The organism is Candidatus Brachybacter algidus, assembly GCF_016707225.1.
GTDB classification, from domain to species: Bacteria; Bacteroidota; Bacteroidia; order Chitinophagales; family Saprospiraceae; genus Parvibacillus; species Parvibacillus algidus.
In genome coordinates this window covers 461,373-519,043 of the sequence record NZ_JADJID010000003.1, presented here as the reverse complement: position 1 = coordinate 519,043, position 57,671 = coordinate 461,373, and the positions used below count along the sequence as shown (strand labels likewise).

Below are 57,671 nucleotides of genomic sequence, written 5' to 3'. Positions count from 1 at the left end.
AAGAAAACGCGAAGGCTTGGTCATTCCATGGAATTTGAACAAATTAAAGAGTATGTACAGGGTGATGATTGGCGCTCTGTCAACTGGCTTGCCACTTCCAAGTCAAATAAACTTATGGTCAATCAATATATGGAAGAAAAGGCACAATCAGTTTATTGTATCATAGATACCGGTAGAGTGATGAAGATGCCTTTTAATGGTTTGAATCTTCTGGATCATTCTATCAATTGTGCACTAATAATTAGTCATGTTGTCATAAGTAATCAGGACAAAGCGGGGCTTGCCACTTTTAGTAGGAAGTTGGAAAATAGGGTAGTTGCTGATAGAAGGTTTGGGCAAATGCATAATATACTTGAAAAACTTTACCGTGTGCAAACAGATTTTTCTGAATCAGATTATGGCCGCTTGTTTGTTGATCTCAAAAAATTTGTATCCCAGCAAAGCCTTCTTATTCTTTTCAGTAATTTTGAAACAATAGATGGGCTGAAGCGACAATTAAAATATTTGAGAGCCATTGCAAAAAATCACTTGTTGCTTATTGTCTTCTTTAAAAATTCTGAGATAGAAGCGATAATGGCCAATAAATCTGAAGATATTCATGGTATTTATGATAAGGCAATAGCTGAAAAATTCTCCTATGAAAAAAAGCTCATCGTAAATGAACTCAGAAAATATGGCATTATGTCAGTGCTCACCGAACCTCAGAATCTGACGATAGATGTCATTAATAAGTACTTGGAGGTAAAGGCTAGGGGGATGATATAGGTAATGAAGAATTAATAATGAAATAATGAATAATAAACGAGTGAGCGGTTTTGCTTGAACTAAATATGGGGCTATTTCTTCAGATACTTTACATATTGAATCATTTCTTATGAATCGTACCTCATCCATCAAATTACCCCCATTACCCATTACCCATTACCCATTACCGATTTTTATATCACAGAGGGCCATTACTTCAAAATTATTAGTGTTTAAATGTAGTTCAGTACCTCAAAGATTTAAAAATGGATTGAGATATTGGATTTCCCTTTTGACTTATTAAGAGGATTTCTTTATTTTTAGAAAGATCACGGAGAGATCCGACAACCACTACTACTACATTGCATTCCCAAACTTTACCCGACAAAGTCAAGGGCCTGTTTTAATAATCAAAGAAGAGTAGTGGAATTCTAAGGTTACCGATTACCGCCCACACCATTTCTCACCACACCTTATCACACCCCCCTCACTTACCCTTACCCATTACCATTTTTCACAGAGGCCATTACTTCAAAATTTTAGTGTTTAAATTTATTTCAGTACTTCAAAGATTTAAAACTGGATTGAGATATTGGATTTCCCTTTTTGTACTTAATGGAATAAAGAAGTAGAACGATATTTTACTTTATTTTTTAAGAAAGATCACGGAGAGATTTTGTCTTCGACAAAATTTTCAAATAGATGGAATTCTTCCTATAATTTTGAAACTACTGACTACTGATTACTGACCACTGACCACTGACTACTGACTACTGATTAAGCATTACCCATCAACTATCACCACCTTTTACCCATGACTAAAGTCAAGGGCTATTGAACTCGAAGATTTAATTGTATTTATAATAATCAAAGAAGAAGTTAGATGGAATTTCTAAGGTTACCGATTACCTGATCACTTATCACACATCACTTATCACACATCACTTATCACACATCACTTATCATCTATTACCCATTACCAATTACCGATTTTTATATCACAGAGGGCCATTACTTCAAAATTATTAGTGTTTAAATTTATTTCAGTGCTTCAAAGATTTAAAAATGGATTGAGGTATTGGATTTCCCTTTTTGTACTTAATGGAATAAAGAAGTAGAACGATATTTTACTTTATTTTTTAAGAAAGATCACGGAGAGATTTTGTCTTCGACAAAATTTTCAAATAGATGGAATTCTTCCTATAATTTTGAAACTACTGACTACTGACTACTGACTACTGATTACTGCCCACTGACTACTGACCACTGACGACCGACCACCGAAATAACCAATAAAGAGATAACATTGTCATCCCCTTATTAGTCATATTATTTAATAAATATCCTAGAAATTAAACTGCGGATTTGCCGGATCTTCCGGTCTGCCGATCTCATCCAAATCGCCAAATTCTGCATCTCCATAATAAGCTCTCCTTACTTCTTCATAGAACTTAGCATTAGTGATCAGAATGTAAGGGAAAAGCCATAAAAATCCAATACCAAGAGTGAATAAACAAAGTATCGCCCAACCAATAAAGCTTAAATTGAGTAGAAAGAAGTCCATTTTATACCCATCCATCATTTCTTTACTTTTTTTCAAAGTCTCACTAGGTGTTAGTTCCGGTTCGTCAGCTAAAATGTAAAAAATCATTGAATATGAATAGGTAGCTATAATTCCTGGGATAATAAATAACAATGTCCACAGCAATATGTACAATAAACTCAAAAGATAAGTTACCATTGAATTGACAAAATTTTTAAATCCATCAAATATTTGGGTTAAGCGAAATTCATTGCCACGAGAGACAGACAAGTTAAATATTGCCATTCCAAGAGTCAAAGCACCTCCTGCAATAAAAGCACCAATAAAAGTGTATTGCAAAGTAACTATCACTAAGAAATAAACCAGATATGTTCCTATCACAGGTCCCCAATTTCCGGATAATGAATTCAGTGCACGCACTTTTAGTTCAGAAAATGAAATGTTCATAATAGTATTATTTAAGTTTTAAAAATTTTGATCAGACGAATATACTCTTTTTTGAAGTATTTTGTATTATAAATACAGCCACATGTAATTAACTAATTGCACAACAACTTATATATTCAAATAAATAATTTATAAAGAGATGGAATAAAGTAGTTGATTATTATTTGGCAGATTCCTCCCTTTAGTCGGAATGACAGCATTTTTTTTCTGAGGGGTTATAGAATGGGGTGTGCAGCCTCCACATTTTATAACCCTATCCCATCGACTAAAGTCTTGCCTATTGAAGCGAGGAATCTTTATTCGTTTAGTCTTTTCTTTTTTGGCATTGTGCAATTTGGTTTACACCCTACAATCATTTGAATTTTGACCTTATAGGAAACGGAAAAATAAAATTGACCTAAAATATGCCGTATAATACCGAGCTTTACAATGCCGAGCTGGGTTTCGTTTTGATCTGCCAAAGCAGAGCAATTTAGGAAACACTATTCGGTATGAAAGTCGTTTGACCAAATTTATTTGGACTATTACAAATTTTCATTCGGTATTTGTTTTGTGGGTTCACTGGGATTGAAATTTTTCCAGTTATTTGAAACAAAAAAGGCCGTCTTTTCAGACAGCCTTTAATTTTCATTTTAATAAGAATTACTTCTTATCTACTTCTTCAAATTCTACATCGGTTACATCCTCAGTTTCATTTGTATTGTTGTCAGCATGGTTGCCATCTTGTGTTCCATCAGCTGTTGGTTCACCTTGACCTCCACTTTGAGCATACATTTCCTGACTTGCAGCCTGCCATGCATTATTCAACGCAGTAGTAGCGGCATCAATCTTAGCAAGATCTTCAGTTTTGTGTGCATCTCTCAATTCAGCAAGTGCTGCTTCGATTGGAGCTTTATTACCTTCAGAGATCTTCTCACCGTACTCCTTCAATTGTTTTTCAGATTGGAAGATCATAGAATCAGCTCCGTTCAGTTTCTCTATTCTTTCTTTTGTAGCTTTATCCACATCAGCATTTGCAGCAGCTTCAGCTCTCATTCTTTCTACTTCTTCCTTTGAAAGACCTGTGGAAGCTTCGATTCTGATACTTTGCTCTTTGCCTGTGCCTTTATCCTTTGAAGTTACTTTCAAGATACCGTTGGCATCTATGTCGAAGGTTACTTCGATCTGAGGAACACCCCTAGGAGCTGGTGGTATATCATTCAAGATAAATCTTCCAACACTTCTGTTATCCTTAGCCATAGGACGCTCACCTTGAAGGATATGTATCTCTACGGAAGGTTGATTTTCAGCAGCAGTTGAGTAAATCTTAGATTTTTTTGTAGGGATCGTCGCATTTGCTTCAATGACCACATCATATACACCACCCATCGTTTCGATACCCATTGATAATGGAGTTACATCAAGCAACAAGACATCTTTCACATCCCCGCTCAATACACCACCTTGTATGGCAGCGCCGATAGCGACTACTTCATCCGGGTTAACACCCTTACTTGGTTTTTTACCAAAGAATTCTTCTACAGCTTCTTGTATTTTAGGTATTCTTGTCGAACCTCCTACTAATATAACTTCATCAATATCACTTGTAGTGAGACCTGCATCTTTCAATGCCTGTCTGCAAGGCTCGATACTTCTGCTAACTAAGCTATCAGTAAGTTGCTCGAATTTTGCTCTGGTTAATTTTGTAACCAAGTGTTTAGGAACTCCATCTACAGCAGTAACATACGGAAGGTTGATCTCCGTTTCATTACCTGCAGAAAGTTCGATTTTAGCTTTTTCAGCAGCCTCTTTCAAACGTTGAAGCGCCATAGGGTCTTTTCTGATATCTATTTGCTCTTGTTGTTTGAAGGTATCAGCCAACCAATTGATAATCTCTTTGTCAAAATCATCTCCACCTAAATGTGTATCACCATTTGTTGATTTAACTTCAAATACACCATCACCCAATTCAAGGATAGAAATATCGAAAGTTCCTCCACCTAAGTCATAAACAGCAATGGTCGAATCTTTGTGTTTTTTGTCTAGTCCATAAGCCAAAGCAGCAGCAGTAGGCTCATTGATAATTCTTTTGATATTAAGACCAGCGATCTCACCTGCTTCTTTCGTAGCTTGTCTCTGAGAGTCATTAAAGTAAGCCGGCACGGTAACCACCGCTTCTGTTACTTCCTGACCTAAGAATTCTTCAGCAGTTTTCTTCATTTTTTGAAGAACCATCGCAGATATTTCTTGGGGAGTATAGAATCTTCCATCGATTTCTACTCTTACTGTATCATTGTCGCCTTTGACTACTTTGTAAGCAGAATGTTCTGTTTCATTAGAACTTTCAGAGAATCTGTTACCCATGAAACGCTTGATAGATGCGATCGTTCTTGTTGGGTTAGTGATGGCCTGCCTTTTAGCAGGTGCACCTATCTTTCTTTCACCATTGTCTAGAAATGCCACTATTGATGGCGTAGTTCTTGCACCTTCGTCATTAGGAATAACCACTGGCTCATTACCTTCCATTACTGCAACGCAAGAGTTTGTCGTACCTAAATCAATGCCTATTATTTTTCCCATGTTTAGAGTTTTTGTATTATTTATTTAGTACAAAACAATATTTATGCCAAAATGAAATGGTTGACATTTTGTCATATATCCACAGGGATTTTCATTAATGATTGCCATTAATGCAGGATATTAAAAAAGTAGTGGAAAAATTGTCAGAGATTTATTTTCTGAAATTAAGCTCTTTTGTATACCGACCTACAGCAAGTGAATCTAAAGATAATTCACTCAAATAGTATCCAGGAAAATTCTGAGTATTTTTTGAAGAGAAAATACCGAATCCTCCAATAATATTAGTGAATATTGGAAAGTCCTGTGTACCTGTGATACCTGAATTGGCAGCTAATGCTTCATTGTAATCAAGAAACTCTTTGCCTCCGGTTACTACCACAAAGTCTACTGAAGTGGAGTACCGGTCTATCGTTGCAGATTTTGCAAGGCTTTCTCCTATTTTTGCATATATTTTATTTATAGAATATCTAAATCTGTTACCGTCAGGTATGACAGATTCGGCTACAGAAATTAACAGGCTTTTAGGGATATATTCTTGAGATACTGCTTGGTCACGTTCGTTATAATTGAAACGCACGAATAAACTAACTATAGCAGGGCTTGCTTCTTCCTGGCTTCCTTCTTTATTTTGAAACCAAAATAAAGGTGATTGAGTGATTACTTCATCTACCTTAGGATTCCATAGAAGTGGTTGTGAAATTTTGGGTTGCACGATCTCAATTAAATTGATAAGTAGGGTAGAAGAGGTATATTCCTTTCCTTTCACCTTGATGGATAAATTGTATTTTCCTCCAGGTTCAAAAATAAATTGATCTTTATCTACTTTATAAATATAATTGGGTGTATTGGCAAAAACACCTGTATCTCTTGGAAATCCCAATGTGGTAGCATCCACTCTTTCCAATTCTACCGAAAAATTCTTGCTTGGTAATGAAATAGTTACAACCGCATCATTATAATAAAGGCTATCAGGATTTTTTGACAGCTCCAATGGAGAAATATTGTTGTCTCCAAAAGCCCTCTCAAGGCGAATAAATACAAATGGGTCTGATATGGATATTGCTCCATAGATAATTGGCACTTCTACCTTTGGTCCGATCAATTCAAGATCGTTATCACAAGAAGAGAAAAAAGCTGATACTCCAATCAGACAAAATATTATTAAGAAAGACTTCAAATGAATCATATTAAAATATAGGTTATTTAAGGAGGGCAAATATAAAGTAAAAATTAAATGTGCGCGAAATTAGTCATTTTTCTAACTTGCAGCTCAATTTTAACATAATGTTATATGTCAGTAAATAAGGAAGTAAAAAGAATCACTACCCACACCATGCAAGAAATGAAGCAAAAAGGTGTGAAAATCAGCATGTTGACCGCTTATGATTACAGCATGGCTAAGATTATTGATGATGCCGGGATAGATATCATTCTTGTTGGAGACTCAGCTTCCAATGTCATGGCAGGACATGAAACGACGCTACCTATTACGCTCGATCAGATGATTTATCATGCCTCTTCAGTAATTCGTGCTGTGAATAGGAGTTTTGTGGTAGTTGATCTTCCTTTTGGTTCATACCAGGGTGATAGCAAGCAGGCTTTAAGTTCATCCATCAGAATCATGAAAGAATCAGGTGCGCATGGCGTAAAATTGGAAGGCGGGCAAGAAGTTGGAGAATCTGTTAAAAGAATACTCACTGCGGGTGTCCCGGTGATGGGTCATTTGGGTTTGACTCCTCAAAGTATTTACAAATTTGGCACTTATACAGTCAGGGCGAAAGAAGAGGAGGAAGCTAATCGACTTATAGAAGATGCAAAATACCTTGAATCGTTGGGTTGCTTTGCTTTGGTTCTTGAAAAGATACCTGCTGATCTTGCCAAAAAAGTTGCAGATGAACTCACCATTCCTGTCATTGGTATTGGCGCGGGGAATGGGGTAGATGGCCAGGTGCTTGTCACTCACGATTTATTAGGTATTACAAAAGAGTTCAAGCCAAGATTTTTAAGAAGATATGAAGATCTTTATGGAAAAATGAAAGATGCGTTTGAATCATATATTCGTGATGTAAAGTCCGGAGATTTTCCAAATGAAGAAGAACAATACTAGGAAATCATTGTTTGTGTGCAAGCCTCTTAAATAAAAACAAATCAATTTTTTATTCTATGCGAAAAGTTTTGATCAGGATCGGAATAGCTATTGCTATCCTAGGCATGGTTGGCGTATTTTTCTTTAAGGGTAGCATCTTGCCAAGTGTGACAACGGTTGCAGATGATGAATATTTTCATATCTATAAGGCCGGCAATCTTGACAATGTTGCTGATTCTTTAATTAAATATGGATTTATTAAGAGTAAGAAGGATCTTATCTCCACTGCCGGTCTTATGAGGTTTAAAGATAGCGATCTAGTGCCGGGCAGATTCAAATTGAAAAAAGGTTGGAATAATATACAACTTCTGGATTTTTTAGCAAGGGGAAAACAAAGTCCAGTCAAATTGGTGATTAATCCGATGCGCAAAACTGAAAATGTTGCCACCTTTCTTGGCAAAAATTTAGAGAGCGACTCGTTGGATTTCATAACCTTAATGCAGGACACTACTTTTCTGGACTCTTTGGGAGTAGATGTTCAAAATGCCATGACCCTCTTCATACCTAATACTTATGAAGTTTATTGGACCTCAACTCCAAAATCATTCCTAAAGAAGATGAAGAAGGAAAGTGATAAGTTTTGGGAAAAAGATAACCGAGAAGAGAAGTTGAAATCATTGGGGATGACGCGTCAGCAGGTGTATACACTTGCTTCCATAGTAGACAAGGAGACTCAACAGAACATTGAAAAAGCTACTATAGCAGGATTATATTTGAATAGAATAGCACAGGATATGCCACTTCAAGCTGACCCTACTGTGGTATTTGCGGTAAATGACTTTACAATCAAAAGAGTAACGAATAGGCACATCGCTACAGTCTCACCTTACAATACTTATATCAATAAGGGTCTTCCTCCCGGACCAATAGGTATGGCTTCAGCCTCTGGTATCGATGCAGTATTAAATCATGAAAAACACAATTACCTTTATATGTGCGCCCGACCGGATACGTCAGGCAGACACAATTTTGCAGAAACATTTGCTGCACATGTAGCTTTCGCTAATATTTACAGGGATTGGCTTACAAAGCAAGGCCTTGGACTTTAATTTCAGAATAATTAAACAAATTTTGAAGAGCAACTTCTATGCTGAAACTTAAATTATTTGATGTAAATTATTCGAAAAATTTATTGACCATGCTTCAATAATAAAGTCGACACAACAGATTGTAATAGTTAAATTAGTAACTTTGCCTTGAGAAGGATTGTCATCGTAGAATAAATTTTGTTCAGATTACTAACGGCCACCTAAAATCTAACATCTAACATCTTCCTTCTCTTTGATTATCAAAACAAGAAGATATTAATTAACCAAGATATAATTTCACATATGGAATACAGAATAGAAAAAGATACAATGGGTCAGGTCAATGTACCTGCGGATAAATATTGGGGAGCACAGACTCAACGGTCTATTGAAAATTTTAACATAGCCAGAGATATAGATAAAATGCCAATGGAGATCATTCGAGCATTTGCCTATCTGAAGAAAGCTGCAGCAATGACAAATTTCGAGGCTGGGGTGCTTCCTGAAGATAAAAAGGACTTAATTTCGCAAGTATGTGATGAGATTTTAGAGGGAAAATTGGATGATCAATTTCCACTTGTAGTTTGGCAAACCGGCTCGGGCACTCAATCCAACATGAATACAAATGAAGTAATTGCATATCGTGGCCATGTTCTGAATGGTGGTAAGCTTTCGGATGAAAAAAAATTCATCAATCCGAATGATGATGTCAATAAGTCTCAATCTTCCAACGATACTTTTCCTACTGCGATGAGCATATCGGCAGTGAAGATGCTGTTGGACAAAACAATTCCGGGCATTGAGCAATTGAGAGATACACTCACTGCAAAGGCTATTGAATTTATGCACATAGTGAAAATAGGTCGCACGCACCTTATGGATGCAACACCTTTGACACTTGGCCAGGAATTGTCAGGATATGCAGCCCAATTAAATTACGGATTAAAAGATATTAAACATTCTTTGTCTCATTTGTCTGAACTGGCTTTAGGTGGAACTGCTGTCGGTACTGGTATTAACACACCTCCCGGCTATTCCGAAAATGTTGCAAGACACATTGCCAATCTGACAGGAATGCCTTTCGTTACTGCGCCCAATAAATTTGAATCACTTGCTGCGCATGATGCGGTAGTTGCTGCACATGGTGCTTTGAAAACGGTGGCTGTTTCTTTAATGAAAATAGCCAATGATATCCGATTACTTGCGTCCGGGCCTCGTTGTGGCATCGGTGAGATCTCCATTCCTGACAATGAACCAGGTTCATCTATCATGCCAGGCAAGGTCAACCCTACACAGTGCGAGGCGATGACAATGGTGGCAGCACAAGTCATGGGCAATGATGTGGCGATTGGAATTGGTGGTTCTAATGGACATTTCGAATTAAACGTCTTTAAGCCAGTCATGATCAAAAACTTCCTCCACAGTGCAAAATTGATAGGAGAAGTCTGTGTTTCATTCGATGAAAGATGTGCACAAGGTATCAAGCCAATATTGCCAAATATCAAACGCAACCTCGACGAGTCCTTAATGCTCGTCACCTCACTTAACACTAAAATCGGTTATTACAAAGCTGCGGAGATCGCTCAAACAGCTCACAAAGAAAACAAAACACTTAGACAGACTGCCATTGATCTTGGCTATGTGACAGGTGAGGAGTTTGATGCTTGGGTAAAGCCGGAGGAAATGGTGGGGAGTATTTAATGAAGAATGAATAGTGGATAATGAATAATAAACGAGCTGGCATCGTCATTGAGTCTATATACAGGCTATTTCTGAACATTCTATAGCAATCCATCAGAGGAAAGAATATACTGATGAGCAGCTGTCCCTCTTTGGAGAGGGCCGAGGGAGTGGACCTTTTTAGTGAAGAATGAAAAATGAAGAATGAAGAATAAACGATCAGGCAGCTTGCACAGATCTTGATTACAGGCTATTTTTGAGTATTCCACAGCTAACTATCAAAAACCAAAAGTATGATGAGAAGCAAAGAATAATGTTAGAACTTCCCCTCTCGAGGGGTGGCCAAAGGCCGGGGTGGCTTATTAATGAAAAACGAAAAATGAAAAGTGAAAAATCAGAGCCGGCATTGTTCCTTGATTTGGAAAGCAGCCTATCTATGAGCATTCCACAACAAACCATCAAGGAACAAAAGTACGATGATGAGCAGCTGTCCCTCTTTGGAGAGGGTGAACGACGCAGAAAAGGTCTTAAAGTGACCTTTTCAAGGAAGTGAAACGAAACGAAGTGCAAGCCCCAACTTGCACAAAGTGAAGTCAGAAAACAATTGAGCTTGCCTGCCGTGAGAATATAGGAAGGGTACGAGATTGTGCTTCTGCGGAATAGGGAGTGGCCCTTATTAATGAAGAATGAAGAATGAAAAATGAAAAATGAGAGTAAGCGTTGTTCCTTGATATGTTATACAGGCTATTTTTGAACATTCCAGAACAATAAATCAGAAGAAAGAATATGATGATGAGCAGCTGTCCCTCTTTGGAGAGGGCCGAGGGAGTGGACTACATGAATGAAAAGTGAATAATGAAGCTTGAAAAATGGACGATCATTCAACTTCCCACGATCTTAATTATAAGCTGTCTCTGAACATTCCACAGATATTGATTCAAAGTCAAAAAAATGTCGCAACTTCCCCTCTCGAGGCTTGCACGACAAATAGGCGGGGGTGGCCAAAGGCAGGGGAGGCTTTTTAGAGAATATTGAATAATGAGAGCCTTCATTACTACCTCGTATTTAAAAAAAACGATTTTCGAACTTTTCGTTTGAAATTTAATCTTTATAGAATAAGATATAGCCTTAGCTTACTTCATATCCAGAATAATAGCAATATTCTCCTTAACAGCTTGTCTTAATTCCAATGGCAATTCACCTACTTTTTTAACTAAACGCTTGTTGTTAATTGCTCTGATCTGATCAATCATGACATCACAGTTTTCAAGTAAATTACCCATGCCCTTTTTTAAATGGACTCTTAAAATTTCTGAATTATTTTGGACCATTGTTGACAATGGGCAAACAATCGTGGAAGGGTGAGAAACCTTATTTAATAAATCTGTTTGGACAATTAAAACTGGTCTGGTTTTGCCTGGCTCTGTCCCGATTTGAAGACTTAAATCTGCTATCCAAATTTCAAATTGATTTATCTGCATCGGTTATATTTTCAAAATCTTTCAAAATTTCCATAGAGTCATTTCGCACTAAAAGAGATTCAGACTTGAGTTTTTTCTCCAAAATCATTCTTTTTTGAATCGTGTTGTATGATTCAATTGCTTCGTTGATATATCGATTTCTAGGAATGCTTATTCTGGATAAAATTTTTTCAGTTTCTCCGAAAATTGAATCGTCTATTTTTAAAGATATTGTCTTCATTGATATAAATTGTATACCATAAAGGTATATACTTTTAGTATATCAAAAGTTAATTTTTTTACCCAACCGAAGTATTGTTCTTCAAAGCAGCTACTAACAACAGCACCAAAGCCACAATCGACGACAGCGTCCTCACCAAATTCAAATTATTCCAACTACTTTCAAAAGCAGTTCTTGTCAATTTTAAATCCTCCACTGATATTTCATTTAACTTGATCGCATCCAGCGCATTATTCAATGGCACATTCCCGAAAAAAGTAACTACAATCGTTCCAATCAGTTTAAGAAAGGTCACCAAGGGATTTTAATCTGCGATTAAAATTTCAGCTGCTATTGAACGATGACTTTCACATGAATTTTAAAATGTGCACTGTAGGGACAGGTCGCGACCTGTCCCTACAGTGCACATTTTAAAATTTACTCATCAATTGTACATTTTTTCTATTCTAAATTACACCCATGACTAAAGTCAAGGGCTATTGAACGCGAAGATTTATTAGTGATTATAATTTTGATCCATCAATTACCAATTACCGATTACTAATTACCCATTACCCATTTCACTTCTCACTATTAAAACAAGACGCCGGCAAACCCGCTCCATTAAACATCGTCGCCAACTGAGTATTGCTCCACTCAAATCTTACGTTCACAGGTTCGCCAACATCTTTCGATGAGAGAACTACTTCATTGTTTTTAATTACAGCTTTTGCCTTATGATAAATACCGTCCTTACCTGCAACTTCGAATGTGCCCGGGTCCTGATCTTTGAAATGCAATCCAACAGCATTTTCGAATTGGACCGTCAATGTATTTTTGTTGGCCTCGAAGCTTTTATATAATGGTCCGTTTACTCCTACATTTTTTGTGTTATAATGATTCACAAGTGCCAGGTCTGCCAGGCGGATACCAACTTGCTTTTTTTCTTTTGGATGGATATCGTCCGAAGTGCATATATCGCTCGTGACGATCATTCCTGTATTGGAAACTATATTAGGTACCTTGCTTTGATCATATCTGAGAAGTGCTCCATAGGCATCATTTGCTCCGTAAGTCCAGGGAGCGATCTGTGCAAAATAAAACGGAAAGTCATATCCACGTTTGGCTCTCCATGATTCGATCAAGACCTTCATCGTCTCGGCATAAACTTCCGAACCGACATTAGATTCACCTTGGTACCAAATAGCGCCGGCAATTTTGTAATTCTGAGATGGGTAGATCATTGCATTATAAGCCAGACCCGGTTTTGTTGCAGTATATGTTTTCGGTTCCAATTTGGAAGCAGCATCATTTACCTTTTGATTATTATCTACAGCTTCTTTCGGTATCCAAACCTCAGCAGGGGAACCGCCCCACGCAGAAACAACCAATCCTATTGGAATGTCCCCAAGATCTTCCTGAAGCCTCCTTGCAAAGAAATAAGCTGTTGCGCTATACATCCTCATTGTTGCAGGGCTGCATTTATACCAGTTGGCAGGTACATTATTTTGAGGAGTTTCCGCAGTCATCTTATAATATTTTATATACCTGATATTTGGATGATCAGCTAAAGCAGCTTCTTCTTCTCCATTATTTATGCCCCAATCCACGGACATTTCCATGTTTGATTGTCCGGAACAAAGCCACACTTCGCCGATTAAAATGTCTCTAACCTCCAGTTCATTGTAGCCTTTGAAATTCAAGTTATATGGGCCACCTGCCTCCGGAGTTGGAATATTTACTGACCAATAACCTTCTGCGCTTGTCTTCGTTTCAAATATATTGCCGGACCATCCTGCTGTGATTTTTATTGGCTCTTCAGGATCGGCCCAGCCCCATATTGTGACTTCTGAATTGCGCTGGAGCACCATTCCTTCGGAGATGATGGAAGGGAGTTTGATGGTTGCTCCACAATGGAAACTGATAATTGTAATCATTATACAGCTTTGGAGAATTTTTAATAGAAATTTATTTTTCATCGTTTGTTTTATAATTTGTCATTCACTATTTATCATATTACCCATTACTGATCTCCGACCAACGATTACCGATTTTTTATATCACAGAGGTAATTTGGCTCAAAATAATCAGAATCTATATTTTAATCAATGCGGCACAGATTAAAGTCTGATTTGAGGGTTAGGATTAAGTAATACGTATTGAATTAAACGATCACAAAAAGTTAATTTATACACTATTATTTAAAGGAGATCACGGAGGGATTTTAATCTTCAATTAAATTTTTTGCACCGCTTGAACTCTTCCTATAATATTGGACTTTAAATTACCAATGTCCCATTACTATTACCCATTACCCATTACCCATTACCCAATCACTCATCACCCATCAGTGATAATTAACAATTAATAAATAACAATTAAATAAAAAAACTTCTTCCCGAATAACTATCTCTAAATTTAATAGGAGAACAACTTTTCCTTTTTTTAAATATCCGATTAAAGTTCGAAATATTATTGTATCCGCAATGGTAAGCTATCTCTGCAACTGATAAAGTCGTATCGATCAACATGCGTGATGCATTGCCCAACCTGATTTCTGTCAATGCATCGATGAATGTAGTTCCTGTCTTCTGTTTAAAAAATCTGCTAAAACTGGCAGATGACATATTCGCAATTTTTGCAACTTCACTCAATTCTATTTCTTTGTCAAAATTCTGGTTCATGTGCTCATAGACCTTTTCTATCCTTCGGCTTTTGTAGGCTATTGGATTGGCATCATTGAAACTACCATCTGACAATACCCTGATATTTCTTGAAATAGAAAGATCATGAAGGATCGACATTAATTCAAGGATAGAGTCAAAGCCTTGTTTTTTTGGCAATGCTATTATGCGTTCAGATAGTTGCATGGCTGTTTCCTTTGAAAAAAGAATTCCCCGGCTGGACTTATCAAACATTGTGCGCATATTGCTTAGTTGATTCCTTTTAAGAAATCTTTCACTAAAAAGATCTTTGTGAAATTGTATCGTTACTTCCTTAATTTCCTTAGATGTGCATTTATGTGTCTGCCATGCATGTTGGAGATTGCTCCCCACCATGACGAGTTCATATTCAGCGATTTCTTCTATATGATCTCCAATAACTCTATTTGCTCCGCTTGCATTTTCTATAAAATTGATCTCTATTTCTTCATGATAGTGGATAGGGAAGTCAAAATAAGATTTTACCCTGGAGAAAATAGTAAAACAATCATTCTGAGTTAATGGAGTTATCTCCCTTAATATTTTGCTATTCATTATGTAAATTTAGTATAAATTGAGCAATAATGACAAAATTACAAGAATAGTACCACAATTGGTTAAAAAAAGTATCAAGCACTATTTTTATATTAAATTTTATAAAATATTGATTATTAATACAATATAAACTTAGTGTAAATTATACACTAATATTTAAGGTAAAATATGTCAAATAATTGTCAAAATAGTATTATTAATAATTGGTAATTAGCACAAAATTTGACGAAAATTGTATAACATGAAAAGCATTTTACATTCAAAGGCAATTGCACTTCTTATTCTGCTTTGCTGCTTTTATTCGGCCCATTCGCAGAGCCGGCCCCTTAATGGAAACCTTAAAGACGTCAAAGGCGATGCGCTGACTGGTGCAACTGTTCTTATTAAAGGAACTGCAGATGGCACCACCTCTGATGCCAATGGAAATTTCCAATTGAATATTCCGAAAGATGGAACTTCACTCCTTATCTCTTATCTTGGATACAAAACAAAAGAAGTTGCAGTAGGAGCTGTTGAAAACCAAATTTCTATCATTTTGGAAGATGATGCTGCTTTGCTTGATGAAGTAGTGGTGATTGGTTTCGGAAGCATTCGTAAAGCGAATGTTACATCTGCAATCAGTTCGGTAAGTGAAAAAGATCTGGAAGATTTAGTGGTCGCTGGAGCAGATCAGGCCTTGCAAGGTAAAGTAGCAGGTGTCACAGTCAATAATAACTCCGGCCAACCGGGTGCAGGTATTTCTGTGCGCGTCAGAGGTATCACAAGCACCAATGGCAATGAACCTCTTTATGTAATAGATGGTGTACCCATTCTTTCTGAGAGAAGGAGTATTGAACACAACCAATTAGGTGGTCAGGCAGGTCAAAGTGTACAAAGTCCGCTTGCTTCCCTTAATCCAAATGACATTGAGTCCATTGATATCCTAAAGGATGCCTCGGCACAGGCGATTTATGGAGCACTCGCTGCCAATGGTGTTGTCATTATTAATACGAAAAAGGGCAAAGCCGGTAAAGGTAAGATTGGTTATGATACTTATGTCGGTTACCAAACTATTCAAAAGAAACTTGATCTGCTTGACCTTAGACAATATGCAGGTTATTATAATTCTTTAATTCCTGAGATCAATAATTCAGGATCAGGTCATTTAGATTCTATAGATGAATTTAAAAATCCTTCCGTTCTGGGAGGTGGCACTGATTGGCAGGATGCTATATTCCAGACAGGAAAGATACAAAGTCATCAGTTATCCTTCTCAGGTGGTTCAGGAAAAACAACCTATTATACTTCACTTAATTATTTTGATCAAACTGGTATAGTAATTGGTTCAGCCTTTAAAAGATATTCAGGAAGAATAAGCTTAGATCATGAAGTAAGAAGTTGGTTGAATGTTGGGATGAATACCAACTTATCTCAAAGTAACCAAAGAATCACTTTGACTGATGGATCAGATGCTGTCATCGGAATTGGATTATACAACAGTCCTGCCGCACCAGTCAGATCCTTTGACGGTGAATATGCTACTACCGCAAGCATTCAGGGCAATTCATTCGGAAACCCTAAAAATCCGGTAGCATTAGCAGAATTGAGAGATGTTAGAAACGTGCAGTCGAAAGTATTAGGTAATGTCTACGGTGACATTAAGTTTTTGAAACATTTCACACTAAGAAATGAATTCAATTACGATTTCAACGTCACTCAAAATAAGGCATTCCAGCCTTTAGTAAGAAATGAACAAACGGGTATCGTAGTACTCAGTCCTAGTAGATTAATTGAAGAACGTGGCCTTGGCCTTTATTGGGCTTTCAAAACCTATTTGACCTTCGAAAAATCAATGGGTAAGCACTGGGTCAATGCCCTAATAGGACATGAAGCACAAGAATCTAATTACGATCAATTGATTGCTTCCCGTCAAAATCTTGTTTTAAACCTGGAATCATTAAATGCAGGTGAAGGTGGAACTACACAGTCTATAACAGCCGGCAAATACCCTTGGGCGATGGAATCATATTTCGGTCGTGTGAATTATGCATACAATGATAAATATTCCTTAAGTGCCTCTATCAGACGCGATGGATCATCAAGCTTTGGAAAAAATAATAAATATGGTTACTTCCCGGCAGCATCTGTAGGGTGGACGATCAGTAATGAGCCTTTCTTTAACGAATCCAAAATGATCTCGTACGCTAAATTACGTCTAGGTGTAGGTTCAGTAGGTAATTCTTCTACGAGCGGTAATAATTTGTACAACACCAATATTCGATTATTCAGCACAGCACCTTTTGGCGCAGGAGGTATTCCTAGCAACGTAGGTAACCCTGACCTAAGTTGGGAAAGTGTCGTTACTCAAAATGCAGGTCTTGATGTCACACTATTCAATAAGATCGCTGAAGTTTCTGTGGATGTCTATAAGAAAGTTTCTACGAATATGATCCTTCAGACTCAGCTTCCTGTATATAGCGGCTTGGGTACTGACTGGAATGACATTAATTCTCCTACCACCAATGCAGGTGAGATGAGAAATACAGGGATTGACATCGCACTGAGAACTTATAACATTTCCAGAAAAGATTTTAGTTGGAGATCAAGTGTCGTATTCAGCCATTATAAAAATGAATTAGTCGCATTAAATGATCCAACAGCTTCCTTAAGAGGTTATAAAGAATATGGTAATGCTATTTTAGTTACCAATACATACGCAGGTGGTCCTGTTGGTACTTTCTTTGGCTTCGTAGATGATGGACTTTTCCGTACACAGGCAGAACTGGATGCGGCTACGTATACAGTGGACCAAAATGGAGTAGCGGTTAAGTATATTCAAGGTCTTGAAGTAGGAGAAAATCCTGTGACAGGTACTTATCTGGGAGACGTAAGGTACAAAGATGTCAATGGTGACGGAAGAATAGATGACAAAGATCTTACAGTAATCGGTGATCCTAATCCTGATTTCACTTATGGTATCTCAAATACATTTACTTACAAAGACTTTGACCTTTCATTGTTTTTCCAGGGTAGTCAGGGAGCTGACATTTTGAACTATACCTTAAGAAGTACTGAGTCTTCGTTTAATCCTTATTTAAACCAACAGGCGACAGTTCTTGACAGATATACTGCTGATAATATAGATGGCTCATTGCCGAGATATAATCAATGGCACAACAATAACAGAAGAGTTTCTTCTAGAATGGTGGAAGACGGTTCTTATTTCAGGATACAAAATATCAGCCTTGGATACAACCTTCCACGCACTTTGTTAAACAGAGTCAACATTAGCAATCTTAAGATTTATGCTACTGTTCAAAACCTCTACACGTTTACTAAATACTCGGGCTACGATCCTGAACTTGGGTCGTTTAATAACAATATCAGATACATGAATGTGGACGACGGACATTATCCTAATCCTCGTACCTGGACCATTGGCGCCAACGTAGCATTTTAATTATTAAACGATAAAATCATAAATCAAATGAAATATAATTCTAAATATAACTTTCTATTTCTGATACTTTTGCTGGCATCTTGCAGCAAGGACTTCATAGACCGTCCATCAGAAAACGGCCCGACACTTGATGTTTATTACAACAATGCAGCAGAGGTCAATGCGGCAACCGGATTATTGTACAACACAATTTGGTTTGACTGGCAGGATAAAGCTTTCCATGCCATAGGTGAAGCACAAGGAGGTAATATGCTTACACCAAATGGAGATGCTAACTACGGAAGCGGTGTTTACAACAATTTTAAAGTTCAATCATCTGACGTATTGGTAGCAGCCAGTTGGAAATCACTTTACAAAGTGGCAGGAAATGCAACAGTTTTAGTCAAAACTTTTGAAGAAAAAGCGTCGATCATTGGCGAGCAGCCTTATTTAACTCAGGGTATTGCTGAAGCAAGATTTTTGCGAGCAATAGCATATTTCTATATTACACGCACTTTCGGAGATGTTCCGATAGTAGAAGATCCTGTAGCTTTAGCAAAATCAGGCGACTATAGAGTTCCTCGTTACATTCAGTCTGATGTCATTCAGTTCATCATTAATGACTTGAAATTCGCAGAGGAGCATTTGTCTGAAGTGTCATATCAACCGGGTAGGGTCAATAAATATTCTGCGAGTGGTTTGATGGCAAAGGCTTATTTATATGTGCAGGATTATGCAAATGCAAGGCTGAAAGCTCAGGAAGTAATCAATTCAGGTAAATTTGCCTTGTACGCTGATTATGGCAAAATGTTTACCTCATCTGCGGCTAATAACAATTCTGAATCATTATTTGCTTTACAATGGTCCGCAGCAGGAGGATATGCTATTGGCAATCCTATTCAAATATATGCAGGACCAAGTACTTTGTTGAAACCAGATTTCGATAGAGGTTATTCTTCCGTATTGCCTACATTAGACATTGTCAGAGCTTATGAAGATGGTGACAAAAGACGAGGCTGGTCTATAATGGAGCACGGTTATTCAAATCCGGATTGGAAAAACGTCAACTTTCCTGATGGCTTTTTGTATGATACTACTTATATGGATAGTAATGATGATGCCAAAAAAATTAAAAATGGATCTCGTTGTAATTCATTGAAATACATTGTAGGTACAGGTTCTAATGGCGAATTGGTCAATGATGGATTTTCTGACATTTGCACATATATTCTGCGATATTCAGATATATTGCTGATCTATGCCGAATCCATTCTTGGATCAGGTAATTCAACGACCGATGCACAGGCACTGGATGCTATGAATCAGGTCAGAGCAAGAGCAGGATTGGCCGGTGTCGCTGAAATAACTAAGGACAATATACTGCATGAAAGAAGAGTAGAATTTGCCTTCGAAGGCGATTATTGGTATGATGTTCAGCGACAAGGTTTTGATAGAGCTAAAGTAATTATTGCCGCTCAGGAAAGAGGCAACTATAATTATGATGGAACAGTAAATTCTATTCATGCATCTATTGTGTCACCTAGTCAATTATTTCTTCCTATTCCGTTGACTGAAGTTCAGGCCAATCCGAAACTTAACGAAGCTGCGGTTAAATATTATTAATTATTTATTAAATAAATATAGAAATGAAACATAAATTAAATTATATACTTTTCCTCTTAATAGTTGGAATTGTAACTGTTTTACCGTCGTGCAACAAGGATGATTTAGGAACTCCTACGTTGTCCAGTATTAGTCCGGGCACTGGCCCGGGTGGTATGCTTGTGACGCTTCAGGGGTCAAATCTTTCTTCAATAAGGACTATTGTATTTGATGGAAATAATGCACCTGCCGGTTTTAATCCTAATTTTAATACCGATGATGCCATACTTTTCAGAGTGCCTGATACCGCTAGTGGAGGAGCTCAGAATATTATTTTGACGAATATTGATGGCAGTATTTTGACAGTGCCTTTCAATGTGGTTGCATTTCCAAATGTGAAAACAAGTTCAAACTACGATTTTCAAGCAGGTGACCAAATTTCCTTTACAGGTATTAACCTTGAAGGTGTTGATGCCGTTAAATTTGAAGCTACAAATGAACCGATTGAAATCGTATCTAAAACTAGTAAATCCCTAATTGTTAAAATGCCGGCGACTGCCTTAACGAGATCAAAACTTGTGATATCAAATTCTTCCGGAACCACGACGACAGCTGATGAATACATCAACATAGATCAGGCATTTCAGATTTTTACAGATGATTATCAGAATGGTTTCGCAGATGGTTCATGGGGTGATGCCGGCATGAGGACTGAATCTGAGCATAAGACAGGTATTGCTTCTGCGAGTAAGAAATACGCACAAGGCAACTGGCATTTGATCAATTTTGTAAGGTGGGGCAATCCTGTTGAGAAAAATACCGAGTGGAAATTCCTTGTAGCGTGGGTTAAGGGTGGTTCCCTTGATTATGATCTTTATTTCGGCAGTGATAAGTCTGAAGGAGGTTTTGGTAGCTTTAATGAAGGGAATAAAATCACAGTAAAAGCGAATGTCTGGAATTACTACAAAATACCAATGGATAAACTTGACTTCTGGAAAGGAGGTGGTGGATTCGAACAATTTGGGATAAGGATCCAAGGTCCTGACGCTCAGGATGAAACATTTTATTTTGACGATGTGATGTTTGTAAAATAATATGTTTCATTTTAATTAACTATTTGCTTTTAGGGGTTGCAAAAGTGTACGTTTTAATTATTCTTTTGCAATAAATTTTATAATTGCAACCCCTTTTTTATCTAATTATTTCTATTAATTATGACTTATTTAATTAATGGAAATAATTTTTTTTGATGTTTAATTAATTTATAAATAGTAATTGTTAATCCCGAAAACCCAGCAAAGATGTACTTAAGGCATAATATAATTCTTAGTTTATTTATTTCGATTGTTGTAATTAGTTGTAGCAAAGATCAGGATGATTTTGTGAAAATAAATAAAACCAATTTTGAGATAAATGGAAAGGACTATACTTATATAGGGACTAATTATTGGTATGGGCCATCCTTGTATTTTCAAAAAGATGAACAACGAGGAATAAAGCGTCTAAGCTCTGAACTGGATTTTTTGGTTTCAAAAGGAATAAAAAATCTGCGAATAGTTGCTGCAGTCGAAGGTGAAGGTTTGTTGCAAGGTGTCCCCAGGGTCGGCCCTGTATATCAATCAGCTCCTGGTGTTTTCCAGGCGGACAATTTAAAAGGTCTTGACCTTTTATTGTCTGAAATGTCAAAACGTAAAATGAAAGCAGTTCTCTTTTTCAGTAATAACTGGGATTGGAGTGGTGGGTTTTTACAATACTTGCGTTGGAATAATCAAGTTACGGAGGAAGATTTTCAAGCAAAATTGAGCTGGGATAGCCTTCGGGATGTTGTTAGTAAATTTTATTCTTGCGCTCCCTGCAAGGAACAATATCTTGATCAAGTCCTCAGCATTATCAATCGAAAGAATACTGTCACTGGTCAAATTTATAAAGACGACGGCACGATTATGGCGTGGCAACTGGCCAATGAACCACGTCCAATGCGGCCAGCAGCACTGGCGGATTATATTAAATGGATAAGTGATGTGGCAGCTGAAATTAAGAAGATTGATTCGAAACATTTAGTAACTATTGGCGTAGAAGGTGAAATAGGGACTGAAAACATCGAAACTTTCAAGAAAATTCATAGTGATAAAAATATCGATTATGCGACCATCCATATCTGGCCTCGCAACTGGTCATGGTATAAAGAACTGCATGATGAGGGACAATTCGCACAAGTACTTGAACTCACCAAATCTTATATTGACAGTCATTCTGATGTAATGAAAGAATTAGGTAAGCCCTTAGTCCTTGAAGAGTTTGGGTATCCAAGAGATAATAATTCTTTTTCACCTGATGAAAAGACTTCAATTAGAGACAAATTCTACGATGAGATTCTGAATAAATGGAAGAATGGAATAAAAGATAAAAGTCCATTAAGAGGCATCAATTTCTGGGCATTTGGCGGTCAGGCCAGACCAATTAAAAATCAAAATTTTTGGAAAGAAGGTGATGACTACATGGGAGATCCTCCTATGGAAGAGCAAGGCCTATATTCAGTTTTCGACTCCGATACTTCCACTTGGAATGTCATCACAAAATATCAAAATAAATAGGAATGATATTCCGCAGCATCATTTTACTGACATATTTATTGAATTGTGGAATTTGTTTTTCACAAAGCAAGACATTTGAATTAATTGACAAAAACCCTACAAAAGAAACAAAAGCATTATACAATAATCTACAAAATATTTCAAAAAAAGGATACATCATCGGCCATCAGGACGACCTGGCATATGGTGTCAACTGGCGCTATGAAGAGGGTAGGAGTGATATAAAAGATGCAGTGGGTGACTATCCGGGACTCTATGGATGGGATCTTGCCGGCCTAGAACTAGATAGCAAAAAAGACATCAATGGCATTCCTTTCGAAAAGATCCAAGCTTACGTCAGGCAAGGATATGATCGAGGCGGAGTGATCACTTTTTCATGGCATATGGTCAATCCTGTGACTGATCTTCATTCATGGGATACTGCAACTTTGAGTTTAAAGAAAATGCTACCTGGTGGCCCTTTCCATGAAAAATATAAGACATATCTCGATAAAGCAGCTACTTTTTTGTCCACATTAAAAGGTCCAAAAGGTGAAATGATCCCAGTAATATTTCGACCATTTCACGAACTCACAGGCAATTGGTTTTGGTGGTGCAAGCATGCCAATACTAAAGAAGATTTTATTCAGTTATGGAGATTTACAGTGGATTATCTGAAGAATGAAAAGGGTTTGCACAATCTGATATACTGTTACAATGTTGCAGATTATGACGATCAAAATGGCCTGATGGAATACTATCCTGGTGATGCGTATGCTGATATTATCAGTTTCGATCTTTACCAGAAAGATGGGATTACAAGTGATGATTTTGTCCAAATATGCAGGAAACGATTTGCCATTATGAACAAAGTTGCTGCTATCCATCATAAATTGACAGCAATGGCGGAAGCGGGTTATGAAGCAATTCCACAAGCTGACTGGTGGACTAAAGTACTGGATAATATCATGTCCGGTAGTAATGTGTCCTACGTCCTCTTGTGGAGAAATCATGGCTTAGTGAAAGAAACAGGCCACATGCATTATTATGCACCATATCGTGAACAGGTTTCAGCAGCAGATTTTAAGAAATTATATGACAAAAAAGAATCCTTTTTTGAATCTGAATTGAAACACTTTCAACTTTACAATTCAAACGAAGAAGAGATGAAATTAAGTTGGATCGATATTTCAATGGTTTTAATCTATCTGGTCGGTATGGTCTGCCTCGGTTGGTACTATCGTCTGAAGGCGAGAGAGAGCAAAGATTCCTACCTCATGGGCAAAAAGAAACTGCCCTGGTACATGCTGGGACTTAGTGATGCCAGTGATATGTTTGACATAAGTGGCACGATGTGGATGGTTTCTCTTTGTTTCGTTTATGGATTAAAAAGTGTTTGGATCCCTTGGTTATGGCCTGTTTTTAATCAGATATTTTTGATGATGTTTCTAAGTAAATGGCTCAGAAGATCGAATGCTAATACCGGAGCAGAATGGCTTGTGACCAGATTTGGACGCATAGGTAAGGGGATAGTCGGCTCACATGCGGTGGTCGTAGCCTTTGCATTAATAAGTTGTCTGGGGTTCCTCGCTTATGGTTTTATCGGATTGGGCAAATTTATCGAGATTTTCATTCCATGGGATATCGTTAGCCCCTACATTCCTTTTAATATTCCGGCTCCATATGTCGCCCATTTCTATGGAATAATTTTCACCTTATTTGCCACTTTTTATTCAGTGATTGGTGGGTTGCATAGCATCGTCATGGGTGATGTGATCAAATATATCATCATGACTGCGGCTTGCTTGTCTATCGGATACATCGCTATGACTCATTTGCATGATGGAGTAAACGCGCTCAATGTGCCTTTAGACTGGGCAAATCCTTTCTTTGGAAAAGACCTGAACCTGGATTGGTCTAATATTATTCCACAGGTGAATCAAAAAATAAAGGATGACAATTTCGGTCTTTTTAGCATCTTTTTTATGATGATGTTATTCAAAGGCGTCTTTGCAAGTTTGGCAGGTCCTGCACCCAATTATGATATGCAAAAAATACTATCTACCAGATCTCCAAAAGAAGCCAGTAAGATGACAGGTTTTGTATCGATCGTATTGCTACCGGTGCGATATACGATGGTCACCGGGCTAACTGTTCTGGGGCTCTTGTATTTTGATAAAATCAACGTCGCTGACGCAGCCGGCAAAATGGACTTCGAAAAAGTACTTCCAGCTGTGGTGAATCAATTTCTTCCTGTCGGAATTCTTGGTTTGGTTTTTACAGGATTACTCGGTGCTTTTATGGGTACTTTCTCAGGAACCCTCAATGCTGCTCAGGCATACATCGTCAACGATATTTATCTGAAATATTTCAAAAAAGATGCTTCTACCAATCAGATAATGAGGATGAATTATTTGTCCGGAGTCGTGGTCGTATTATTGGGTATAATACTTGGTTTTTTTGCCAAAGATGTCAACAGCATTCTTCAATGGATCGTAGGAGCCTTATACGGCGGCTATATCGCCTCGAATATGTTTAAATGGTATTGGTGGAGATTTAATGCAAACGGTTTTTTCTGGGGTATGGCAAGTGGTATCGCTGCAGCATTGTGCTTCCCTCTTATTTTCCCTGATACTTTGCCTTTATACGTTTGGCCTTTATTGTTTCTAATATCTGTGATTGGAGCAGTTGTGGGCACTTATACAGCTCCGCCGGTCGAAAAGGAAACACTTATAAGTTTTTATAAAACAGTCAAACCTTGGGGTTTTTGGCGACCTGTGCACTCCATGGTCATGGAGGAAGATCCTGAATTTGTACCCAATAAAAGATTCAAACTGGATATGTTCAATGTCGTTTTGGGCATAATTGTCCAATGCTGTTTAACATTACTGCCTATGTACATCATATTATGGATGAAGTTACCTCTACTTATAGTTATCATTTTGATTGCAATTATTGCCGTTATTTTGAAACGCACATGGTGGAATAAATTAGAAGATTAATAATTTAAATATTATGAAAAATAAAGAATTTCAGGATAGATTGGTTGCTCTTCAGGAACGTTATGAAAAGTTGATTAATAGAAATAATGAAAGAGCTGAGATTGGAAATGGCATTTTCAACAGATTTAAATACCCGGTATTAACTTCGGAACATACACCTCTTCATTGGAAGTATGATCTGAATCCGGTGACCAACCCATTTCTTATGGAAAGAATTGGAGTTAATGCTGTATTTAATGCAGGCGCCATTAAATTTAATGGAAAATATTTGATGGTGGCGAGAGTAGAAGGAAATGACAGAAAATCTTTTTTTGCAATTGCCGAAAGCCCTAATGGCATTGATAAATTTGAGTTTTGGAATCGACCGATTTCAATCCCGGAATCAGATGTTACTGATGCCAATATTTATGACATGCGACTCATCGAGCATGAAGATGGATGGATATATGGTGTTTTTTGCACGGAAAGAAAGAAAACTGATGTTCCACCATCTGATACTTCATCTGCTGTGGCTCAATGTGGCATCGTGCGCACTAAAGACCTTGTAGAGTGGGAGAGATTAGAAGACTTGACTACTTCTTCTTCCCAACAGCGAAATGTTGTTTTGCATCCGGAATTTGTAAATGGTAAATACGCCTTTTATACCCGCCCGCAGGATGGTTTTATAGATCCTGGCTCCGGTGGTGGTATAGCCTTTGGATTATCTGAAAAAATAAATCCTGCTATTGTTGTGGACCAAAAAGTCGTTGATAGTAGAATTTATCATACAATCAATGAGGCAAAAAATGGACTGGGTCCGGCACCAATTAAGACAGAAAAAGGTTGGTTGCATCTGGCGCATGGCGTTCGAAATACAGCAGCCGGACTTAGATACGTGTTATATCTCTTTATGACAGATCTACAAGACCTTTCTAAAATAATTCATAAACCAGGTGGATATTTCATGGCACCTGAGGGGGATGAAAGGGTAGGAGATGTGAGTAACGTATTATTTAGCAGTGGTTGGATATCCGATGATGATGGAAGTGTTTACATTTATTACGCTTCTTCTGATTCGAGAATGCATGTGGCGACTTCAACTATAGAGAGATTGTGTGATTATGTAATAAATACACCTGAAGATAAATTCTCTTCCAAGGAATCTGTTTTATCAATTAACGCACTTATCGATGCCAATGAACTCTATTTGGATGAGAAAAACGAAGCAGTAAATGATTCAATTAAAGTTCCGGCCGGCGAATTTGTTTCTTCTAAAGAATAATTAGAATTAAATATGTTAGATTTTAGAAGCTTGTCCGACAAAGGTATAGCGAAGGCGGGGTAGATGTTAGATGGTGTTCCTTCAAAAAATTGAACCTTTTGACTTCTAAATCAATAAAAAGTTTTTATGAATCAGTTTACAAACGACCATCTACCTTCTAAAATCAGCCATCTACCTTTGTTTATTAACTGGCAAAACTTAAATAATTCAACTTTTGTTACAAATTAATTTAATTCTATTGAATATTTTATCAGAAGAATTTGAGGCGGAATTAGATAATATTTTGAGTTTCTGGGAACAAAACTCAGTTGACGAAATAAATGGGGGATTTATTGGGCAAATCGATGAGAATAATGTCAGGAATTATGAGGCCAGTAAAGGGCTTATCTTGAATGCACGGATTTTATGGACTTTTTCTGCGGCATACAAGCAAACCAAAAATCAAACCCATTTTGAACTGGCACAAAGAGCTTACCAATATTTAATTACCTATTTTTATGACAAATTAAATAAAGGTTTCTATTGGTTATTAAGTCCTGATGGGAAAGTAATTGACGGTAAAAAACACATTTATTCTCAAACATTTGTGATCTATGGATTGAGCGAATATTATACCATTTCGCATGATCAAAATGCATTAGATTTAGCGATAGAAATATATCATCTGATCGTAGAAAAGAGCAAAGATCTTGTCAATGGTGGTTATACAGAGGCTTTTTCTGCCGATTGGAAAGAACTATCAGACTTGCGGTTGAGCGATAAAGATGTCAACGTTCAGAAAACTATGAATACCCATTTGCACATCGTTGAGGCTTTCGCCAATTTATATGAATCCTGGGCTGATGAAGAGTTGAAAAGCGAAATTATATCAATTCTATATTTAATTAATGAAAAATTTATAGACCATAAATCCGGACATTTAAAGTTATTTTTTGATAATAAATGGCAGGATCATACGGATGTAATTTCCTATGGTCATGATGTGGAAGCCTCATGGTTGTTGCTTAGGTGCGCCGAAATAGTTGAGGATGATAAATTGATTGAAGTATACAAGGAGGTTGCAATTAAATTAATGGACTCCTCCATTTCTGCCATTGATGCGGATGGTGGACTCTGGTATGAAAAAGAAATTAATTCAGGAGCATTCGTCAAGGAAAAACATTGGTGGCCACAGTCAGAGTTTGTTATTGGTGCCATGAATGCGTATCAATTAACTTCAGATAATAAATATTTAAATTATTGTAAAAATAATTGGACATTTATCAAAGAAAAAATGATCAACCCAACAGGGGAATGGTTTTGGGGAATAGGCGAAGACTATCTTCCGATGGCGAATCAGGATAAAGCAGGCTTTTGGAAATGCCCTTACCATAATGCCAGAATGTGCCTGGAATTAATTAATAGATTAAAAAGCAAAGAAATAACTATATGAAACATTTAATAACATTTTTATTAATGGCAGGATTAGCTTCCACAGGGACCTCTCAAAATCATGCAGCTGAAGTAGAATCGCTTTTGAAAAAAATGACGATTGAAGAAAAAATAGGGCAGATGACCCAAGTCACCATAGGTGCGGTAGGCAACGGAAAAGAAGGGGAAACTGACGCAGTTAAATTAAAGGAAGCAATTCAGAAATACCACATTGGCTCAATTTTAAATGTTGACCAACATGCCATGTCGGTAGCTGAATGGCACAGAATGCTTACTGCGATTCAAGACGAGGCCATGAAATCGAGGTTAGAGATTCCGATTATTTATGGTTTGGATGCCATTCATGGACAAACATATACTTTGGAATCAACCTTATTTCCACAAAATATTGCAATAGCAGCAAGTCGAAATATTGGCATTGCTAAAAAGGCTGCGAAGATAACAGCAGCAGAGTTGAGGGCCAGTGGTGTAAGATGGAATTTCGGGCCTATGCTGGATTGCGGAAGACAGGTTTATTGGTCCAGATTTCCTGAATCTTATGGGGAAGATACCTACATTGGCAAGGTCATGGGATCGGCAGCTGTAAAAGGTTATGAAGAGGATGGACTTGGCAAAACAACTTCGGTAGCCAGTTGTATGAAACATTACATGGGCTATTCTAACCCACGAAATGGTAAAGATCGAACTCCGGCTTACATTCCCGAAATAGAATTACGAGAACATTATTTGCCACAATTCAGAGACGCGGTTGCAAGTGGTGCATCATCAGTCATGATTAATTCATCTTTGATCAATGGTGTTCCGACACATGGTGATAAATATTTATTAACAGATGTGCTGCGAAAGGAGCTTGGATTCAAGGGTGTTGCCGTTTCTGATTGGGAAGACATCAAAAGATTGTATACATGGCACAAAGTGGCATCATCGCCCTTGGATGCGGTAGTTATTGGCGTCAACGCAGGTGTGGATATGAGCATGGTGCCTTATGACTTTTCCTTTGCAACTTTACTTTTGGAAGCAGTCAATAAGAAATTGGTTTCTATGGAAAGAATTGACGAGGCTGTCCGCAGAATCCTCACAATGAAATATAATGTTGGACTATTTGCCAATCCCTATCCTGAAAAGGAGGCAATAGGGCAGTTTGGCAAACCTGAATATAAGGATTTTGCTTTCGAGGCAGCAGCTGAAGCTACGACTTTATTAAAAAATACGAACAATATTTTGCCCTTAAAACCTGGCATAAAAATCCTAGTTGCAGGACCATCAGCTCAGAGCAAGGCTGCATTAAACGGCGCCTGGAGTTATACCTGGCAGGGAAAGGATGAAAAGTGGTATCCTGAGTCAGAATTAACTATTCTGGAGGCATTTCAACAAAAAATTGGAAGGGAGAATGTAATTACAACTTCCGGAATAGGCTATGATGATCCAGCAAATTTTGAAGTCAAAGCTTTAAGAGATGCAGCGCAGAATGTGGATGCTGTCGTGTTGTGTCTTGGGGAGAATGCTTATGCTGAAAGCCCGGGGAATATTTTTACGTTAGATATGCCGACAGAACAGAAAGAACTAATTAGAGCAGCAAAATCGAGTGGGAAGCCTGTAATTGTAGTATTGAACCAAGGTCGACCTTTATTTATCACAGATATGGTCAATGAAATGGACGCGATTTTATTGGCTTACTGGTCGGGAAGTGGGGGAGCGAAGGCAATCGTTTCGACTATCATGGGTGATAATAATCCCAGCGGAATTTTGCCCTTTTCCTATCCAAAATACCCAGGAGATATTGTGTTATACGACCATATTTTCACAGAAACAATCAGAGAGGTCTTTAATAATAATGTAGGAACAGGTTATGATCCGCTATTTGCATTTGGGTTCGGGTTGAGTTATACTACCTTTGAATACAGCGATCTGAAGCTATCTGATAATAAGATGTCCGCAAATACAACCATCAAAGTCAGTGTCACTGTTCAAAACACTGGCACAAAGCAAGGAAAACATTCAGTTGAGTTATACACACATGATCAATACGCTTCCATCGCGCCGAGTGTCAGACGACTTCGTGCCTTCCAAAAGATCGAACTGAAGGCCGGTGAAAAAAAGACTGTTACTTTCGATTTGAATGCTGAAGATCTTGAATTCGTGAATGCTCAGTTAAAAAGAGTTACAGAACCGGGGGAATTTGATGTGATGATTGGAGAGTTGAAGGGGACATTTGATTATAGATAGGTTAATTATCTTCTTAAAAACTATTAATACTCAACTTATATTCTCTACGCCATAATCTATAAGTAAAATAAAAGAGCGATAATATCATCAGTCCATAAATAACAAAACGTGGTCTTTGCACTATTTCTCTATATGAATTGTAAATAGCAACATTATAGAATTGGCAAAGATTATGAATGGTAGCTAAAAAACTTGCGAAAATTACGAATCGTATTAACACATATCCGGCATGTGCCAAAAGCATATTTTTGTTTTTTGGGGTTGTATAAAAAATTTCAAGAAAGCGCCCTTTTTCATTAAAATACATTTCTGAAACAAAGTCAGTCAGTTTCTCTGGTTTCGATACCTTCATTAAATGTGAATACTTAAATGAATAATAGTAAAATGCATAAATAATTAGCCCAACAATTATTACATTAGTAAAAATCAAACCTGACCAACCTACACCAAAATATCGGTACAATGGATTTGTTTCACCTGTAGGATTGTCAAAAAACCAAAGACTGGTAGAGTAGAAGTCGCATCCTCTTGAGAAAAGAACTAAGAAGGTCAGTAGAAAGAATTTTATTTTCATAAAACTATAGTTTCAACTAAGTACCATGCACCTAAATATATCTAGAATTTGTTTTGGATCCTTTCCACATGCAGCGCACCTAAATATATAAAAATAATTTTCCTTTAAGGTTACTTCTTTTGATTCTTTTAGAATGAATTGTATTAATTTAATCCAATCCAATCCAATAGTCTTAACTAAAAGGCACAAGGTTTAAATTGCTTTTCAAGCCAAACAAAGATCATTCTTAGGGTTTTATTGTTATTCACCTTTTATTTCTAATGTCTTCATCAAAGCAAAACAAAGTTTATCAATTTTTTCAAATTGGCTGTGATAAGATGAGACATTTGCCAAAATTATTACTCCATTTTTGTGTTCAACATCAATCGCCATAGAAGTTGAATATCCGCCTGTTCCGCCATTGTGCCAATACCATTTGGCGCCACTTTTTTTATTAATTATAAACCAACCCAATCCTACATCTCTCGTATCTGTTTCCTTGTATGTTTTAATTCGTGTAAGGGCTAGTTCCTTATTAGTGCTGTCAAACTGAGCTAATGCAAATTTTGATAAATCTTCAACTGTAGAATAAATTCCACCAGCGCCTATGAGAGCGCCGGGAGTCCAATTTGCTGTCGGCTTACCACGGTCATTTAGTCCTTCAACCAAAATATCAGCAACTTTAGTTTTATCTGAACTAGAATGTGTCATTTTATATTTATCGAAAATCATTTCTTTGGCTAGTTCTTCAAAACTACGCCCTGAAGCCTTTCTCATGGTGTAAGCTACAAGACCCATTCCTAAATTTGAATACTCGCTTTTACTCCCTTTGGGGTAGTCTAAAGAAACATCGTTTTTTAAGTAATCATCAAGTTTTTTATCATCATAATTCTTGTAAGGGTCTGATGGATTGAAGATGGCTGCAAAACGCATGTTGGAAGGAAGCCTCGGCAAACCTGAAGTATGATTCGCTAATTCCTTATAAGTAAATTCAATGTTTTTATTGAAAGGATAATCAAATTTTGCATTAATCCTATCGTCCAATTTCAATCTTCCATCCATAACCAAGTTTGCTAGAATGGTAGCAGTAAAGACTTTGGTTATAGAACCAATTTCAAATGCTTTATCACTATTATGAATTGTAGTTAAATTGTCATTTTTGCGCATTATTCCATAATAGGTTGTTTGTCCATCTTTAATTAAGGCAAAAGCTATTTGAGCATTATTAGGAAATCTATCTGTAAAATTGAAAATTGTATCCTGCTGTCCAACTTGTAGACTTTCTGATTTTAAATTATTTATTGCCGGTTTGTCTAAAGGTGGTCTGCCACACCCTAATAAGGTGAATGCTATAACTAATGCAAATACTATCTTTTTCATATTGATTGTTTCATTGAATGTTTTAAAAACCTTCCCTATGTGCAATGAGCGAATAGAAGTGATGCAAATCAATTTCACACTTGGCATCAATTTAAATTCGAATTTTCTCAAGTTTGAAATTGCCGTCACTGAGCTTAATACTGCACAGAAATTATAATATAAGTCAGAAACCCTATTTTACAAGTAAAATCTGTCAGCTGTTCGCTTTTCCTTTCTTTAAATTAGACTCATAAATATTTATCCATTCTTCTACACTCATCTTTTTCATCAATTCACCGATAAGATCATATGGAATTTCATCAATTTTCTTAAACCTAACACAACTTTTGCCCATGTCAAGTTTTAGTTTACTATGTTTTTGATATTCATTTACAAACCATTCATATAAATTTGGGTTGGAATAAATCCCCATATGGTAAAAATTAATAGAATTTTTTTGAGAAGAAATTCCTGCAAAAGGTAAAGGCTCACTTGGTTTACAATGATACCCTGAGGGATAAAGAGCATGAGGAACAACATATCCAAGTCCACCATAGCTAATGGACGGTTCAAACCCTATCGGAAGGTTCTCAACAATTACGCGGTGCAACTTATTGAATTGTTCTGCTCTTTCCGCCGGAAGGTTGGCCAAAATTTCCTGTACTGTTTTGCCGTCTGCTTTCATATGCTTTTTATATTAACGATGCTGGTCTAATAAAATCACATTGCCATCAGGGTCTGTTAGCATAAGACTTGCAGGGCCTTTTGTTTTTTCGTCAGCTTCGCTGGTTAAAGTTAGCCCATTATTTTTTAGTTGGCTTTGAATTTTACGAATGTCGTCAAAGTTTTCTAAGTTGCTTGCATTCTCGTCCCATCCCGGATTGAAAGTCAATATATTGCCTTGAAACATACCCTGAAAAAGTCCAATTAGTGCATTCTCGTTTTTCATTATGAGATAGTTCTGCTCCATACTTCCTGCAAATGTATTGAAACCTAATTTTTCGTAAAACTTTTTTGATGACATTAGATCCTTTACACTAAGACTGATTGAAAATGCTCCTAATTTCAAGTTACTTTGCTTTTTTGTGTTAATTAATGCTGTGTTTCCTTTTACTGATATGTTTGCACTAACAGTATTGGAGTAAAATCCTATTCCAAATGTAGCAACAAATCCAATAATGATTAAAATTGTTCTTTTCATTTTTTGTATTTTTAAGTGAATTTCCAGGTATTGCTCTATTTCTAATGCTAATTCTTACAAAATCTTCATTAGACTGAATAATTCTTAAATATCTCTGTAAGATAAATAAATTAAGCGTTTCAAGAAAAGAAACGTGCAGGAAAATAACAAGAAGGCTGTTTGTAAAATAACAAGATAATAAAAGATGAAGTCCAACGACAATGTTTGATGTTATTATCGCTAAGTTGTCAATTTATTTTTTGTTCCAATGATCACAAGCCACAAACAAGTTCCTATTTCACCGAGGCTTGCAGGGAGTCTGACCAATGTCGCTATACCTAGCTCAAGATAGTTTTTTATCAATAAATTGCCTGTAAAATTGATTAAATAACCGAAACAACCAAGCATTAATAAGATGCCTAGAATTTTTGGAATAAATCCTGATTTATAAACTAAGTATCCAAAAGGAAGCAACCAAAGCCCCCAAAAAACTGATACTAAAGATATACCATGTTCATATTCATTAAGGTGCAACATCACCTGACTCTGTAATTGCTCCAAAGAGTAAATTTTTAAAAAGTCGCTTTTACTTATTAAAGTAAGAATTGCAAATTTATGCTGCAAATTTAAGAATGATATAGGAACACTGATCAGGGCTAAAATGGCCATCATTTTAGCATAGAATTCATTTACTTGTTTTAACAACTGATGTAATACTATTGGTAAAAAAACGAATGCTGTATAGCAAATTATACTGCTGTAAATTCCGAGTTTAAACAAAAATTCTGAGGCTACAATTTTATTAAATGTGAAGGCCGGATCTTCCCAATTGATAAGTGTTTTAGGAACATATGCTAAGCTAAACATTCCGGTAAGTACTACTATTAAATACAATATTCCCGCGATCCTGGCAGTTTTTTTGTTCGAATAATCCATGCTGCTTTTAATTAAAATTTTTATCTAATAATAGAGGTTTGAAGTTTGATGTTTATGGTTATATACTTATTTTTGGCCATTTCCATGCGTAAAATACTATTAGAGAAGTAATAACACTTTCTACTATGGCCAGAAACACATAAAAAGTTCTCCACGGTGTAATAGAAGTTATGGCGATTAAAATCATAATTGCTGTATAAAATATTCCAAACACGATATTAAGTTGCCTGTTTATTTTAGGTTTTAAAATGATGGAAAGAAAAACCATAAGTGCCGGAATAGCTAGCAGTAAAGATGCTGAAAATAGCTTCATTGGGCTATCAAGCAGATTTGTCCCATCTACAAGACCCTTCGTTTTATTGGGAACATATAGCTCAAAGTAATCTCCATATAAATAACAAAGTGTAACAGATGTCCATAGCGCTGAGAGTTTGATTTTAATATTTATCTGTACATTTTCATAATCAAATAATAACTTCTTATTAATATTCATTATTGTGTTTTTTTGTATCAATTAATTGCGCACTCAACCTTTACTTTCCGGTTGAATCATTTATAAAATTCGATATTGTGTCAACAAATTCTTCACCTTTATCCCACCAAATGATGTGCCCTGCATTTTCTACGAATACATATTTGCCTCTCAATAGATCGGCATATTCATATACGGATGCATATTCACCCTGGTCATATTGCCCTTGAAGCACAAGTGTAGGAATATTTAATTGTTTTAAATTTGATCTCACATCAGGAAGATTACCATAAAAATTGCTAAATCCATGTGAATAACCACCTGCACCACCTTCTTCCGGTTTAACGTTTTTAGGATCAGCAACCATACCTTTTGTAAATTTTGATGCCATGGTATTAGTATAATCATCAAATTCTTTATCACTTGCCCATTTAAAATTAAACGTCAATGCGCAAAACATTGACATAATAATTCTGGGTTGTAAGAAATCCCTTTCCGTTTGTTCAAATACTTCTAATGGTGCTTTAAATTTATATTGAGATGGGATAGGATAAAGTTTATTCATGTCTGCCATAGTGCCATCAGGTTTGGTTCTGTATGGTTGCAAGTCTCCTGGTGAAGATAGGATTAATTTACTTATTTTGTCAGGATGATTAGCTGCAAAATGTGTTGCTAATATTCCACCATAAGAGTGCCCAATTAAGATTATCTTTTTCTCTTTGATTTGATTTTCTATAATTTCATTAAGGTCATGCAGGTGCCGTTCAAAAGAATAGTCTCGTGGCTTTGGCAGTCGGTCAGACAGGCCAGAACCGATCTGGTCGTACAAATAAATATCATAACCGTTCTTTGAAACTTCCTTCATCAGCTCTATTATTGCTGAATGAATGTAGCCCCCAGGTCCGCCATGAAGGAATACAATAGCTGGTTTTGATCCTGAGGAATCTCCAGAAATCTTTGTATAAGCAATCTTGTAACCCTCTTTCATCATCCAATACTCAGTATCTTGCCTTGGTTTTATTGGGTTGACGGTTTGTTTTAAGGGAATTAAACTCCAGATTATAAATATTAATAAAACGATTCCGATGGCAACTATTAAGTTCTTTATAATACTTTTGAAAAGTGATTTTTTCTTTTTATTTGTTTCCATTGTGTTCTACTTTACAATTTAATTTTTGTCTGAATCGTCTTGCCGGTAATTTATTTTAATTTTTTAGAGATGGCTTCAAAAGTCCCATTTGGCTGCACTGATGTAAATCCTATTGGTTTGTTATCCTCCATTTTAAAAGTAATGGTATATCCATGTTGTCCTTTGACTGTGAATATATTTTCAGAAATTGGTAGAAATTCACTATCCTCAATTCCTGGAACAATAGCCCATAATCTGTCGTTTCGCATCTCTAATTTCATATCAAGGTTAAAGTCAATTAAAGTATAAACTCCAGCATATCGCTGTAAGTATTCAATTGTGAATCCATTTTTGTCTGATTTGGAAATCTTATTTAATTTTCCAAGAGTTGATTCACTATTATTTATCTGCAATGCTTTTTTGTAATTTGTGATGGCATTAGTGGTGTCTTTAATTACTAAATAATAGTCTGCATACGAATCGTATACATTATTGCTTTCTGGATACCATTCTGCATTTAAATTAAATAGTGCACTTGCTTTTTCGAAATGATTTTTGCCCAATGCATCATATGCCAGGTAATTAATGAAGGTTTCCGGTGCGGCGTTCTTATAACCCATTTTTTTTGTGACTTCTGCATAATGTGTTTTTAATGTTGAAGCAATTAATGCAGTGGAATCTATAAAATCTTTTTCGGTTAAATTCACTTGATAGAAGTCAAAAATGAACTTTAATCCATCGTACTCACTTAAAAGTGGCACCGAGTTGTGATTTTCTTTTTCATAATATTTATTCGAATATGCTAACCCATTTGTATTTGTTTTCAAAAAATCAATTAAACCAAAGATAGACCGGATATGCAGAGTTTCTATTGAAGTATCAGTTTTGAGTTGTGATAAAGTCATATTTTGAGGCATTGTATTAGCCGTTCCAACAAATAGCCTATTTCCATTCATATTTTGATTTGGGAATTGGGCTATAGTGTTTTTTAAATGCACCTCATTATTGTACCACATACTTGGGTCAATAGCGATGTAAGCATTAAATAATTTAGGAAATTTAGTTAGCACATCTATTGAGGTTAGCCCGCCTAAAGAGTGACCAACTAACAATTTGTACGGAGCGGTATTGTAATTCTTGTCTATGTACGGTAATAATTCGGTGGATAAGAAATCAATAAATGGATTAGTATTATTGAGATCGGGAAGAGGTGATAAATCCTTAACTCTATTGGTGTTTTCAATAGCAACCACAATCATTTCGGGCAACACGCCATTTCCATTTGCCTGGCTAAGTTGTTGGATTATACCAATCGTTGAAAAGAAATGAGCTTCGCCATCTAACAAATACAACACCGGATATCGCTTATCAGGAGATGAAAGCTGAGAAGTAATGTCTGGGGTATAAATCCAAATCTTTCTATTTTCTTTCAGTACCTGTGAATAATAATTTTCTTTTTTCCCTATCGAAATACTTTCACTTTTTTGAGCCTGAGCAAAATAATTGCACCAAAAAAATAGGGCACATATATATAGTACTTTCATTAAATTAATTTTTAGTATCTTCTACATATTCAAGTATATCTGCCGGCTGGCAATTGAGCGCTTTGCATATAGCATCTAAAGTGCTAAAACGTATCGCCTTTGCTTTGCCGGTTTTTAAGATTGAGAGATTAGAAAGTGTTAATTCCACTTTTTCCGAAAGTTCATTGAGGGACATCTTTCTTCTTGCCATCATTACATCCAGGTTTACAATTATTGCCATAGCTTAGACGGTTAATTCGTTTTCGGTTTGAATATCTACTCCTTTATTGAAAATAATTGCGATAATATAGATCACTGCTGCCATTAGTATGAAAGCTTCGCTATCTGACCAAAATTGGTTTAAGTTGTCGGGAACAAATCCGTGATGCATTAAGCTGTTAACTAACTGTCTGCCAATGTAACTTAATAAGCCTATGGAAAGAGTAAAATAACTAATTTGTGAAATTTGCCTGGCAACAAAAGCGCTGAATGGTTTTGATAAATCCATTTTGTGCATTAGTTTAACAACTGCATAAAATAGGCAAGCTTTTAAGACTGAAATGGTTAGTATAAAGCTATAAATTCCGAAAAAGGCTAACTTACTGTTTTGATACATTTCAGTTAAGTCCAACTTCTGATATAGATTTTGGATAAATTCAGGTCTGAATAGACTGATAATAAAATTGACAAACAGGCCTCCAGCTTCAATGGATAAACCGACAAAAATTAACCAAGCCACAATATATAAGCCCCAAAATACGAAGTTGTTTGTTTTTGACATTATTATTAAGTTTAGAATTATGATGCAAACATAACAAATATTTATTGATAAACAATAAAAAAATATTGAGTAATATTAAAATATTGCCTAAGCTCCATAATCCATACTACAGTAATTGTAAATTGCTTGACAGCTAGTGAGTATATCCCCATGCATGAATACTATCATCATATTCGTTCAAGCTAATGAAGTTCAAGTATGTCCCCGTGACCAAATTGATTTAGTAAATCTATTTTTCGAATAGGAGGAGCACAGCGCTCGTATGCAGAGTGGCAAGGTTGGCGCAGATATCTGAGCAGCTGGAGAGGCTGCCTACTCGATTGTCTGTTGGTTTTTTATGTATTAATTTCGCTTTTCTTAGTTTTTGTCATGATTGCTACACCTAACCAGTACAATAATAAAAATGGCATTCCTGGAATAAAGAATAGAAATAAAACTTCAAATCCTTTTGGAATATTCATTTGAGTGATGAAGACTACTATTGCGGAAACGATACCCAATAAGGCAAATATAAAAGATATAATTGGACTCCAGATTTTGATTTGTCTCAACTTATATAGATACAATGAAAGCCAAATTACCAATGAGAACTGAATAATTCTCCCCAATACTCCAATATTAATAAAATTTACAGTGTCATAATTTTTACCAAATTCTTCTGCATTCTTACCTTGGGTTACCCATTCCTTCAATGCTTCCGGATAAAAGTAGTGATGAGTGAACTCCCAAATAAATTCGGAAAAGGCAAGGGCAAATAACACGATCATTAAAACCTTAGTTGATTTTCCAATTTTAAGGGTATTACTCCTAAATAGAAGTAGACCAAATACGCCAAAAAGTATTGCTGCTATGAAGAGAAAAATATACCTTAAATGCTCTAGCTCGGGATGTTCAAGCATTTTAAGGCTTAGGTCAGGTGGTGCTGCAAAACCAATTATTCCTACTATTGGACAAACTAGTAAAAAAAGAGTTAAACTCAATGGCTTAGAGTTAGACTTCAACAACAGTGCGGCACCCGAAGCAAGAACCACTGAAATAACAGTCCAAATAATTAGATAAGTGCTAAAACTGTTTGTCTCTAAATAAGGGGAATGTTTTCCTAAGAGTATTCCTAATAAAAATGGTAGAATAATTAAAATTAATGCTGTCAGGTTTCCTAGTACTTTACTTTTCATCTTTATACTGTTTAAAAGTTTTACTTAATTGGTTATTGCGGTGTCTTGTTAAAATCAAAGTCAATACCTTATGTGTGCCACGAATGGCAAACTCTTTTATAAAAGTAGGTAAAAGCAGAGACAGTAATGATGTATTATAAAACATTTATTAATTAGGGAGTGAAAGTGTCCTGTATGCGGGTTAATGAATTGAAGCACTATTAGGCCTGCACCAAGAGCACAGCAGTAAGGTAAATTATTTGAATTCTCTTGGTTAGCTCTCCCGGGTGGGGGGGGGGGGGGGGGGGGGGGGGGGGGGGGGGGGGGGGGGGGGGGGGGGGGGGGGGGGGGGGGGGGGGGGGGGGGGGGGGGGGGGGGGGGGGGGGGGGGGGGGGGGGGGGGGGGGGGGGGGGGGGGGGGGGGGGGGGGGGGGGGGGTTGTTTGAATAGATTTTGAATAAATTCATCGTTTTTTACCAAGATTACCATGATAGTTTTGAAAAACAATGCAATAATTATTCCACTTCAATTCTGCTCCAGGAACTGCTCTAGAAATGTTTAATTATGTAGCTTGAGGATTAATTAATGGCTTTAGATAAAGCAGAAAAGTTTAATTAATCCAAGTCTATTTGCCTTTAAAATTTTTCTTTTTTTAATTTGCTAATCTTGTCCAAGTATTTAAGGAGTTAGAGGGGCATTGCAAAACTTAAAAAATTAATATTGTACGTAGATCACTTATGTCTAAACCAACAATTAAAATTCTCATTTTCATATTTTTTAAACATAGTATTTACAGGTGCACTGTGAATTAAATTTAAATTAAATTTCGTTCTACAAATAAAATTGAATCCTCCCATATCGCCCGTATATTGTGTCCTATTATTGTTATTGTAAACATGATGAAACTCACATAAAGCTTCTAAAAAATTAATCATTATATCAGTTTTGCCGCCAATGATTCCACAATTCAGCAAAATAGAATCTTTAAAGTTAGTTTCAAAATTTTCAAAACCGGGTACAGAATCTCTAAAATGAGTATTGTGGTCATGCATCCATTCATCATCTAAATTTTTATCTTCATCACCACAAAAAATTGCTTTAGGGTTTTCAGCAAAAAGAGTTGTAATAAAAGGATTGTTTATCACCTCGACATCTGAAACATCGGTAACAAAAAAAGAGTCAATTGACTCTTGGTTTTTTTTTACATATTCCAAATAAGCAAAGTATCTAAATACGTTTGGAGTGAATTGTTCATTGTAAATAATTGATACAAATTCTAAATTTGTTGATGTATGTTGTTTTATACTGGCTTCAGAAAAATTATTGTGAAATAGAATACCTTTTAAATTATTTTTTTTAATTGAAGTAGCCCATTTTTCTATTAAGGGGTATTCATCAGGAGGCAAAGTTTCTCTCCGATTAACATCAAAAACACCTGTGATATGGCAGCCTAAAATAAGTTGATTCTTAATACTTGGTTGATTTGAAATTTTAGCCATTCTGACTTTTTAGAATTTTGGTTTTTAAAGTTGCACTGATACTTGTTGGAATATTTCGATAATAAATATAGGTACGCAAATCAACTTTATTTACTTTGTATGCTGCAGAAACCCGCTCAAAAAACTCGGCATCAGCTGCATACATACTTTTAAATTGATACTTTTTAAAGATTTCTTTTTTACCAAATAACGTAGCAAACAATATGCAATCATCCACATGAATTAATTCATTATAACTATTTTTATCCGGTACAAAAAAATCTTTTACGCTATCTGCAACAGTCTCAGCTGTTGATGCTATTAAATCGTAAAAAGGCATTTCTTGCAAGCAGCTGCTCAAATGATTTGTTTTAAACTCATCATCTGAGTCAATAATAGTGATATAACTTCCATTACTGTGTTGCACTCCTCTATTTATTGAAGCGGATTGCCCCAGATTTTTATGATATAAGTAGGTGATTTTATTTAAGTGCAGTGAAACATATTCAAGAATTTGAATTCTATGTTCTTCATCACTTCCATCATCAATAACAATCAACTCAAAGTCTTTAAAATCTTGATTTAAGACAGATTCAATAGCCCTCTTTACATACCAAATGGGCGTGTTATAAACAGCCAAAAGTACCGATATGGTTGCATTCATTTAAAGTATATTTTTATAAAACTGTGCTAACGTTGTCTGTTGCTAAGACATAATAATCTATCAATCATTGGATAATTATTGTCCTCTTTTCTGTGCATTAACTTCATTTAGTGATTTTTGTTTAAACAATGCATTTGTTAGCTAAAAAAAGGTAGTGATTTGGGTGCGCTGTTTGTGCATTCCTACTATCCCGTCACTAAAGATGCGTAGAACATCAATACATTTTCTTTAACACTTTCATCAAAAAGTAAATAAAGGAAAATGTAACAATAAAAATCACCATACTTAATAGCTCTTGTCCTGATAAATTGGCAAGTAGCCATACAATAACAGACATTGCAAGTAAGGGTATTGTAAAGCCTCCTGGAACCTTAAAAGTTTTTTCGGATGGCGGTGAACCAGCTTTCCTAAGTTTTAAAGTGGCTAATACAGCTCCCAAATAAATGATGAGTGCTGAAGCACTTGCTATGATAGCAAGTTGCTTGAACCCACCGAAAATTGCAAACAAAAGTCCTAATGATGCATAAAATAAAATAGCAATATAAGGGGTATTAAATCGGGGATGTATATTGGATAGTGCTTTTGGCATCAAGCCATCTCTTGCGCCAGCAAAGAGGATACGAGGCACTGATAATATTTCACCGCCTAATGCGCCAAGCATGGATATGACTGTGGCAATAGTTATCAATATTATTCCACCTTTACCGAAAACAATGCCTGCTACTGCGGCTAATGGAGCATCTTGATGTGCAGCAATTGTTCCTCCAAGTACTCCTTGTGTAACCATCTGAATAGCCAAATAAATGATCAAAACACAGGCGATTCCTAAAAATATTCCGAGCGGTACCGTCCTCTTTGGATTCTTTATCTCGCCACCGTTGCTAAGGGGTGTTTCAAATCCCATAAAGGCGAAAAACAAAAGAAGAGATGCTGACCCTATATTGTCGACAGTAGGAGTAATGGTCCAGTTTAAGTTTTCTCTTGAAATAAAACTTGCTCCAACAATTACTAAGATCAGTAACGGAATAAGTTTTCCAAATGCTGTAAACTCAATGAAACGAATTCCGTTTTTTACACTTCTAATATTGAGTAGTGCAATCCCACCAAAGATTAAAATAAAGAAGGCTATTCTAAAGATCTCATTGTTAAGTGAAGGAAAAAAATATTTCAACGTGTCAGCTAACGCATTAGCAATTGCTGCATCTGAAATTACACATGCCCCAAACCAATAGATATTATTGGCTAAGAAACCTGCATATGGACCAAATGCAGTTTCGATGTATTCATAAACTCCTCCGCTTGCAGTCGTTTTGCTACCTAATTCAGCAAAACACAAAGCAATTAAAAAAATAAGTATACCGCAAACGATATAAGTGACCACTGCAGCTGCTCCTAGTGTTACTGCTATAAGCGCCGGAATTACAAAAATGCCTGTACCAATGGTTTGGTTGATAATCGCCAAAGTGAGAGAACGTACTCCGATTTCTCGTTCAAGGTTTTCTTTTACTGAATCTGGATTCATCATATTTTCTATATTTTGTTAATTCATTTATCAAATCGCTTTATGTTAATAAAGGGACTTATCAACGAATACCAAAAACTCTGTTTATTAGTACCTTCAAATTCTATTAATCCATATTTAATATTGTCTACCGGTAATTCTTTAAAAGTTCCAAAAAGTTTGTCCCAAAAAATGAATACATTTCCATAGTTTGAATCTGTATATATCTGGTCTTGATGATGATGAACTTTATGAAAATTTGGGGTAACAAAGACCTTTCCGAAAAATGAGTCAATCCATAAAGGAAATCTAAAACTACTATGATGGGCAATAAATAAAGGCATATATATAATCCATCGTAGCACAATGATGTTTATATCCAAACCAAATGCAATTCCGGCTATTATAACTGAACCATTATCTAGAAAGACATCAAAGGGATGAGCTCTAAATGCAGTGGAGCTATCCATTTTAGTATCGCTATGATGAACTCTGTGCAAACGCCATAACAAATGCCATTTATGATAAAGCCGATGTGTCCAATAACTAATGAAATCTATTACAATAATTCCAACGAGAATTTTTAAAATGTAAGGTAATTCAAGATGGTTGAGTAACCCTATTTTATTCTTTGCCACCCCATCAAAAATAATGACAAAAATAGAGCCAATTAAAATATTCAGAATTATGTAACCTGCCTGAAGAATAAAATTATTGAATAGGTGAATACTGTTTTTCTTCATTGCAGCACCATTTTCCAATAATTGCTCGATTGTAAAGAAAATTGCAAGTAAAAACACAAACATTTTGTCAGTATCTATACTTGTTAGGCTTTCAATAATATTGTTCATTTATGTTTCTGTCTGGTTTTGGTTGTGCGGCACAACGTAGTTTTCTTATTTTCAATAATCATGTGATTCAAGCTTGCATTATTTTTCAAAAAAGTTTCGTGCGTCTAAATAAACATTAATCAAAAGAAATAAAGAGCAAGTCAGGACGAAAATAGGTAAAAACTGTCCGAAAGTTGCGTTTTACTTATTGAAGTGTGTATAACAAATTGCACAAAACTGAAAAAGAAAAGCTTACCGAATAAAGATTCCTCGCTTCGCTCGGAAAGACACTAAGCCGATGGTATAGGGGTATAAAATGGGTCGGCGCAGCCACCCCATTTTATACCCCCTCCAAACAAAGGTTATGTCATTCCGACAGAAGGGAGGAATCTTCCAAATTGTTATACATACCTTATTGAAGTGAAAAATTGCACATTGAGTCCAAATTTATTTTTCAGTCTTGTGATTTATTTACTCAGGTTGCGGTAGCTAATAAGCCATAGCAGTTGCTGCAGCTGAGTGGAAGTCCCGGACTAGATTATCGCAACTGAATGGAGTGGATAATCATATGGGAGCTATCCAATTAAATAGTATATCTAAATGCTGAATACTATCAACAAATTCGGTCAAGTTAGTGAGGATGCTGTAGATTCTTGTGATATAAAATATTTGAGAAATCTCTTAATTAAAGGGGAGGAGCGTAGCATGCGGATGCAGGTTGTTGTGAGAGGCGCAGACATCGGAGTGATTTGGTGAGGGCGTCTACAGGATTATGCGCTGCCCTTTTCTCAATCGTGTTTTGGTTCCGCCAAATCAAAAAACTCATTTTTTGTTTTGTCCAAAGTTTGTGAAATCAGATTGAAGTTTTCTTTTGTGGGTTTTAAGTCAACGAATTTATCAATTATTGCTCTATTTCTATAAATTACAAACGTATTCTCCACTTCTGGATTTATTTTATTAAGGACTGCATCACTTTCCTTGTCGGAAAATGATGGAATGAAGGTTAAAGCGGTGTTCTTAATATTAAGTTCATTCCCCAAACTTTCTAATTCCTTTAGTCTTTTTTCTTTGTTGTAATTTTTCTCATTGCCATAGACAAAATAGACTTTCAAATATTTACTGCGACTTACGCTTTCAAGTTCTAAAAAAGTAAGCCACTTTTTAATGTTGACCCAATTTGAAGTATTGCCAACGAAATAAACTATTCCGTGAAATCTTCCATATTTACAAACTGGACAAGTTCTAGTTCCTTTATCTGGTCCGAATGCGTGGAATGGTGTAAATGAAGGATTGTCTTCGCCAATTTCAAGTCCGGAATTCAGTTTCGATTGATTTATTTGGGGATAGTTTGGAATATTGAGCCCTAAAATGATATTGTGTTCTGCTACTTGCATATCTTTATCAATCAGCACTCTTAAAACTCCACTTCCACCTCGATTTTCGAGTGCTTTTCTTTTATTACCTGATAACAAGATGTCGTCATCAAAAACAAATTCGTCAATGTAGTATTCGTCCTTGATGTTTGGTTCTTTTATAGAAGTATGAATGTGTGCAGGTATATCATCATTTGGATAAGGTGCCGGACGAATTGTATAAATTGAATATTTTCCGTTTTCATCCGATTTTACCCAACCCCTAATATGTCCATGTCTTTTTGCATGTTCATCCATTCCTTCTTTTGGGGAATAATATCCATTGTTGTCCGTTTGCCAATAATAAATTACAACGTTCGGTGCTGGAATTTTGCCGCCAATTTTAAAGACTGTTCCTGTTATCAAAATTTTTTGACCTTTTTCTTTCCAGCCTGCGCTTGTGTCAATTGAATTAATATTTTTTGGCATTCCAACGTACATCAATTCGCAACCATCACAGCCACCACCAACTATTTTATTCTTTTGAGTTGTGTTTTGTTCTGTCTGCGATTTCTCTTTTGTCTGTCCGTTACAGCTTGATAAAAAGCTAAACATAATTACAAATAGTCCAAATTTAAATAGTCGTTTCATTTTTGCAATGTCGGTTTTAGGATTACGAAGCACTAAACTTTCAGTTAAGTACAAAATTTGAAACGAGCCACAAGCCCAGAATTCAATACTGTTTCGTCTATTCTTTATATACATTTTTATGCAATCACCTTATTATCATCTACATTAATGTATTCGCCTTTCTTTTCAATAATAACATTGCTCAATAAATATTATAACTTTTCTAATTGTCTGCGCAACTTGTCCTCTACATCGGTCAAAAGTGCGTGGAAATTATCGCCATATTCTGAGGCGAATGGGTCATTGCCAGGAACACCTAAACGTATACTTACTTGTTTTTGTTGAGTTTTCTTTTCAGCTTTATCCTCAAGGTATATATCTGCCCATTCTATTTTGTCATAAAATCGACTAAGACGTGTGATAGTTTTACGTATCGTGTCCTTAATATCGTCTCCAATAGAAATATCTACTGCTTGAACATTTATCTTAATTCCTGTAATATTTTCTGTGTATTTCATATTTTTAAATTTTAATTTCTTTTGTATGTTGGATAAGGAATATATTCAGTTTCATCGCCTTCAATTTTAGGAAATTCTTGTGCTTCCCATTTTTGTTTGGCATCTTTGATTAGTTCTTTGCTCGATGAAACAAAGTTCCAGTCGATAAAGCGTTCCTCAGGAAATGGTACGCCACCAAAAATGTAAATGGTGGTGTTTTCTTTAATGGTAAATTCACAAAGTGTACTATCTTTTGCCACTAATAATTGGTTAGGTTCATAAATATTACCTTCATTTTCAATTGTTCCTTCCAGAATATATAAACCCGATTCGCCATAAAGCTGATCTCCAATATTTACAGTACGTTTTGTTTTGCTTTTTATTTCAAGCATATACAGTTTGCTAAAAACTGGGACTGGTGACTTTCGTCCAAATGCTTCTCCAGCAACCAATTTAAATTGTAGATCTCCATCTGTCCATGTTGGGATTTGCTCATGACCGATATGAAAAAACGCTGGTTCCATTTGCTCCAAATGTTTTGGTAAGGCCACCCATATTTGAAAACCGTGCATATTTAAAGGGGAATTCCTTAAATACTCAGGCGTTCGTTCTGAATGTACTATGCCTTTTCCTGCAGTCATCCAGTTTACTGCATCGGGCTTAATTTCTACTTCATTACCTAGCGTATCACGGTGCATTATACTACCTTCTAAAAGAAAAGTTAGCGTTGAAAGTCCAATATGTGGATGCGGTTGAACATCAAAGTTTTCCCGCTCATTCATTTTAACAGGTCCCATATGGTCAATATAAATGAAGGGCCCCACCATTCTTTTTTGACGGAAAGGCAGTAAGCGCCCCACCATAAAATTACCTATGTTAACTGCTCTTTCTTCTATTATTAGTTTTATGTTAGACATATTAAAATTTTCGTTCTGGCATGTTCAGTTTTTGAATCAACTTAAAAGATGCATAGTCTGCATAAACACCATAAGCGTTTACTAAAAGACCTTTTATTTTACCATCTGTAGAGGAAATGGCATATAAAACACTTTCATTATCAACGTCTGACATTTCTTGAAAACGGTGTTTTTCCTCTATCTCAAAATCTTCGGGTTGCAATTGACATTGGTTTTCTTGACACTCTATACATTCTTCCTTCATGTTGAAATTATAGGTATAACCTTTTTTTGTAAGGTCGTTGACGGCAACGGATAAGCTTGCGTATTTTCCCATGTTATTATAGTATTTTATGTGATAGTTAGTTCTAGTTTAATTCTTAAAGACAACATCTCCATCTTTTGACAAAGTATACGAATTGCCTTTACCTCTGAGTTCGTAGCGGTCATTTTTATACCAAATTCCGGAAGCTGCCTTTTCTTCAACCAATTCTATCTGCTCGCCACCATTTAAATAAGCTTTCACAGTTCCTTCCGTGTTGTTGAAAGTCAGATTCAAAACGTCTTTCTGACTCTTTGCTTCTATATTCACAATATCATCTTGATGCTCAAAAATTACGATTCCATCTTTTTTTAGGGTTATATCGTTACCTTTTCCCCGTAATTCATATTGCTCATTTTTGTACCAAATACCAGACGCTGGTTTTTGTGAAATCAATTCGATAGTTTCATTATTAAAATTTAGCGTTGCAGTTCCTGCCATATTATTAAATAGAAATTCTAATTTTTTACCATCTTGGTTGATTGAGGTGGCTTTAGTAATCCCATCTGAAACATTCTCAATTGTTTCTATGTTTTTCTTTTCTGCACCCTCTTTTCTTGTGGATTCTTTACAAGAACCTATAATCATTGCAATTAGTAATGCAATAGTTAACGTTTTTTTCATCATTTTATCTTTTTAATACTTTAAATCAATAATCGAAAATTATTATTTGTTTTCCGTGATAAATCCATACAGTATCGTATGAAACTGTTGACACAAATTTATCTGCGTCGCCACTACTAAATGCGGCAAACATATTTTCTACTACTTTTTTTGCTGAATTTTTCATTTTTATAATTTGATTTTTGATACTAAAACAAATATAGGATTAATTAAGTGTATATTTGTCATACATTGCCTTTTGGGAAGTGGTTTCCTCTTTGGAACTACCCACTAAGTTAGTTAAGATATCGTTCAATACTTTTGTAAAATCAATGAGAAAAAAATCAATAATTAACGAAACCCTATTTGTCAAGTTAGAATGCAGGAAATAAGTGATGCAATGAGTATTTTGTCAGGTAAATGGAAATTTCATATTTTCGGAACTTTAATTGAGGGAAATAAATTAGGTTTTGTGCATTTGTTAAGTGAAGTTGACGGTATTGGCACAAAAATCCTAACCAAAGAGCTGCAAGAGTTAGAGATAAATCGTCTATTGACACGAAAAGTAATGTATACAAAGCCGATAACTGTTGAATATTTTATTACGGAATGCGGAAAAACATTATCTCCAATAATTAAAGAATTGGCAAATTGGCGGATAGAATATAGGCAATCAGTTTATCGCTCACAGCCTGCATGTGCTCTTTTTGCATCAGTCTAGCTTACTTCTTTCCAAGGACATCAGTAACTTGCAATAACCCATATTTAAAGTCATAACTCATTTTTTTGAATACTGTTTCACTTTTTGTCTCCGAGAAATTTAAGTTACTGCAACAGTACTTAAAAAGCACGAGCTTTTCTAAAGCTGCTTTAATTGGCATTGCTATTACTGTGCCTATTATCGTGGGCATTGTAATGGATAAATTAGACATTGGTCTTGCTATTTGTTTTGGAGCCTTCTGGTGTTCGCCAAGTGATGTGAGTGGGAATTTAAAGCACAAACAAATTGGTATTGCTTTTTCAACCCTTTTAATAGTTTTTGTTAGTTTTATTGGTGGTCATCTTCAAGTCTCAAATTATATTCTTTTCCCTTTTTTAGGTGTGCTTACATTCTGCATAGCGTTTATTTCCATTTACGGTTTCAGAGCTTCGATGATTAGTTTTTCCGGTTTATTGGCTTTGGTATTAAGTTTTTCTTACAACCCGGAAACGCTGGATGCATATCAATCTGCCTTATGGATTGGTACAGGTGGTTTGTGGTATTTAATATTATCTACTAGTTGGTTTTACCTAAACCCAAAAGCATTTACTGAAGAAACACTTCACAATATCTTTCTACTTACCGCTGATTTTTTAGACACTCGAAAACAACTTATCGGTGAACAACCAAATAGAGAAGTGTTACAAACAAAACTCATCAACTTAAAGATTGAGCTAACCGAACTGCACGACAACTTTCGTAAAATTTTAGTTTCTAACCTTAAAAACTCTGGTAAATCCAATTATCACCGTAAACTATTATTAGTATTTGTCGAGTTGGTCGAGCTTTTAGAAACTGCTATAGCAAACCCTGTAAACTATAATAAAATGGATGTACTTTTTGAAACACATCCTGAGTTTAAAGCTGATTTTCAGAAGCTGATTTCTGAATTTTCATTCCAATTACGAGCTATTGCAAACCAAATAAACAATTCAAAAAAAATCTCTTCAAACAAAGTGCTTTTCAATGAATTTAAAAATCTTGAACTTGATATTCTAAATGTAAAAGATGAAACTAAATCTGAAGATTACGAGCGTTATTTAATGCTTCAAAACTTTTTGGATTATCAAAAAAAGCAATTCGAGAAGCTTAAAAAAATCAAATGGTTGTTGGGTAATCCTGAGTTAACTTCGGCAGAATTAGTACCTACAGATGAACTTAAACGTTTTATAAATACCCAGGATTACAATCCTAAACTTATCCTTAGAAACTTCAGCTTTAGGTCTACTATTTTTAAGCACTCACTTCGTTTAGCCATTACAGTTATGTTGGGCTATGGTATTGGTCTATATTTTGATTTGCAAAATCCATATTGGATAATATTGACCATAATTATTATAATGCGGCCGAGTTATGGACTTACAAAAAACCGTTCAAAAGACCGTGTTATTGGTACATTAATTGGGGCAGTTATAGCGAGTGGTTTAGTCATTTATATAAGTAACATTTATGTATATGGTGCTTTAGGCGTGCTATGTTTAGTTCTTGCCTTTTCCATTCAAGAAAAAAACTATAAAGCCGCTGCAGCGTTCGTCACCTTGAATGTAATTTTTATATATGCCATTTTAGAGCCAAACATTTCAAAGGTCATTCAATTTAGAGTTATAGACACTATTATTGGCGCAGCATTATCTTATATAGCCATGAGATTGCTTTTTCCGGCTTGGTCATTTATGGAAATTGGTGATGCTATGAAAGATGGGTTGAAGGCCAATAACGCTTTTTTTACATCCATCAGCAAATATTATCAAGATAAAGGCAAGGTGCCTACTAGTTTAAAAGTGAACCGAAAAGAAGCGTTTTTACAAATGTCTAACTTAAGTGCGGCATTTCAACGTATGGCTCAAGAACCAAAATCGAAGCAAAACCATTTTGATGACATCTATGAACTTGTTGAAATTAATCATAGTTTTTTAGCTTCGCTGGCATCGTTGAGTTCTTATATTCAAAATCATAAAACAACAGCAGCCTCGGAGGAATTTATAATGATTTCAGAAAAAATTCAAGCAAACTTGGACAGGATTTGTTCTCAATTAAAAGCTATAGATTTTGAATCTAAAATAATAAATTCTAATCCATTAAATGTAATAAACGAATCAGAACGCCTTAAATTTTCAATAGAACACCTTACTAATAAAACCATAATAAATACAGAAAATGTACGCAATCATCAAGAAGCACATTTAATTTGGGAACAGATGTATTGGTTGTTTTTATTGAGTGAAAAAATGTTGAAATTGACACTTAAATTTGAGGTGAATTAAATTTTAAAATTCCGAAGTATATTGTTCTAAATGATATCATTTACCATTTTAAAAACAACCTACCTATAACGCATATTGCAATGGATAGTCCTGAAATTGGTGTAATGTTTTTTTTTAAATCGGCCATCATTGATGTTAGTGCGGCTTAAGGCATTAACTCGGCTAGTATTCCCACAAACATTATTGATGCCATTAAAATCATAACTAAAGTTTCGGAGTTGGTTATTGAATTGATAATCAATAATATATATCAATTTGTAAATGCAGGAAATAAACAGCTGTATACCAAATCGTTAGTTTTATTCTTAAAATTCTTATTGTTTTTTAAATGGTTTCATTTGCAGGACTCATTCATCGAAGTTTCATTCTGACTTCTGACTTCTAACTTCTAACTTTGATTGAGCAATAGCAATACTTTAAGAGTTTATTTATAACGCCGAAACTTTAGATCATAATAAGCTACGGAAAAGATTTACTAGCTTTTTCTGAAATATGTTGTGTGTTCATAGCTTCGTTTTTATAACTAATGGAGATATTGTAATTACTTCAATCAGTTATATTAAATTTTTTTTATAAAATAATCCATTCAAGTACTGAAAGATTACTTGAATTTAAAATTAAAGACTTAGAGGAATATCATATGGTATTTCTTTTTTACGGAATAAGAAATTACCATTACGTACAGATGCAAGCACATCTACTCGTCTGCGAATAGCCTCATAAACCGAACTTTCATTTAAAACAATGAAGTTTGCTGCTTTACCCACTTCTAAACCATAGCTATTTTGAATGTTTAAACAACGTGCTCCATTATAAGTTATTAGATCAAAATTTGTTTCTATTTCTTTTTTAGACATAATTTGAGCGAGGTGAATTCCATTATCAAGAATGTTCATCATATTACCATTTCCCATTGGATACCAAGGATCGTTGATGGAATCTTGTCCAAAAGCAACGTTTATTCCAAGTTCCATAAATTCCTTTACCCTTGTCAAACCACGTCGTTTTGGATACGTATCTTGGCGACCTTGGAGATAGGCATTTTCAGTAGGCAAAGAGATAAAATTCATCTTACTTTTTTTGAATAAATCCAGCATTCTATAAGCGTAGGAATTGTCTGCTGAACCAAACGAACATGTATGGCTTGCGGTAGTTTTAGTACCAAAATCTTCCATAAGCACCAAGGCATTAAGGATTTCGACAAAACGGGAATTGGGATCATCGGTTTCATCACAGTGCACATCAATCAATTTATCATATTTTAAAGCAAGCTTAACTATATCGTGAATAGATTTTTCTCCAAATTCTCTTGCAGGTTCATAATGTGGAATACCACCTACCACGTCTGCCCCCATTTTAAGTGCTTCTTCCACTAAATCACGTCCACCTTTATACATGTACATGCCTTCTTGTGGAAAGGCAACAATTTGAATATCAACCGTATCTTTCAATTCTTCCTTCATTTCTAGCATTGCTTTTAATGCTGTAAATTTTGGATCGGTAACATCAATATGTGTTCTAATGTGTTGTACACCTTGAGAAACTTCATCTTTAATTCCCTTCATAGCCAATCGTTTTACACTTTCTACTGTTAGTGTTTTTTTGAATTGCGGCCATAACTCGATAGCTTCAAAAAGCGTTCCAGAACCTGCTCCTTCTTGTCCTAATTCAGACAAAGTATATACGTAATCTAAATGTAAATGTGGATCTACATAAGGTGGAAGAACGAGTTTTCCATTAAGGTCAATTTCTTCATCACAATTAGGTAAATTAGTTCCTATTTGAGTAATCTTACCATTATCAATAATCATTTCATTTGCTGCTTCGTTGCGATAAAGTTTCGCATTGAAAAACTTCTTTTTCATGTTTGATTATTTAAAACTAATTAAAAATTTTACTACCGAAACTTGAGTAATTAAAATCAATTTCCAATTAAACAGATTTAGATAAAAGAATGATTGGTCAGTACCTGGTTGTAAATTTTACACTGTACACTTGTAATCTGTAAGCAGTAATGGGTCTTAAACAATACATTTTTGCCACAACCCAAGTAGCTTGCATTTGGTAGTGTTTTCAGTTTGCCCAGAAAACTACCAAGAAAAAGGGCTGGCACTCACCCCAATCACCCCAATTATTCCACCTTTCGGCTTAATCTTTTAACTCTGTAAGCCAATTTAATTCCTGAATTTTACTATCGATCTCTCTAAAAGCTCTTCCTGTTTGATCCATTTCAGTTTGTAACTTCTTAATGTCAATGGTTGTTTTAAGGTTGGCATCACCACTATTATCTATTTGAGCAGCATACCTAATATTTCTTAATTTTTCAGAAAGCATTTTTAATGAATCTCTTTTAACAAGTGCCTCCATTAGCGAACCTTCTCCATTAATATTAATTTCATTATTTGTCTTATTGATTCTAATCACCAAGATTTCTAAATCTTGAATTGCGGTTCTCAATTCAGCTATTAGCTTTGTTGGATCCTCTTGGGGTTTTTTGTCATCTGATACTATAAGAACAGGTCTTATTCTATTTTGAATATGTTCAATTTTCTTCATCAAATCTGATCGTAACAAAAGTGCCTCGGCAAGTTTCATTTTATTATTTTTTTCTGACATACTTTAGCTTTAAAAAATTAACTAATTATTGCTTTGGACATTTAGATAGTGGATTATTATCTGGCTCAGGTGCCCATTCATTATTAGTTGACATATCGAAATTATTTACTTCATCCAAAGATAAATCTAATGCTTTTGCAACACTTCGTCCATATTCCGAATCAGCTTTATAGCAGTTTTTTATATGACGAATTTAAATGAATTTTTATGCATCACCTACTTGAGCTGCTGATTGTGTGTGTCACTTATGGCAAACTCCTCTGTAAAAGTAGCACAATTCAGAGAGAGAAAGGTTGTTAGAAAGAACATTTATTAACTATGGAGTGAAAGTCTCGGGTGTGCGGGGTAATGAACCGAAGCACTAGCAAGTAAAATACCCGGAACTTTAGTAATGTTTATGAAACAAGTTTTGGGGTAAATTTCTTTTACCAAAGAATTAAATAGTTTTTCATGTGACAAATGGGGTAAAAGTGGTTTTTAAAAAATATTTATTTGAAATTTCGGATACGGATTCGTGTCGAGTTACAAGAAAGGAAAACGCTGTAAATATCAACTAGTAGTAAGAAAAAGTCTGTGTGAAAGAGGAAGAACCTCATACGACTGGGATTAGATCCGGATCATGCGTATGCATGGAGCAAGACGAGGAAGGGAGGCTGGCGCATAGCGCAAAGCCCCATACTCGGAACTACTGTATCCGTTAATCGTCTGAAGTCGCGCCTTATATCTCCATGCTTGAATACTATCAACAAATTCGGTCAAGTTAATGAGGGCCCTGTGCGTGATCCACACTCAGGGTGGTGTGAGAGGCACAGACATCGGTGTATTCCGGTGATGTCATCTACTCTATTAGCGGTTCGTTGTTTATTGATTAATTTCATTTATATTTGATAACCAACTTGTCCCACCCTGAGAGTTTGCCCATTATAGTAACAATTCCATTCGTGATAATCTCAAAGAATACAGGTCTAACTCTTGAAAATTCTTTTAGTCCAATTCGTGGAACTAGATAAAAGTATTTCATCATATTCATCATGCTATCGGGCTTTTCATTGTCAAGAGTAGAAAGTATTTGAAACATTCTATGAGTGTCAGCACAAGGCGAATATGTTACAGTCATACTGGCTTGTCCTTTAATCGCATTAGTTACAGAATGAATTATACCTCTTGGCACAAAAAATTCTTCGCCAACTGTTTTAATTATTTTTTCGCCATTGACTTCAAATAGAACTTCTCCTATCATTATTTTGAAATGTTCGTCCATGTGAAAATGAACATGAGGGGGGACTTTTCCGCCTGCTTCAACTGTCCAATTCATAACAAAAGAATTTTCATCATAGGATTTTGGGTAGAATACCTCTTTTCCAAATTTTATTGGTCTAAAAATGTCTGTTGTCATAGTTCAATTTATTATAGGTTAAAAAACTATAATTCATAATTTGATTGTTGTTGTGTCGTATGTTACTTTGACTGCTAACGTTCCGCGGCTACAAGAAGTGGCGAACTTCGGAACGAATTATTTTCTGTTAAAGATAAAAATTCTTGCGAAACGCGAACATGAACTTACAACAAAATTCGCCATTTCTTGTAACCGCTGTTAGCGGCTGGTTTTATTGTCCCTTAATGTTAGCGCATACTTAAATATTTCATCATAAACAGTTGTTCTGAAATTTTTCAATTCAGCTTCTTTCAACTCTGTATTCATAAAGAGAATGATGCCAACTTTTTCCTTAGTGTCATAATACATAAACGTCCTTACTCCTGGGTCTCCACCTGTATGCCCAACTCTTTTGCCATTATTATCAAATGCCCAAAATAGCCCTTCATTACGCTTGACTAAATCGACATTATCTGGCTTAACTGCCTCTGTGAACTGCGGTTTAGTCATTTCCGCAACAGATTTCTTTTTTAATATTCTTACTCCGTTATTTTTTCCTCCATTCAAAAGGCAGATAAAAAACTTCGATAAATCTGAGACTGATGTTCTAACTCCTCCATCGGGATAAGTTGTCAAGCCATAAGGTTTAATTACTTTAAGCGTATCAGTTTCTCTGTTATACAGTGTTGAATGATTGGCCAAGTTGATTTCAGAAAAGAACCAGCCTGTATTGTCCATCTTCAGAGGATTAAAAATAAAATGTTTACTGTATTCATTTAGTTTTTTTCCTGTTCTTATTTCAATAATATAACCAGCCAATCCGGCAGCAATGTTTGAATAATTAAAATACTTACCTGGTTTGAATTTCAAAAAGTTATCTTGATTATAATATTTTCCTTTGGTGTCAAAATAGTTTTTTAAAAAATCTCCTAATTGTTCTGGCGAATCGCCACCATAGTAATAAGAATTATCGTACAAAGGCTCTTGATCTGTTATACCAGATGTATGTGTAGCAAGATTTCTCAAAGTAATTATTTCATTTGGAAAGAAGGGGTTAATAACCTTAAATGGCAAATAGTTATTAATGTCCACATCAAGCGATAGTTTATTTTCTTCAACAGCGTGCATCAGACAAGCTCCTGTTATGGTTTTACTTATTGAGGCAATATTCATGATAGTATTTGGAGTAAATGATGTTTTTTTGTCCTTGTCAGCATATCCATATCCATGTGACCAAGCCACTTTTTTATCAATTACTATTGCGGTTGCAACTCCAACCATTCCAGATTCAGCCATTTTATTTTCAATGAAGCTGTCAATATAAGTCGCTTTATTTTGCCCAATAGAATCTTGAGTGTATGAAATAGATAATAGAAGTAAGAGTATAACGATAAATGTTTTCATTTTTAAACTTAATTATTTATTTACATCCTGGTCGGTCGGCGGTCAACTTGCCGCTAACGTTTTGGTTTTTTTTTCCCCCCCCCCCCCCCCCCCCCCCCCCAACATACTTGTATATGTAACAAAATTAAACATATTTGCATCATATAGTTGGCTTTATGTAGTTTTATTAATGCCTACTTTTTCATAAATCATCAAATTAACTTTTTATATTTTGATGGTTTTTGGTTCTAAATTATTTGTTATTTTCTGTCATTTTAATTTAATTATGCCAAGTAACTTTTGGATATAAATTATACGAAGCACAATTATCTAAATAAACATTATTTGCCTTATTATATATAGCTTTATAATAGCAATTAGGGTTTCGATTTTGGGTCGGCATGCCAAAACATGTTGTAACCGCTATCAAATTTGGGTTTCGTTTTACACTATTTCGCATTTCTATTTGAGTTTAAATAAAAAAGCGGATGAAACACTTATTGTCTCATCCGCTTTGTTTTTTCGATAATGTCCTTTATTAGTTTGTCATTTCAAAACTATTGACCACATCTGTTGATACCTGCACCATATCGTCAGTGTAAGCTATGCTCACTATAACAGCAATATTAGATTCTGTATCGAATAGTATTGCCATAGTCATTCTTGTGCCATCAACCATACCATCAATGTACACACCTGCTAAAGAGGTCAATGCCAGAGGACCTATGTCACTGTTTTCTGACATGCCCATACTTGCCGCAGCTTCGCCTAATGCCCCGCCCATTGTCTCAGGAGTAAGTCCTTCATAATCCATCAC

At 35.7% G+C, this 57,671-nt stretch carries 49 protein-coding genes and 1 pseudogene (2 of these 50 cut by a window edge); 17 read left to right on the top strand and 33 right to left on the bottom strand.

Annotated elements, in window-relative coordinates:
• Positions 1-765: the 3' portion of a DUF58 domain-containing protein gene (locus IPI15_RS12075; protein WP_287420485.1), read on the top strand. The gene continues 570 nt to the left of window position 1, outside the view; 765 of the gene's 1,335 nt are visible here — the last part of the coding sequence; its start codon lies off the left edge, out of view; it ends in the stop codon at positions 763-765.
• A gap of 1,324 nt (positions 766-2,089) precedes the next feature.
• Here the strand turns inward: IPI15_RS12075 and IPI15_RS12070 are convergent.
• The 3 genes from IPI15_RS12070 to IPI15_RS12060 all read right to left on the bottom strand — a co-directional run bounded on the left by IPI15_RS12070 (position 2,090) and on the right by IPI15_RS12060 (position 6,470).
• A complete protein-coding gene (locus IPI15_RS12070) occupies positions 2,090-2,734 on the bottom strand; it encodes a DUF975 family protein (protein ID WP_287420483.1) in 645 nt (214 codons plus the stop codon).
• 642 nt (positions 2,735-3,376) lie between these two features.
• The gene (gene dnaK, locus IPI15_RS12065; protein WP_287403793.1) at positions 3,377-5,293 is read right to left on the bottom strand and encodes a molecular chaperone DnaK; all 1,917 of its coding nucleotides are present in this window, start codon (positions 5,291-5,293) and stop codon (positions 3,377-3,379) included.
• A 151-nt stretch (positions 5,294-5,444) separates the two neighbouring features.
• Positions 5,445-6,470, bottom strand: coding sequence for a hypothetical protein (locus tag IPI15_RS12060; protein WP_287403796.1), 1,026 nt, complete (start codon positions 6,468-6,470; stop codon positions 5,445-5,447).
• A 114-nt stretch (positions 6,471-6,584) separates the two neighbouring features.
• Here IPI15_RS12060 and panB point away from each other — a divergent pair, with 114 nt between their 5' ends.
• The 4 genes from panB (at position 6,585) to IPI15_RS12040 (ending at position 10,700) form a co-directional block, all read left to right on the top strand.
• A complete protein-coding gene (panB, locus tag IPI15_RS12055; protein WP_287403798.1) occupies positions 6,585-7,400 on the top strand; it encodes a 3-methyl-2-oxobutanoate hydroxymethyltransferase in 816 nt (271 codons plus the stop codon).
• A 56-nt stretch (positions 7,401-7,456) separates the two neighbouring features.
• The gene (mltG, locus tag IPI15_RS12050; protein ID WP_287403800.1) at positions 7,457-8,488 is read left to right on the top strand and encodes an endolytic transglycosylase MltG; all 1,032 of its coding nucleotides are present in this window, start codon (positions 7,457-7,459) and stop codon (positions 8,486-8,488) included.
• Between the two features lie 282 nt (positions 8,489-8,770).
• A complete protein-coding gene (fumC, locus tag IPI15_RS12045) occupies positions 8,771-10,168 on the top strand; it encodes a class II fumarate hydratase (RefSeq protein WP_287403802.1) in 1,398 nt (465 codons plus the stop codon).
• 235 nt (positions 10,169-10,403) lie between these two features.
• Positions 10,404-10,700, top strand: coding sequence for a hypothetical protein (locus IPI15_RS12040; RefSeq protein WP_287403805.1), 297 nt, complete (start codon positions 10,404-10,406; stop codon positions 10,698-10,700).
• 580 nt (positions 10,701-11,280) lie between these two features.
• On the opposite strand, the gene IPI15_RS12035 is transcribed toward IPI15_RS12040, so the two are convergent.
• The 5 genes from IPI15_RS12035 to IPI15_RS12015 all read right to left on the bottom strand — a co-directional run bounded on the left by IPI15_RS12035 (position 11,281) and on the right by IPI15_RS12015 (position 15,084).
• Positions 11,281-11,628, bottom strand: coding sequence for a type II toxin-antitoxin system PemK/MazF family toxin (locus IPI15_RS12035; protein WP_287403807.1), 348 nt, complete (start codon positions 11,626-11,628; stop codon positions 11,281-11,283).
• Positions 11,609-11,848: a hypothetical protein gene (locus tag IPI15_RS12030; RefSeq protein ID WP_287403809.1), complete on the bottom strand. Its 240-nt coding sequence runs from the start codon at positions 11,846-11,848 to the stop codon at positions 11,609-11,611. Before IPI15_RS12030 ends, IPI15_RS12035 begins: the two co-directional genes overlap by 20 nt.
• Positions 11,849-11,906: 58 nt before the next feature.
• Positions 11,907-12,143, bottom strand: coding sequence for an anthrone oxygenase family protein (locus IPI15_RS12025; protein WP_287420482.1), 237 nt, complete (start codon positions 12,141-12,143; stop codon positions 11,907-11,909).
• A 265-nt stretch (positions 12,144-12,408) separates the two neighbouring features.
• Positions 12,409-13,764, bottom strand: a complete 1,356-nt coding sequence (locus IPI15_RS12020) for a sialate O-acetylesterase (protein ID WP_287403813.1) — start codon at positions 13,762-13,764, stop codon at positions 12,409-12,411.
• Between the two features lie 441 nt (positions 13,765-14,205).
• On the bottom strand, positions 14,206-15,084 hold the full coding sequence (locus IPI15_RS12015; RefSeq protein WP_287403815.1) for an AraC family transcriptional regulator: 879 nt from the start codon (positions 15,082-15,084) through the stop codon (positions 14,206-14,208).
• Between the two features lie 241 nt (positions 15,085-15,325).
• On the opposite strand from IPI15_RS12015, the gene IPI15_RS12010 reads away from it, so the two are divergent.
• The 8 genes from IPI15_RS12010 to IPI15_RS11975 all read left to right on the top strand — a co-directional run bounded on the left by IPI15_RS12010 (position 15,326) and on the right by IPI15_RS11975 (position 30,597).
• Complete coding sequence (locus tag IPI15_RS12010; RefSeq protein ID WP_287420480.1) at positions 15,326-18,523, top strand: SusC/RagA family TonB-linked outer membrane protein; 3,198 nt, start codon at positions 15,326-15,328, stop codon at positions 18,521-18,523.
• Positions 18,524-18,550: 27 nt separating this feature from the next.
• Positions 18,551-20,125: a RagB/SusD family nutrient uptake outer membrane protein gene (locus IPI15_RS12005; RefSeq protein ID WP_287420478.1), complete on the top strand. Its 1,575-nt coding sequence runs from the start codon at positions 18,551-18,553 to the stop codon at positions 20,123-20,125.
• Between the two features lie 23 nt (positions 20,126-20,148).
• Positions 20,149-21,198, top strand: a complete 1,050-nt coding sequence (locus IPI15_RS12000) for an IPT/TIG domain-containing protein (protein WP_287420476.1) — start codon at positions 20,149-20,151, stop codon at positions 21,196-21,198.
• Positions 21,199-21,405: 207 nt separating this feature from the next.
• Positions 21,406-22,698: a glycoside hydrolase 5 family protein gene (locus IPI15_RS11995; RefSeq protein WP_287420474.1), complete on the top strand. Its 1,293-nt coding sequence runs from the start codon at positions 21,406-21,408 to the stop codon at positions 22,696-22,698.
• 2 nt (positions 22,699-22,700) lie between these two features.
• A complete protein-coding gene (locus tag IPI15_RS11990; RefSeq protein WP_287420473.1) occupies positions 22,701-25,679 on the top strand; it encodes a sodium:solute symporter family transporter in 2,979 nt (992 codons plus the stop codon).
• A 13-nt stretch (positions 25,680-25,692) separates the two neighbouring features.
• Positions 25,693-26,940, top strand: coding sequence for a glycoside hydrolase family 130 protein (locus IPI15_RS11985; protein WP_287420471.1), 1,248 nt, complete (start codon positions 25,693-25,695; stop codon positions 26,938-26,940).
• Between the two features lie 238 nt (positions 26,941-27,178).
• Entirely contained in the window at positions 27,179-28,372 is a 1,194-nt protein-coding gene (locus tag IPI15_RS11980) for an AGE family epimerase/isomerase (protein WP_287420469.1), read from the top strand.
• Positions 28,369-30,597, top strand: coding sequence for a glycoside hydrolase family 3 N-terminal domain-containing protein (locus IPI15_RS11975; protein WP_287420467.1), 2,229 nt, complete (start codon positions 28,369-28,371; stop codon positions 30,595-30,597). Before IPI15_RS11980 ends, IPI15_RS11975 begins: the two co-directional genes overlap by 4 nt.
• 13 nt (positions 30,598-30,610) lie before the next feature.
• Here IPI15_RS11975 and IPI15_RS11970 read toward each other — a convergent pair whose 3' ends face one another.
• The 15 genes from IPI15_RS11970 to IPI15_RS11900 form a co-directional block, all read right to left on the bottom strand.
• Positions 30,611-31,171 (bottom strand): hypothetical protein, encoded by a 561-nt coding sequence (locus IPI15_RS11970; protein ID WP_287420465.1) that lies wholly within the window; start codon positions 31,169-31,171, stop codon positions 30,611-30,613.
• 240 nt (positions 31,172-31,411) lie between these two features.
• Complete coding sequence (locus tag IPI15_RS11965) at positions 31,412-32,530, bottom strand: serine hydrolase domain-containing protein (protein WP_287420464.1); 1,119 nt, start codon at positions 32,528-32,530, stop codon at positions 31,412-31,414.
• A gap of 193 nt (positions 32,531-32,723) precedes the next feature.
• A complete protein-coding gene (locus IPI15_RS11960; RefSeq protein WP_287420462.1) occupies positions 32,724-33,194 on the bottom strand; it encodes a DUF1801 domain-containing protein in 471 nt (156 codons plus the stop codon).
• A 12-nt stretch (positions 33,195-33,206) separates the two neighbouring features.
• Positions 33,207-33,578: a VOC family protein gene (locus IPI15_RS11955; protein WP_353845304.1), complete on the bottom strand. Its 372-nt coding sequence runs from the start codon at positions 33,576-33,578 to the stop codon at positions 33,207-33,209.
• 351 nt (positions 33,579-33,929) lie between these two features.
• Positions 33,930-34,625: a DUF4386 domain-containing protein gene (locus IPI15_RS11950; RefSeq protein ID WP_287420459.1), complete on the bottom strand. Its 696-nt coding sequence runs from the start codon at positions 34,623-34,625 to the stop codon at positions 33,930-33,932.
• 58 nt (positions 34,626-34,683) lie between these two features.
• Positions 34,684-35,118: a DUF6326 family protein gene (locus IPI15_RS11945; protein WP_287420458.1), complete on the bottom strand. Its 435-nt coding sequence runs from the start codon at positions 35,116-35,118 to the stop codon at positions 34,684-34,686.
• Between the two features lie 40 nt (positions 35,119-35,158).
• On the bottom strand, positions 35,159-36,247 hold the full coding sequence (locus tag IPI15_RS11940; RefSeq protein WP_287420456.1) for an alpha/beta hydrolase: 1,089 nt from the start codon (positions 36,245-36,247) through the stop codon (positions 35,159-35,161).
• 50 nt (positions 36,248-36,297) lie between these two features.
• On the bottom strand, positions 36,298-37,770 hold the full coding sequence (locus tag IPI15_RS11935) for an alpha/beta hydrolase-fold protein (RefSeq protein WP_287420454.1): 1,473 nt from the start codon (positions 37,768-37,770) through the stop codon (positions 36,298-36,300).
• 4 nt (positions 37,771-37,774) lie between these two features.
• On the bottom strand, positions 37,775-37,990 hold the full coding sequence (locus IPI15_RS11930; RefSeq protein ID WP_287403846.1) for a helix-turn-helix domain-containing protein: 216 nt from the start codon (positions 37,988-37,990) through the stop codon (positions 37,775-37,777).
• A 3-nt stretch (positions 37,991-37,993) separates the two neighbouring features.
• Positions 37,994-38,530: a DUF2975 domain-containing protein gene (locus IPI15_RS11925; RefSeq protein ID WP_287403848.1), complete on the bottom strand. Its 537-nt coding sequence runs from the start codon at positions 38,528-38,530 to the stop codon at positions 37,994-37,996.
• A 335-nt stretch (positions 38,531-38,865) separates the two neighbouring features.
• Positions 38,866-39,705: a hypothetical protein gene (locus IPI15_RS11920; protein WP_287420452.1), complete on the bottom strand. Its 840-nt coding sequence runs from the start codon at positions 39,703-39,705 to the stop codon at positions 38,866-38,868.
• Positions 39,706-40,414: 709 nt separating this feature from the next.
• On the bottom strand, positions 40,415-41,182 hold the full coding sequence (locus IPI15_RS11915; RefSeq protein ID WP_287420451.1) for a hypothetical protein: 768 nt from the start codon (positions 41,180-41,182) through the stop codon (positions 40,415-40,417).
• Positions 41,175-41,825 (bottom strand): glycosyltransferase family 2 protein, encoded by a 651-nt coding sequence (locus IPI15_RS11910; RefSeq protein ID WP_287403854.1) that lies wholly within the window; start codon positions 41,823-41,825, stop codon positions 41,175-41,177. The genes IPI15_RS11915 and IPI15_RS11910 overlap by 8 nt, the downstream gene beginning before the upstream one ends.
• A gap of 214 nt (positions 41,826-42,039) precedes the next feature.
• Positions 42,040-43,350, bottom strand: a complete 1,311-nt coding sequence (locus tag IPI15_RS11905) for an APC family permease (RefSeq protein WP_287420450.1) — start codon at positions 43,348-43,350, stop codon at positions 42,040-42,042.
• A 20-nt stretch (positions 43,351-43,370) separates the two neighbouring features.
• Positions 43,371-44,177 carry a sterol desaturase family protein gene (locus IPI15_RS11900; protein ID WP_287403856.1) on the bottom strand — a complete coding sequence of 269 codons (807 nt, stop codon included), beginning with the start codon at positions 44,175-44,177 and terminating at the stop codon, positions 43,371-43,373.
• Between the two features lie 579 nt (positions 44,178-44,756).
• On the opposite strand from IPI15_RS11900, the gene IPI15_RS11895 reads away from it, so the two are divergent.
• Positions 44,757-44,912, top strand: a complete 156-nt coding sequence (locus tag IPI15_RS11895; protein WP_287403858.1) for a hypothetical protein — start codon at positions 44,757-44,759, stop codon at positions 44,910-44,912.
• 32 nt (positions 44,913-44,944) lie between these two features.
• Here the strand turns inward: IPI15_RS11895 and IPI15_RS11890 are convergent, their stop codons facing one another.
• The 5 genes from IPI15_RS11890 to IPI15_RS11870 form a co-directional block, all read right to left on the bottom strand.
• Positions 44,945-46,159: a dioxygenase family protein gene (locus IPI15_RS11890; RefSeq protein WP_287403860.1), complete on the bottom strand. Its 1,215-nt coding sequence runs from the start codon at positions 46,157-46,159 to the stop codon at positions 44,945-44,947.
• A gap of 191 nt (positions 46,160-46,350) precedes the next feature.
• The gene (gene hpf, locus IPI15_RS11885; protein WP_287403862.1) at positions 46,351-46,656 is read right to left on the bottom strand and encodes a ribosome hibernation-promoting factor, HPF/YfiA family; all 306 of its coding nucleotides are present in this window, start codon (positions 46,654-46,656) and stop codon (positions 46,351-46,353) included.
• 11 nt (positions 46,657-46,667) lie between these two features.
• A complete protein-coding gene (locus tag IPI15_RS11880) occupies positions 46,668-47,552 on the bottom strand; it encodes a pirin family protein (protein WP_287420448.1) in 885 nt (294 codons plus the stop codon).
• Position 47,553: 1 nt separating this feature from the next.
• A complete protein-coding gene (locus IPI15_RS11875) occupies positions 47,554-47,868 on the bottom strand; it encodes a phosphoribosylpyrophosphate synthetase (protein WP_287403866.1) in 315 nt (104 codons plus the stop codon).
• A gap of 36 nt (positions 47,869-47,904) precedes the next feature.
• Positions 47,905-48,480, bottom strand: coding sequence for an MliC family protein (locus IPI15_RS11870; protein ID WP_287420447.1), 576 nt, complete (start codon positions 48,478-48,480; stop codon positions 47,905-47,907).
• Between the two features lie 355 nt (positions 48,481-48,835).
• On the opposite strand from IPI15_RS11870, the gene IPI15_RS11865 reads away from it, so the two are divergent.
• Together IPI15_RS11865 and IPI15_RS11860 are read left to right on the top strand one after the other, a co-directional pair.
• On the top strand, positions 48,836-49,177 hold the full coding sequence (locus IPI15_RS11865; RefSeq protein WP_287403869.1) for a winged helix-turn-helix transcriptional regulator: 342 nt from the start codon (positions 48,836-48,838) through the stop codon (positions 49,175-49,177).
• 65 nt (positions 49,178-49,242) lie between these two features.
• Positions 49,243-51,480: an FUSC family protein gene (locus tag IPI15_RS11860; RefSeq protein WP_287420446.1), complete on the top strand. Its 2,238-nt coding sequence runs from the start codon at positions 49,243-49,245 to the stop codon at positions 51,478-51,480.
• A 617-nt stretch (positions 51,481-52,097) separates the two neighbouring features.
• On the opposite strand, the gene IPI15_RS11855 is transcribed toward IPI15_RS11860, so the two are convergent.
• Both IPI15_RS11855 and IPI15_RS11850 read right to left on the bottom strand, forming a co-directional pair.
• Positions 52,098-53,345 (bottom strand): amidohydrolase family protein, encoded by a 1,248-nt coding sequence (locus IPI15_RS11855; protein WP_287403873.1) that lies wholly within the window; start codon positions 53,343-53,345, stop codon positions 52,098-52,100.
• A gap of 283 nt (positions 53,346-53,628) precedes the next feature.
• Positions 53,629-54,096, bottom strand: a complete 468-nt coding sequence (locus IPI15_RS11850) for a DIP1984 family protein (RefSeq protein ID WP_287403874.1) — start codon at positions 54,094-54,096, stop codon at positions 53,629-53,631.
• Between the two features lie 579 nt (positions 54,097-54,675).
• Here IPI15_RS11850 and IPI15_RS19855 point away from each other — a divergent pair.
• Positions 54,676-54,860: pseudogene (locus tag IPI15_RS19855) on the top strand (group II intron reverse transcriptase/maturase); the annotation flags it as partial.
• A 110-nt stretch (positions 54,861-54,970) separates the two neighbouring features.
• Here IPI15_RS19855 and IPI15_RS11845 read toward each other — a convergent pair.
• From IPI15_RS11845 to IPI15_RS11835, 3 genes are all read right to left on the bottom strand, one after another.
• Entirely contained in the window at positions 54,971-55,492 is a 522-nt protein-coding gene (locus IPI15_RS11845) for a cupin domain-containing protein (RefSeq protein WP_287403875.1), read from the bottom strand.
• Between the two features lie 198 nt (positions 55,493-55,690).
• Positions 55,691-56,875: a serine hydrolase domain-containing protein gene (locus IPI15_RS11840; RefSeq protein WP_287403876.1), complete on the bottom strand. Its 1,185-nt coding sequence runs from the start codon at positions 56,873-56,875 to the stop codon at positions 55,691-55,693.
• Positions 56,876-57,392: 517 nt separating this feature from the next.
• Positions 57,393-57,671, bottom strand: partial view of an amidohydrolase family protein gene (locus IPI15_RS11835; protein WP_287403877.1) — the 3' portion only. 183 nt of this gene lie beyond the right edge of the window; 279 of the gene's 462 nt are visible here — the last part of the coding sequence; the start codon falls outside the window, past its right edge; its stop codon occupies positions 57,393-57,395.

What these genes read in the sequence shown, in the direction of transcription:
- IPI15_RS11845 (WP_287403875.1), bottom strand. Translation starts at nt 55,492, where the DNA reads ATGACAACAGACATTTTTAGACCAATAAAATTTGGAAAAGAGGTATTC.
- IPI15_RS11965 (WP_287420464.1), bottom strand. Translation starts at nt 32,530, where the DNA reads ATGAAAAAGATAGTATTTGCATTAGTTATAGCATTCACCTTATTAGGG.
- IPI15_RS11960 (WP_287420462.1), bottom strand. Translation starts at nt 33,194, where the DNA reads ATGAAAGCAGACGGCAAAACAGTACAGGAAATTTTGGCCAACCTTCCG.
- IPI15_RS12070 (WP_287420483.1), bottom strand. Translation starts at nt 2,734, where the DNA reads ATGAACATTTCATTTTCTGAACTAAAAGTGCGTGCACTGAATTCATTA.
- IPI15_RS11880 (WP_287420448.1), bottom strand. Translation starts at nt 47,552, where the DNA reads ATGTCTAACATAAAACTAATAATAGAAGAAAGAGCAGTTAACATAGGT.
- IPI15_RS11990 (WP_287420473.1), top strand. Translation starts at nt 22,701, where the DNA reads ATGATATTCCGCAGCATCATTTTACTGACATATTTATTGAATTGTGGA.
- IPI15_RS11895 (WP_287403858.1), top strand. Translation starts at nt 44,757, where the DNA reads ATGCTGAATACTATCAACAAATTCGGTCAAGTTAGTGAGGATGCTGTA.
- IPI15_RS11910 (WP_287403854.1), bottom strand. Translation starts at nt 41,825, where the DNA reads ATGAATGCAACCATATCGGTACTTTTGGCTGTTTATAACACGCCCATT.
- IPI15_RS11985 (WP_287420471.1), top strand. Translation starts at nt 25,693, where the DNA reads ATGAAAAATAAAGAATTTCAGGATAGATTGGTTGCTCTTCAGGAACGT.
- IPI15_RS12015 (WP_287403815.1), bottom strand. Translation starts at nt 15,084, where the DNA reads ATGAATAGCAAAATATTAAGGGAGATAACTCCATTAACTCAGAATGAT.
- IPI15_RS11915 (WP_287420451.1), bottom strand. Translation starts at nt 41,182, where the DNA reads ATGGCTAAAATTTCAAATCAACCAAGTATTAAGAATCAACTTATTTTA.
- IPI15_RS12010 (WP_287420480.1), top strand. Translation starts at nt 15,326, where the DNA reads ATGAAAAGCATTTTACATTCAAAGGCAATTGCACTTCTTATTCTGCTT.
- IPI15_RS12020 (WP_287403813.1), bottom strand. Translation starts at nt 13,764, where the DNA reads ATGATTACAATTATCAGTTTCCATTGTGGAGCAACCATCAAACTCCCT.
- dnaK (WP_287403793.1), bottom strand. Translation starts at nt 5,293, where the DNA reads ATGGGAAAAATAATAGGCATTGATTTAGGTACGACAAACTCTTGCGTT.
- IPI15_RS11935 (WP_287420454.1), bottom strand. Translation starts at nt 37,770, where the DNA reads ATGAAAGTACTATATATATGTGCCCTATTTTTTTGGTGCAATTATTTT.
- IPI15_RS11950 (WP_287420459.1), bottom strand. Translation starts at nt 34,625, where the DNA reads ATGGATTATTCGAACAAAAAAACTGCCAGGATCGCGGGAATATTGTAT.
- IPI15_RS11905 (WP_287420450.1), bottom strand. Translation starts at nt 43,350, where the DNA reads ATGATGAATCCAGATTCAGTAAAAGAAAACCTTGAACGAGAAATCGGA.
- IPI15_RS11975 (WP_287420467.1), top strand. Translation starts at nt 28,369, where the DNA reads ATGAAACATTTAATAACATTTTTATTAATGGCAGGATTAGCTTCCACA.
- IPI15_RS12030 (WP_287403809.1), bottom strand. Translation starts at nt 11,848, where the DNA reads ATGAAGACAATATCTTTAAAAATAGACGATTCAATTTTCGGAGAAACT.
- IPI15_RS11875 (WP_287403866.1), bottom strand. Translation starts at nt 47,868, where the DNA reads ATGGGAAAATACGCAAGCTTATCCGTTGCCGTCAACGACCTTACAAAA.
- fumC (WP_287403802.1), top strand. Translation starts at nt 8,771, where the DNA reads ATGGAATACAGAATAGAAAAAGATACAATGGGTCAGGTCAATGTACCT.
- IPI15_RS11850 (WP_287403874.1), bottom strand. Translation starts at nt 54,096, where the DNA reads ATGTCAGAAAAAAATAATAAAATGAAACTTGCCGAGGCACTTTTGTTA.
- IPI15_RS11900 (WP_287403856.1), bottom strand. Translation starts at nt 44,177, where the DNA reads ATGAACAATATTATTGAAAGCCTAACAAGTATAGATACTGACAAAATG.
- panB (WP_287403798.1), top strand. Translation starts at nt 6,585, where the DNA reads ATGTCAGTAAATAAGGAAGTAAAAAGAATCACTACCCACACCATGCAA.
- IPI15_RS12035 (WP_287403807.1), bottom strand. Translation starts at nt 11,628, where the DNA reads ATGCAGATAAATCAATTTGAAATTTGGATAGCAGATTTAAGTCTTCAA.
- IPI15_RS11970 (WP_287420465.1), bottom strand. Translation starts at nt 31,171, where the DNA reads ATGAAAATAAAATTCTTTCTACTGACCTTCTTAGTTCTTTTCTCAAGA.
- IPI15_RS11940 (WP_287420456.1), bottom strand. Translation starts at nt 36,247, where the DNA reads ATGGAAACAAATAAAAAGAAAAAATCACTTTTCAAAAGTATTATAAAG.
- IPI15_RS11930 (WP_287403846.1), bottom strand. Translation starts at nt 37,990, where the DNA reads ATGGCAATAATTGTAAACCTGGATGTAATGATGGCAAGAAGAAAGATG.
- IPI15_RS11945 (WP_287420458.1), bottom strand. Translation starts at nt 35,118, where the DNA reads ATGAATATTAATAAGAAGTTATTATTTGATTATGAAAATGTACAGATA.
- hpf (WP_287403862.1), bottom strand. Translation starts at nt 46,656, where the DNA reads ATGAAATACACAGAAAATATTACAGGAATTAAGATAAATGTTCAAGCA.
- IPI15_RS11995 (WP_287420474.1), top strand. Translation starts at nt 21,406, where the DNA reads ATGTACTTAAGGCATAATATAATTCTTAGTTTATTTATTTCGATTGTT.
- IPI15_RS11920 (WP_287420452.1), bottom strand. Translation starts at nt 39,705, where the DNA reads ATGAAAAGTAAAGTACTAGGAAACCTGACAGCATTAATTTTAATTATT.
- mltG (WP_287403800.1), top strand. Translation starts at nt 7,457, where the DNA reads ATGCGAAAAGTTTTGATCAGGATCGGAATAGCTATTGCTATCCTAGGC.
- IPI15_RS11840 (WP_287403876.1), bottom strand. Translation starts at nt 56,875, where the DNA reads ATGAAAACATTTATCGTTATACTCTTACTTCTATTATCTATTTCATAC.
- IPI15_RS11925 (WP_287403848.1), bottom strand. Translation starts at nt 38,530, where the DNA reads ATGTCAAAAACAAACAACTTCGTATTTTGGGGCTTATATATTGTGGCT.
- IPI15_RS12000 (WP_287420476.1), top strand. Translation starts at nt 20,149, where the DNA reads ATGAAACATAAATTAAATTATATACTTTTCCTCTTAATAGTTGGAATT.
- IPI15_RS12005 (WP_287420478.1), top strand. Translation starts at nt 18,551, where the DNA reads ATGAAATATAATTCTAAATATAACTTTCTATTTCTGATACTTTTGCTG.
- IPI15_RS11855 (WP_287403873.1), bottom strand. Translation starts at nt 53,345, where the DNA reads ATGAAAAAGAAGTTTTTCAATGCGAAACTTTATCGCAACGAAGCAGCA.
- IPI15_RS11890 (WP_287403860.1), bottom strand. Translation starts at nt 46,159, where the DNA reads ATGAAACGACTATTTAAATTTGGACTATTTGTAATTATGTTTAGCTTT.
- IPI15_RS11870 (WP_287420447.1), bottom strand. Translation starts at nt 48,480, where the DNA reads ATGATGAAAAAAACGTTAACTATTGCATTACTAATTGCAATGATTATA.
- IPI15_RS11865 (WP_287403869.1), top strand. Translation starts at nt 48,836, where the DNA reads ATGCAGGAAATAAGTGATGCAATGAGTATTTTGTCAGGTAAATGGAAA.